Raw genomic sequence first — 55,594 nt, forward strand, 5'->3', positions numbered from 1 at the left:
GGGTGCTCCGCGAATCGGAACAGGGCACGCGGGTCCGAGAGCAGGACCGACGTGTCCAGCACGTAGGTCCGTTCGTCCTGCGCGGCACCCCCGGGTGACGCCGCTCCGGGTCGACGCTGGTGCTGCGCGTCCGGCTCGACCGGTCCGAGGGGCTTGATGGGATCGACAGAGGTCACGACCGCTCCTGCCCCGAGCTCTCGCTCGGCTCACGCGCCGGCCGGCGATCCTCCCACGAGCGGTTCACGAGCCGACTCGACCGGGCGCCTTGCCCGATGTCCTGACGGTACGTCCGACCGGCGACATCCGCAGAAGCGACACGCGGCGCGACATCCGCTGTTCACAATCGAGGGTCAGTACGCGGCCGCGGTGTTGAACGAGACGAAGGCGCCGCGCAGCATCTCGACGGTCTCCTCGTCGAGCGCGGCGTGCACGCTGAGTCGAACGGTACCGAGGCGGGTCGTCGTGGTGAGCCCGTGGTTGTGCAGCGACGCGGTGAGCACCGTGACCTGCTCGGGTTCGGGCTCGAGCACGACGATGCCAGCGCGCTCCCGCTCGTCGCGGGAGCTCGCGACCGGGACCGCGAACTCGTCGGCGAGGTCGATCACGCGGCTGACATTCTCGGCCACCCGCGAGTTGACCGCCTCGACGCCGACCTCGGAGAGCTCCTCGAGCACGGCCGCGAAGCGGGCTCCCGCGATCGGGTCGGGGTTCGACACGCGGAACGCCCGAGCGCCCGGTGCCGGCGACGGCACCTCGTCCCACACCTCGTCGTCGACGGTGCCGGTGTACCCGGAGAACACGGGCGTGAGCCGCTCGGCCGCACGCTCGGAGAGCGCCATGACGCCCGTCCCCCAACCGGCCCGACACCACTTCTGCCCGCCGCTCACGACGACGTCGGCGACCTCCCACGGCGCATCGACGATGCCGAAGCCCTGGATCGCGTCGACGATGAGCAGCCGGTCGCCGATCACCTGCCGGATGCCCTCGAGGTCGCAGAGGTACCCGGTGCGGCTGTCGACGAGGCTCACCGCGACCGCGGCGACGTTCGCCTCGAGCTGCTCGCGGATCAGTCCCGGGGTCACCTTGCCGTGATCGGTCTCGAGCCACGCGGGCTGCACCGAGTGCAGCGCCTCGTTCGCGCGCACGGCGGCGATCGGCACGCTCGGGAACTCGGCGGGCGAGAGCAGCACCGTGCCCGTGAGCCCGAACATCGCGTGCATGAGCCCCGTGGTCGTGTTCGGGATCGCGACGATGCGGTCGGCGGCGATCCCGGTCAGGGCGGATGCCGCGTCGCGGAGCCTGCGGTCCTGGTCGCGGAACGCGTCCATGCTGCCGTGCCGGGCGCGCTCGAGCACCTGCGTGAACGCCAGGGTCTCCTCGGCGGCGACGCGGGCCAGCGGGCCGACGCGTGCGAAGTCGAGGTAGCCGGGCTCCTCGCCGAACCCGGCCAGGTAGTCGTCCATGCTCACGTGCGGTGCCCCCTTCTCCGAGGCATATCCTGACAGAATCCTGATCGGATCGTGAGCGCCGTCAACCGCCGAACCGTCGGTGCCGGCGCGTGTAGTCGCGGACGGCGCGCAGGAAGTCGACCTCGCGGAGGTCGGGTCCGAGCGCCTCGACGAAGTAGAACTCGCTGTGCGCGGCCTGCCACAGCATGAAGTCGCTGAGACGCTGCTCGCCCGACGTGCGGATCACGAGGTCGGGGTCGGGCTGGCCGCCGGTGTAGAGGTGCTCCCCGATGAGCTCGGGCGTGAGCGATTCCGCGAGGTCCTCGAGGCTGCGGCCCTCGGCGTGATGGGATGCCACGATCGAGCGCATCGCATCCGTGATCTCGCGCCGGCCTCCGTAGCCGACGGCGAGGTTCACGTGCAGGCCCTTCTTGCCCTCGGTCCGATGCTCGGCGGCGTCGAGCGCGGCGACGAGCGGCCCCGGGAGGCCGGCGTCCGATCCGACGTGCTGGACGCGCCAGTCACGGTAGTGGCTGAGCTCCTCGGCGAGCTCGGCGATGATCTCGATGAGGTCGGCGAGCTCCTCGGACGTGCGATTGCCGAGGTTGTCGGACGAGAGCAGGTAGAGGGTCACCACCGAGATACCGAGGTCGTCGCACCACTCGAGGAACTCGCGCATCTTCGCGGCGCCGGCACGGTGGCCGTGCGCGGCGGAGTCGTACCCGAGTTGTCTCGCCCATCGACGGTTGCCGTCGATGATCATGGCCACGTGTCGTGGCAGTTCCGCCTCGTCGAGTTCGCGGCGGAGCCGATTCTGGTAGAGCCGATAGAGAAGGCCGCGACCGGGGCGCTGATCGCTCGTCTGCACCCGACCACGCTACTCCCCCGCGCGCGTTCGGACACTCACAGCCAGCCGTGATGGGCCTCCCCCTACGCTGTCAGCATGACCCAGCGCGAACCCGAGGACGTCGCCGAGCACCTGCACCGACCGGCGGCCGAGCTCGATCGCGCCGACGCCGCGGTCGCCGCTGACGAGCGCCTCGGCCCCGACATCCCGAACCTGCCCCTCATCGACGCGTCGCCCGAGAATCCGGCCGACATCAAGCCGACGTGGCGCGGGTGGATCCACGCGGGCACGTTCCCCGTCGCTATCGCGGCGGGCATCGTGCTCATCGCGCTCGCCGACGGCGCGGCCGCGAAGTGGGCGTCCGCGGTGTTCATGCTCACCTCGATGCTGCTCTTCGGCAACTCCGCGCTCTACCACCGGTTCGACTGGAAGCCGCGCACCAAGGTGATCCTGAAGCGGATCGACCACGCGAACATCTTCCTGCTCATCGCAGGCACGTACACGCCGCTGGCCATCCTGGCGCTGCCGCCCGAGAAGGGCTGGCTGCTCCTCGGCCTGGTGTGGGCCGGCGCGCTCATCGGCATCGCGTTCCGCGTGTTCTGGATCGGCGCACCGCGCTGGCTGTACGTGCCGATCTACGTCCTGCTCGGCTGGGCCGCCGTGATGTACCTCGGCGACCTCCTCGCGGCGAGCGTGGCGATGATGGTGCTCGTCATCGTCGGCGGACTGCTCTACACGGGGGGCGCGGTCGTCTACGGCTTGAAGAAGCCCAACCCGTGGCCGGGCCACTTCGGCTTCCACGAGATCTTCCACGTGTGCACGGTGCTCGCGTTCATGTGCCATTGGACGGCGACGCTGCTCATCGCGATCGACCCCGCGTACCACGCGGGCTGACGGGCGGGCCACGTCGGCCGCGGACCGGGCCGGTCGACCGGCCCGGTCCTGCTAGCGCTCGTCGCGGTCGGCCGGCGGGGCATCGGATGCCGGGGCATCCGCCTGCGTCGCATCGCCCTCGTCGACCGACGTGTCGCCGCCGGCCTCGGCTTCGGCCGCGGCGGCCTCCTCGGCCGCGATCCGCTCGCGCGCCTCGGCCCGGTAGTTGACCCGTCGGATGCGTCGGACCATGTCGAGCACGAGCAGCAGCACCGCGACCATGATCAGGATGGTGGCGATGAACCCCACCACGCCGGGCGTGACGTCGTTCGGGTCGAACTCCTCCTCGGCGGCCGCGACGAGCGTGAGCGCCGACGCGAGCGCGGGGCTCATCGACGGTCTCCGCGGATGGTGACGGCGGGCGCGACGAGCATCGGATTCCCTTCAGGGACGGCGGGTTAGGCTGGGAGCCAAGCCTAGACGATCCACCCGGGAAGGAGCCGCGCGGTGCCCCGACGCGAGTCCGCCGACGCGGCGGCCGAGGACGCCGCACTCGACGGCGTCCCCGTCACTGCGGGCGCCCGTTCCTCCGCCGGGTCGAGCGGGTCCACCGGTGCGTCCGACCTCGCCGATCGCTACGGCCGCACGCCGGCGCGACGCCGCCGTGACCGGTCCATCCTCATCGGCGGCGCGATCGCGTTCGCGGCGGTCCTCGTGTCGTGGGTGGTCTGGGCTGGGCTCGACGGCGACACACCCCTCGTGCAGGCCACGGACCTCGGCCATGAACTGCTCGATACGCGTGCGGTCGAGGTGACCTGGCGCCTGTCGGTCCCGTCGGGGAACGCCACCGCGTGCGTCGTCCAGGCGTTCAACGAGGACTTCACGGTGGTCGGGTGGAAGGTGGTCGAGATCCCGGCGTCCGACCGGCCGTTGCGCACCTTCACCGAGACCGTCCGGACGGCGCAGGAGGCCAACACCGGTTTGATCTCCCAGTGCTGGCTTCGGTAGAATAGGTGATTCGCCCCGGCAGACGCTGGGGCGACATGTCTATCCACGGGAGTGTGCACCATGGCGCAGGACGCCACCGTCACTTGGCTCACCCAGGAGGCCTTCGACCGCCTGAACGCCGAACTCGAGCACCTCTCCACCACCGGCCGGGAAGAGATCGCGAAGCGCATCGAGGCCGCGCGTGAGGAGGGCGACCTCAAGGAGAACGGCGGCTACCACGCCGCGAAGGACGAGCAGGGCAAGCAGGAGGCCCGCATCCGCCAGCTCACCGAGCTGCTCCGTCACGCCGAGGTCGGCGAGGCGCCGACCTCGAGCGGCGTCGTCGAGTCGGGCACCGTCATCACCGCGGTCGTCGCGGGCGACGAGGAGCGGTTCCTCATCGGCAGCCGCGAGATCGCGGGCGACTCCGAGCTCGACGTCTTCAGCGAGCAGTCGCCCCTCGGCGCGGCGATCCTCGGCCTGAAGGTCGGCGACTCGACCTCGTACACCGCGCCGAACGGCCGCGAGATCGCCGTCGAGATCACCGGCGTCGACACCTGGTCCGGGCAGTGACGCGCTGACCTGCGGAATCGCGAACGGCCCCTCCGATCGGAGGGGCCGTTCCACGTCTCCGGAGTCGCTCCGCGATCACTCCGCGACGATCTCGGGCTCGTATCCGGCGCGACGCAGGACCGCGACGACCTCCTCGCGGTGCGCCGGACCCCGCGTCTCGACGGAGAGCTGCAGCGCGACCTCGGAGATCTGCATGCCGGCACCATGGCGCGTGTGCAGCACCTCGACGACGTTCGCGTTCGCCGCGGCGAGCAGCTCCGAGATACGCGCGAGCTGGCCCGGGCGATCGGGCAGCCCGATCCGAAGCGTCAGGTAGCGGTCGGATGCCGCGAGGCCGTGTGCGATCACGCGCTGCATGAGCAGCGGGTCGATGTTCCCGCCCGAGAGCACGACCACGAGGGGACCGTCCGAGCGCACCCGCCCGGTCATGAGTGCGGCGACGCCGACGGCCCCGGCCGGCTCGACGACGAGCTTCGCCCGCTCGAGCAGCACGAGCAGCGCACGGGCGATGTCGTCCTCGCTGACCGTGACGATCTCATCGATCGTGTCGCGGATGATCTCGAAGTTCAGCTCACCCGGTCGGTAGACGGCGATGCCGTCCGCGATCGTCGGCACGACCGGCACGGCGGTCGGCTCGCCCGCGGCGAGCGAGGGCACGTACGGCGAGGCGTTCTCCGCCTGGACGCCGACCACGCGCACGGTCCGGCCCAGCGCCGCGGCCTTCTGCTTCGCCGCGCTCGCGATGCCGGAGGCGAGTCCGCCGCCGCCGATCGGCACGACGATGGTCGTCGCGTCGGGGGCCTGCTCGAGGATCTCGAGGCCGAGCGTGCCCTGGCCCGCGACGACGTCCGGGTGGTCGAACGGCGGGATCACGGTCGCGCCGGTCTCCGTCGCGAAGCGGGCTGCGGCCTCGAGCGTCTCCCCGATCGAGTCGCCCCGGAGCACCACGTCGGCGCCGTACGCCCGGGTCGCCTCGAGCTTGGGCAGGGCGACGCCGACGGGCATGAAGATGGTCGCGCGGATGCCGAGCTCGCGTGCCGCATAGGCCACGCCCTGCGCGTGGTTGCCGGCCGACGCCGCGACGACGCCCCGCGCGCGCTCATCGGCGGTGAGCGCCGAGAGCCGGTTGAAGGCGCCGCGGAGCTTGTACGAGCCCGTGCGCTGCAGGTTCTCGCACTTCAGGTGCACCGGAACGCCGGCGATGGCGCCGAGGTACCGCGAGGTCTCCATCGGGGTGCGGCGTGCGATGGCGGCGACCGTGCGCTGCGCGTGCTCGAAGTCCGCGAGGGTCGGCCCGGGGAGCGCGGCTCCCGCGGTTCCCGTCGTCGCCGTGGGCGTGGTGTCGAGGGCGTGGTTCATGTCACCGTCCGTATCCGGGTCGCTGGGGTACCGTGCGCCACAGCGGAGATCGGATCTCGGCGGGCGGGGGCGGTTCGGCCTGCTTCCAGGCGCCGCCCGAGATGTACATGATCATGACGTTGGCCACGGCGGCGACCGGCACCGCGAAGAGCGCGCCCGGGATGCCCGCGAGGAGCGACCCGGTGGCGACCGCGACGACCACGCCGAGCGGGTGCACCTTGACGGCGGTGCCCATGATCAGCGGCTGCAGCACGTGACCCTCGACCTGCTGCACCAGCAGCACGACGCCGAGCATCGCGAGCGCGATGCCCCAGCCGTTGTAGACGAGTGCCACGAACACGGCCAGCGCACCCGTCACGACCGCACCGACGATCGGGATGAACGAGCCGAGGAAGACGAGGACCGCGATCGGGATCGCCAGGGGAACGCCGAGCAGGAGCGCGCCGAGGCCGATGCCGACCGCGTCGATGGCCGCGACGAAGATCTGGACGCGGACGAAGTTCTCGAGGGTCGACCAGCCCGATCGACCGGCCCCGTCGATCGCGGCGCGCGCACGGCGGGGGAAGATCCCGACGATCCAGTCCCAGATGCCGCGGCCGTCGATCAGGATGAAGAGCGTGGCGAAGAGGGCCAGCAGGAGCCCGGCGAGGAAGTGACCGATCGACGAGCTCACCGACAGCGCGCCCGACACGAGCACCCCGCTCTGCTGCTGGGCGGCGTCGACCACCTGCTGCACGACCTGGTCGAACTGCTGCGAGGTCACGTGCAGCGGTCCCTCGAGGAGCCACGCGCGGAAGTCCTCCCACGCCACGACGCTCTGCTCGGCGAGGTCGGCGGAGCCGCGCACGATCTGGGAGATGCCGAGCGTGAGCAGCCCTCCGACGAAGGCCAGCGTCGCGACCATCGCGGCGGCGACCGCGAGTCCCTTCGGCCACCGGTGCCGTTGGAGGAACTCCGAGAACGGCACGAGCAGTGCGGAGATGAGCATGGCGACCAGGACCGGGATGATCACCAGCCGCAACTGGATGATCAGGAAGATGACGACGGCGAGCACTCCGCCGACGAGGAGCAGCCGCCACGACCACGCGGCGGCGACGCGCATGGGGTAGGGCACGGATGCCGCGGCATCGCGCACCGGCTCGGCATCGCTCCGGGCGGCCCGCTCGGGCGCCCGCTCGGACGTGGACGATCGGCGCACGCGCATCCGCCGCGCACGCGAGGTCCCCTTCGCCTCGGTCACCGTCACAGTCTAGGCGCGGGTCCATGCGCGAACGGCCATGTGTCGGGGGTCGCAGTTAGGGTCGAGGCACCATGGTCGACCAGGTCTCTCCCGCACTCGCACGTCGCATCGCCCTCGCTGCCCAGGGCTTCGGCCGCGCCGCTCCCGCGACGCCGGGCACGCGGCAGCTCGCGGGCGTCGTCGACCGGCTCGGCCTCCTGCAGATCGACTCGGTGAACGTGTTCGAGCGCAGCCACTACCTGCCGCCGCTCAGTCGCCTCGGCGCGTACGATCGCGGACTGCTCGATCGCATGGCGTGGGGCCGCAGGGGCCGCCTCGTCGAGTACTGGGCGCACCAGGCCGCGTTCATCCCGCGAGACCTGTGGCCGCTGTTCGAGTTCCGGCGCGCCGAGTACCGGCGCAAGGCCCACTCCGAATCGGGCGGCTGGCTGCACGAGCACCGCGACCTCGCCTCGTGGCTGCGCGCCGAACTCGCGGCGAATGGGCCGATGCAGGCCAGCGCGATCGAGCATGACGCCAACGAGCGGCGCGGGCCGTGGTGGGGCTGGTCCGACGCGAAGCGCACGCTCGAGTGGATGTTCCTCACGGGCGAGGTCGTCTGCGTCGAGCGGCGACGGTTCGAACGCATCTACGCGCTCCCCGAGCAGGGCCTCGAGCCCCACCTGCTGGAGCACGGGCCGGCCGAGCCCGACGCGGTGCGCGTGCTCGTCGAGCGGGCCGCGATGGCGCTGGGCATCGCGACCGCCGCCGACCTCGCCGACTACTGGCGCATGCTCCAGACGCAGGTCCGCCCCGCGATCGCCGACCTCGTCGACGCGGGGGTCCTGGTGCCGGTCGAGGTGCCGGGCTGGGGCAACGGCGACCGGCCGGCGACCGCCTGGGTGCATCGCGACGCCCGCAGGCCCAGGCGCGTCGAGGGCGTCGCGCTGCTCTCCCCGTTCGACCCCGTCGTGTGGTTCCGGCCCCGCACGGAGCGACTGTTCGACTTCCACTACCGCATCGAGATCTACACGCCCGAGCCGCAGCGCAAGTTCGGCTACTACTCCCTCCCCGTGCTCGTCGACGACCGCGTGGTCGGCAGGGTCGACCTCAAGAGCGATCGCAAGGCGCGCGTGCTGCGCGTGCAGTCCGCCTGGGTCGAGGCCGGCGCTCCGGCCGACACCGCCGAACGCCTCGTGCCCGTCCTCCGCAATGCCGCCGCCTGGCAGGGGCTCGACGAGGTCGCGGTGGCGGGTCGCGGCGACCTCTCCCCCGAGCTGCGCTCGGCGCTCGGGAGCCCCGCGCTCGCGAGCTCGACGCCGGAGGCGACCGCGGTCTAGAAGCTCCGGCCCATCTCGTGCAGGCGCTTGACCCGATCGGGGATCGGCGGGTGCGTCGCGAACAGGCGGTCGATGACGCCGGGCTTCAGCGGGTCGGCGATCCAGAGGTGCGCCATCGACGAGTTCTGCCGCCGCATCGGGCGGCCGTACTGCTCGAGCTTGAGCAGCGCACGTGCGAGCGCGTCGGGATGACGGGTGGTCATCGCGCCCGTGGCATCCGCCAGGTACTCGCGCTGCCGCGAGATCGCGAGCTGCACGAGGCTCGCCACGAGCGGTGCGATGAGCATCGCCACCAGGCCGAAGATCATGACGACCGGGTTGCCGTTGCTGTTGCGCCCGAAGAAGGCCATGCGCACGAACATGTCGGAGATGAAGCCCACTGCGACGACGAGGCCGAACACGATCATGGAGAGCCGGATGTCGTAGTTGCGGACATGGCCGAGCTCGTGCGCCATGACGCCCTCGAGCTCGGAGTCGTCCATGATCTCGAGCAGCCCGGTGGTCGCCGCGACGATCGCGTGCTCGGGGTCGCGCCCCGTGGCGAAGGCGTTCGGCGCGGGATCCGAGATGACGAAGACGCGAGGCATCTGCGTGCCGGTCGTGATCGAGAGGTTCTCGACGGTGCGCCAGAGCCGCGGATGCTCCGACACGCTGTGGATCTCGACGGCACCCGACATCGCGAGGGCCTGCCGGTCGGCGGTGAAGTACTGGAAGAGCGCGTACGCCGTCGCGATGACGAGCGTGATCACCACGATGGTCAGGTCCTGGTAGATCACCGCGGCGAGGTAGCCGAGCCCGCCGACGATGGCGAGGAAGAGCAGGATCGTGAAGACGGAGTTGCGCTTGTTCCGGGCGATCGCTCGGTACATCGGCGGCTAGAACTGCACGCGCGGAGGTTCGGCGATCGCCGCCGCCTCCGTCACCTCGAAGAACTCGCGCTCGTGGAAGCCGAGGCCGCGCACGAAGAGCGTGTTCGGGAAGACCTTGATCTTCGTGTTGAGCTCGCGCACGCCGCCGTTGTAGAAGCGGCGGGCGGCCTGGATCTTGTCCTCGGTGTCGACGAGCTCGGACTGCAGCTGCAGGAAGTTCTGGCTCGCCTGGAGCTGCGGGTACGCCTCGGCGACCGCGAAGATCGACTTGAGCGCCTGCTGCATGTGGTTCTCGGCAGCGGATGCCTCGGCCGGGCCACCGGCGGCGAGCGTCTCGGCACGTGCCTTGGTGACGTTCTCGAAGACGGCCTTCTCGTGGGCGGCGTAGCCCTTCACCGCCTCGATGAGGTTCGGGATCAGGTCGGCGCGACGCTTCAGCTGCACCGTGATGTCGCTCCACGCCTCGTCGACGCGGACGTTGAGCGTCACCAGGGAGTTGTAGGTCGCCCACAGGTAGATGCCGATCACCAGGACGAGGACGACGACGATGATGAGCGGGATCAGCCATTCCATGGCGGGGACTCCTGAGGCTTCGGCGACGAATTCACTGGACGCTCAATCCTAACGATCGGGCCTGCGAGGCGCCTCAACTCCCATGAGACTCGAAGCGAGCGGAGGCGTGCCTCCGGGCGTAGGCTCGGCCTCGTGGCAGAGTCCTCCATCCCGCACGCGCGCCACCGCGCACCGACGGCGGCCGTGGCCGTGCCCGGTGCCGCCGGGACCGCCGAGGGCGAGGGCGCGGACTCCGTCATCGTCGTCCGCGACCTGCACGTGCGCCGCGCGAAGACGCAGGTGCTCCACGGGCTCTCGCTCGACGTGCAGCGCGGGCGGATCGTCGGACTCCTCGGACCGAGCGGAAGCGGCAAGACGACGCTCATGCGCTCCATCGTCGGCGTGCAGGTCGTGCAGTCGGGCTCGGTCGAGGTGCTCGGACTCCCCGCCGGTTCGCGCGAGCTCCGCCGCCGCGTCGCGTACGTGACCCAGCAGCCGAGCGTGTACGACGACCTCACCGTTCGGCAGAACCTCGCCTACTTCGCTCGCGTGCTCGGCGTCCCGAAGGAGAAGGTCGACGAGGCGATCGCCAGGACGCACCTCGGCGACGTCGAGCGCCGCCTCGCGGGCTCGCTCTCCGGTGGGCAGCGGAGCCGGGTGTCCCTCGCCGCCGCGCTCCTCGGCGACGCCGAACTGCTCGTGCTCGACGAACCCACGGTCGGGCTCGACCCGGTGCTGCGCGTCGAGCTGTGGGAGCTCTTCCACCAGTTGGCCGGAGAGGGTGCGACGCTCGTCGTCTCGAGCCACGTGATGGACGAGGCCAAGCGCTGCGACCAGCTCCTGCTCATGCGCAACGGCGAGCTGCTCGCCGACGCGTCCGTCGCGAGCGTGCTCGCCGCGACCGGGACCGACGACATGGAGACCGCGTTCCTCACGCTCATCGAGCGCGCGACCACGCCGATGACCGACGAGGAGGCGCCGCGATGACGCCCGCGCGCACGCTCGCGACCGCCGGTCGGGTGCTCGGCCAGATCCGGCACGATCCGCGCACCATCGGGCTGCTGCTCGTCGTGCCGAGCCTGCTCATCGGCCTCGTCGCCTGGATCTTCACCGACACCGACGTGTTCGCCACGATCGGCCCGGCGATGATCGCACTGTTCCCCTTCATCGTGATGTTCCTCGTCACGAGCATCGCGACGCTCCGCGAGCGGCGCTCGGGGACCCTGGAGCGGCTCTTCTCGATGCCGCTCGGCAAGGGCGACTTCATCCTGGGCTACGCGCTGGCGTTCGGACTGCTGGCGATCTTCCAGACGGCGATCGCGGTGTCGTGGGCCGTCTGGGTGTGCGGCCTCGAGATCGAGGGGTCGATCTGGCTCCTGTTCGCCGTGGCGGTCTCCGATGCCCTCCTCGGCACCGCGCTCGGCCTCCTCGCCAGCGCGTTCGCGCGCACCGAGTTCCAGGTGGTGCAGTTCATGCCCGTGCTGGTGTTCCCGCAGATCCTGCTGGGCGGGATCTTCCTGCCGCGCGACCAGCTCCCCGAGGTGCTCCAGGCGATCGGCGACGCGCTCCCGCTGAGCTTCGCGATCGACGCGCTGACGGCCGTCGCGGACGGCTCGGAGGACGCGGCGTGGATCTGGGGGAAGGTGCTGGTGATCGGGGCCTGGATCGTCGGGTCGATCGTGCTCGGGTCGATCACGCTGCGCCGTCGAACGCCCTGACCTCCGACCGGCCGCCGGCCCCGTCGGCGCCGCCCAGCACGCGGTCGAGGTACGGGTTGGCGAATCGCCGCTCCGGATCCAGTTCGGCGCGCACCGCGAGGAAGTCGTCGAATCGGGGATACCGCAGCCGGAGGGACTCGGCGGTCTGGGTGTGCATCTTGCCCCAGTGCGGCCGTCCGCCGAGCGAGCGCATGATGTCCTCGACCCCTGCGAAGTACGCGGCGGGGTCCTCGCGGAAGTAGCGGTGGACGGCGATGTACCCGGTCTCCCGCCGATATGCGGTCGACAGCCAGTTCTCGTCGGGAGCGGCGGCCCGGACCTCGATCGGGAAGCTGATGCGCCATCCGCGGGTCGCGATGAGGGAGCGGATGGCGCGGAACGCCTCGGGAACCGCCTCGAGCGGGATCGCGTACTCCATCTCGCGGAACCGGACCGACCGGTTCGTCGTGAAGACGTTCGGCGAGAGGTCGCTGAAGTCCCGGTTGCCGGTGAATCGCTCGACGAGCCGCGCGAGCGGCGGCGTGGCGGCGGGAGCGACACGGCCGAGCGCGCACATCATCCGGTAGACGCCGTTGGCGAGGACCTCGTCGGAGATCCAGCGCTCGGCGCGACCGAGCGGCGACCGGTGGGCGTCGCCGGGGAGCCGCGTGTCGGTCTTCGTGAGGGCCGTCGTCGTGTGAGGGAACCAGTAGAACTCGAAGTGGTCGTGGGCGCGCACACGCGGCATCCACTCGTCGAGGACGAGTTCGAGCGGCTCGGTCCGCTCGACGGCGTGCAGCACGAACCGCGGCACGAGCTGGAGCGTCAGCTCGGTGAGCACGCCGAGGGCGCCGAGGCCGACCCGCACCGCGGGGAGCAGTTCGGCGCGCTCGGCCTCGCCGATCGTGAGGAGCTCGCCCGTGCCGGTCACGATCCGAGCGCCGACGACCTGCGTCGCGAGACCGCCGAAGCGGATCCCCGTCCCGTGCGTCCCGGTCGAGGTCGCGCCCGAGATGGTCTGCCGGTCGATGTCGCCCATGTTCGCCATCGCGAGCCCGTAGGGCTCGAGCAGGTGCGGCAGTCGATGCAGCGGGGTGCCGGCGCCGAGCGTGACGCGGCCGGAGGCGGCATCCGCTGCGAGGACTCCGGAGAGGTCGGTGAGGTCGAGCTGGATGTCCGGCGCGGCCGCGATCGCGGTGAAGCTGTGGCCGGACCCCACGGGCTTGATGCGCCGGCCCTCCGCGGCGAGCACCGCGCGCTGCACCGCACCCTCGTCGGCCGGGCGCTCGATCCGATTCGGGCGCACCGCCGCGGTGCGCCCCCAGTTGCGCCAGACCGCTCCGCTCGCCGTCACAGGAACGCCTCCCCGTCTCCACGATACGTCGGCACCGTGCCGACGAACTCGTCGCCGTCGACCACGGCGAACTCGTTCAGGTGCTCGGCGAGCTCCCCGGACTTGGTGTGCCGGAACCACACCCGGTCGCCCGGTCGCAGGCGCCCGGCGCCGTCGCCGGTCAGCGGGGTCTGCACCTCCCCCGCACCCTCGCGCGGCAGCATCCGGAGCCCCTCCGGCCAGACGATCCGGGGCAGCCGGTCGGCCGCAGGAGGGCCGGACGCGACCCAGCCGCCGCCGAGGACGGTCGCGTGGCGAGGGCTCGGGGAACGCACGACGTCGAGCGCGAACGCCGCCGCCGGCGCGGGCGTGAAGTGGGCGTAGCCGTCGAAGAGGTGGCCGGCGAGGATGCCGGATCCCGCGCCGAGTTCGGTGACCGACGGGTCCGCGGCGGTCGCCTCGAGCGATCCGGTGCCGCCGCCGTTCACGAACTCGAGTTCGGCATGGCGCCGCACCGAGGCGACCGCGCGGGCGCGGCGCTCGACGAGTTCGGGCAGCGAGCGGGACTGCATCCAGCGGTTCACCGCCCCGTCGACGGGACGGCCGTGCGGCGCGTTCGCGACGCCCGCGATCTGCGCCTCGTACGCCATCAGCCCGACGACGCGGAAGCCGGGGCGCGCGGCGACGTACGCGGCGAGCGCGCCGGCGTCCTCGGGCTCGTGCACCGGCGAGCGGCGCACGCCGAGGTGGCCGAGCACGGGCGCGCGCCAGGAGGCGTCGAGCTCGAGGCACACCCTGAGGGTCTCGCGCTGCGTCGGCGGCAGGACCGCGTCCACGAGGTCGAGCTGGGCGGGCGAGTCGACCATGAGGGTGATGCGGCGCGCGAGGTCGGGGTCGGTCGCGAGCCGGCGGATGCCCGCGACCTCGGCGGTCGGGTAGCCGACGACGAGGTCGTCGAGCCGCGGCATCCGCTCGGCCAGCCGGATCGCCTCGCCGAGCGTGTACGCGAGGACGCCCCGATAGCCGGGCAGCGCGAGGAGCGCCTCGACGACCGCGCGGACCCGGATCGACTTCGTGGCGATGCGGATGGGCGTGCCGGCGGCACGGCGCAGCATCTCCTGCGCGTTCCAGCGCAGGGCGCCCAGGTGCAGGGCGCCGACCGGCGCGTCGAGGTGCCGCGTCGCCTCGGTGAGCGCCGGCCAGTGGGCTGACGGCTCGAGCCACGTCCGCGCGGCGGACGGACGGAGGTCGAGCGCGGCCGTCATCGGACGCTCCGGACGCGGGAGACCGCCGCGGCGCCGGCGAACGCGAAGCCCGCTCCGAGTGCGAAGACCAGCGTGAACGAGCCGGTCGCCGCGACGGCGAGCGCTCCGAGCAGCGGGCCGACCGACTGGGGCACGGCGGTTGCGATGTTCATGATGCCGAGGTCCTTGCCGCGCGATGCGGGGTCGGGCAGCACCTGCGTCGCGAGCGCCTGGTCGACCGAGAGGAAGCAGCCGTACGCGAGTCCGAGGAGCCCCGCGGCGACCATCGCCACGGCGATCGACGGCATGACGGCGAGCAGGAGCGCTGCGACGCCCTGCAGCGCCGACGCGAGCAGCACGAAGATCCGACGCCGGCCGAGCAGGTCGGAGAGCCGGCCGAACGCCAGCGATGCGACGATCACGAACACCATGTAGACGAGCGTCAGGACGAGCAGGTCGTCCTCGGCGTTCGGGTCGCCGAGCCCGAACATCAGGAAGTACAGCAGCAGGCTGGTCCCGAGTGCGTTGCCGATCGAGACGAGGACGCGGCTGAGCAGGGTCCACCCGAAGTCGGGGTGCCTGCGCGGGCTGATCCAGAGGCTCGAGAGGATGCCGCGCGCGGTCACCCTCGCCCGGTCGCCGGGGGCGAGCGGCGCCTCCGGTCGGAGCAGGAACGGTACCGCGAGCACGATGAGCGCCGCGGCGACGACGACGTACCCGCTGACCTGCCCGGTAAACACCATGGTCACGAGCACCAGGCCGAGGATGATGCCGACCGCCTGGGGCGCCGACATCCAGCCCGACACCACGCCGCGCTGGTCGACGGGCACCCGATCGGAGATCGTCGCGGTCAGCGCCGCGGTCATGACGCAGAAGCCGATGGTCGCGCCGACCCACGCCGACCCGATGGCCCACAGCTCGTGCTGCAGGCCGAGGAGGACGAGCGAGGCCGCGAAGAGCAGGGCCCCGCCCGCGATCCACGGACGCCGACGACCGAAGCGCGACGTCGTCCGGTCGGACAGGGCGCCCGTCAGCGGGTAGGCGATCACCACGAACACCGCGGCGATCCCCGAGACCGCGCCGAACGCCACGACGCTCTCGATCCAGTCGTCCGGCCGCAGCTCGGCGTCGATCTGCGCGGGCAGCAGCAGTTGCACGGGGGTGAGCTGGGCCATCCAGATGCCGAGCCACGCGGCGGCGAACGCGGCCATCCAGCCGGCGCGCACCGGACGGGTCGGCTCGGCGAAGGCACCGTCGGCCGGGATCGTGCCCGGCGTGGCCCCGGGAGGGGTGGATGCGGCGTCGTCGGTACGCGTCACTGGGAGTCCGCCATTCTGGAGAGGGCATCGGCGGCCGCGCGCGCGGCCGCACGCGCGGCGTGGTCGTCGCGGTGGACGAGCCAGTTCAGGGTGATGCCGTCGGAGAACGCGACGAGCACACCCGCGACCTCGGAGACCGGTGAGCGCCACGAGACGCCGGCGCGCTCGGCGGCCAGCGTGAGCGCCTCCTCGGCGAAGTCGGCGTAGCGCCGGTACTGCGCGACCGCGAGCGGATGGCGCTCCGGCTCGCGCAGGGCGTGCTGCGTGAGCTCGAGCATGGCCTGCTCGTGCGCCGGATCGGCGCGGAGGTGCTCGAGGTAGCGGAGGAAGCCCGCCTCGATGACGTCGCGCAGGTCGCCGTCCACCTCCGGGAGCGGCAGCACGGCCTGGGTCTCACGCACGACGACCGTCGCCGTCAGCTCGTCGAGGAACGCCTCGCGCGACTCGAACGCGTAGTGGAAGCTCGCGAGCGACATGCCCGCCTCGGCGACGATGGCGCGCGTCGAGGCGCCTGAGATGCCCGCACGGGCGATCACGCGCAGTCCCGCCTCGATGAGGGCCGGGCGGCGCTCGGCGGCGGACATGCGGGACACGGCACTCCTCTCGGCGCGTGCTCGACATCGGCGCCGGGGACACGGAACTGGGACGGCCGTCCCAGTTCGTCCAAGTATGCACACACCGCGCGCGCCGCACCAGCCTCCCGGTACGCTCGCAGCATGCGCCTCGGGGTTCTCGACGTCGGATCCAACACCGTCCACCTGCTCGTGGTCGACGCCCACCCGGGCGCCCGGCCGATCCCGGCCGCGTCGCACAAGGCGGTGCTGCGGCTCATGCGCTACCTGGACGACGACGGGTCGATCAGCGAGGCCGGCGTCGAGGCCATCCTGGAGGCCGTCCGCGAAGCATCCGACGTCGCGAAGGAATCCGGCATCGACGAACTCCTCGCGTTCGCGACCTCGGCCATCCGCGAGGCGACGAACGGCGCGGAGGTGCTCGCGCTCATCGAGGAGGCCGCAGGGATCCACCTCGACGTGCTGAGCGGCGCCGACGAGGCCCGGATCACGTTCCTCGCCGTCCGCCGCTGGTACGGCTGGTCGGCGGGCCGCATCCTGCTCTTCGACATCGGCGGCGGGTCGCTCGAGATCGCCCACGGCGGTGACGAGGTCCCCGACAACGCGCGCTCCGTGCCGCTCGGCGCCGGCCGGTCCACCATCGAGTACCTCTCGACCGACCCGCCGACCGACGAGCAGGTCGACGCGCTCCGCACGCATGCCCGCGCCGTCCTCCGGTCGACCGTCGACGAGATCGGCGGTATCCCCGAGGTCGACCACGTGGTCGGTTCGTCGAAGACCATCCGCTCGCTCGCCCGGCTCGCGGGAAGCACGGAGGAGGGCGTCGGCTCGGAGGAGCGCAGCATCCTGAAGCTCTCGCGCCTCGACGACTGGATCCCGCGCCTGGCGAAGATCCCGGCCGACGCGAGGCCCAACCTTCCCGGCATCACGGCCGACCGCACGTTCCAGATCGTGGCGGGAGCGGTCGTCCTCTCGGAGACGATGCGCGCCTTCAAGGCGAAGACCCTCGAGGTCTCGCCGTGGGCGCTCCGCGAGGGGCTGATCCTCCGACGGATCGACCGGTTGTCCTGAACAGCTCGGCAGCGGCCTCCGACGCGGCCCGGCGGCGAAGGCCGATCGCGTGCTCCCGCTGGGATTCGAACCCAGACTGAGGCGATTTTAAGTCGCCTGCCTCTGCCGATTGGGCTACGGGAGCGCGGTGCCGGCCGAGGGGGCCGGCACCGCGTCACAGCATAGGACGCGCTACTTGGCGGCGACGGCCTTCTCGACCTGCTTGGCCGACTTCGCAGCGGGCTTCTTGGCCTCCGACTTCGCCGGAGCTGCCGGCGCCGCGACCTCGCCCGCGGGCTTCGGACGCGCGGCGAAGCGCTCGAACTCGGCGCGCGGGTTCTGCACCGCACTGAGCGAGACGATGTCGCGCCCGAGCCAGAAGTTGTTCCACCAGCCCCAGAACACGCGGAACTTGCGCTCCCACGTCGGCATCGCGAGACCGTGGTAGCCGCGGTGGGCGAACCACGCGAGCAAGCCCGTGATCGCGAGCTTGCCCGACTGGAACGCGCCGGAACCGATGCCCAGGCCGGCGACCGCGCCGAGGTTCTTGTGGACGTAGTCCTTCGGCTCCTCGCCGCGGAGCACCGCGACGATGTTCTTCGCCATGAGCTTGCCCTGGCGGACCGCGTGCTGCGCGTTGGGCACGCAGTAGCCGCCGACGCCGCCGCCCGTGAGGTCGGGCACGGCGGCGATGTCGCCGGCCGCCCAGGCGTCGGGAACGATGTCGTCCTCGTCGCCCACGCGGAGGTCGGGGCGCGCCTTGATGCGACCCCGTTCCTCGACGGGAAGGTCGCTCGTGCGGACGATCGCCGGGTTCGCCATGACGCCGGCGGTCCACACGATGAGGTCGGTCTCGAAGGTCTCACCCGTCGAGAGCTCGATCCGGCCGTCGACGGCGCTCGTGAGCTGGGTGTCGAGGTGGATCTCGGCGCCGCGCTGGGCGAGGTGCTTGATCACCCAGTGGCTCGTGGGCAGCGACACCTCGGGCATGATCCGGCCCATCGCCTCGATGAGGTGGAAGTGCGTGTCGTCGAACGAGAGCTGCGGGTAGAACTCGAGCAGCGCGCTCGCGAACGAGCGGAGCTCGGCGAACACCTCGATGCCGGCGAAGCCGCCGCCGACGACGACGACCGTCAGCAGGCGGTCGCGCTCGGGGCCCGCGGGGAGGTTCGCGGCCTTGTCGAAGTTCGTGAGCAGGCGGTCGCGGATCGCGACGGCCTCCTCGATGGTCTTGAGGCCGTAGGCCTGGTCCGCCACGCCCGGGATCGGGAACGTGCGCGACACGGCGCCGCCCGTGACCACGACCACGTCGTAGTCGAACTGCCACGGCTCGCCCGCCTCCGGCGTGATGGTGGCGGTCTTCGACGCGTGGTCGATGCCGGTCACCTTCGCCGTGATGACGTTGGTCTTCTTGAGGTGACGACGCAGCGACACGACCGAGTGACGGGCCTCGATCGAACCCGCAGCCACCTCGGGGAGGAACGGCTGGTAGGTCATGTACGGCAGCGGGTCGACGACGGTCACCTCGGCTTCGCCGGGACGCAGCCACTTCTCGAGCTTCCACGCCGTGTAGAACCCCGCATAGCCGCCACCGACGATCAGAATCTTGGGCACGGTGAATGGACTCCTTGGATCTGTGATGCCTGCGTCGCCTACGCGTCGGAGCGCGTGGAACGCCTGATGTGCCGAGTGGCGCCGATGCCCAACAGCGCTGCTAGCGTACCAAACCCGGCGACCAGCGAGAGCGGCACCGTGATATAAGACAACGTCCATGGTGTCGGCAGAAGGGTCTTCGCGCTGTCCGCGCGCGGCGGCGGGGGGTCGGCGATGGGGACGATCTCCTGGTCGTCGGTGCCCTCCGAGCCCTCCGCGTCGGGGAGGTCCGCTCGCCGGTGCACGCGGATCCACTCCTCGAGGCTGCCGAGAGGGTTCTGCTCCACCGCCTCGACCTCGGCCGTGAGCGCCGCGACCGGGTCGATGATCCCGTATCCGTAGAGCGGTCCCGGCACCTCCTCGCCCTTCGGGTCGGCGGTGCGGATGATGCGGTTGATGACGTTCGCGGCGTCCAGCTCGGGGTACGCGGAGCGCACGAGCGCGACGAGACCGGAGACCAGTGGCGCCGCAGCGCTCGTGCCGGACCACACCACGTGGCTGCCGTCGGGGAGCACGCCGACCAGGTCCTCGCTCGGCGCGGCGACGGCGATCGTGATGCCCTGGGAGCTCGCGTCGAAGCTCGCGTTCTGCTCGCGGTCGACGCCGGCCACGGCGAGGACTCCGGGGATCGTCGCGGGCGCGCCGACCTGGGTCGTGCCCGACCCGCGGTTGCCTGCGGCGGCGACGACCACCACGTCGTTCTCGAACGCGTACTGGAACGCGTCGTCCCAGCTCTCCGGCCAGTCCGGCGTGTTCCGCGTGAGCGACATGTTGATGACGTCGGCGCCGTTGTCGACCGCCCAGACGACGGCCTCGGCGATCTGGTCGTCGTTGGTCTTCTCCGCCCCGGTGTCGAGGCCGAAGGCGACGGATGCCGTCAGCAGGTCGGCGTCGGGAGCGACGCCGATCACGCCGTTGCCCTCGCCGGTGCCGCGGCCGGCCAGGAGGGAGGCGACCATCGTGCCGTGCTCCTCCTCTTCGCCGACGGGCGTCTGGCCATCGGGCGAACCGATGCCCGAGACATCCGTGCCGCCGATCACGACGCCCTCGAGTTCGGCGACGTCGCCGTTCACGCCGGTGTCGATGATCGCGACCGTCACGTCGTCGCCGCGCGACATCGTCCAGGCCTGCGTGAATCCGTAGTCGTTCAGCCAATACTGCAGGTCGCGGACGGTGTCGGCCTGCGCGGGGGCGGCGCCCGAGAGTGCGAGGACGCCGGCGACGACTGCGGCGACGCCCGCACGCCAGATCGGTCGGCGGCGCGCAGGCGGAAGCGCCCGGGGGGCATGCCGGGCGCGACGGGCGCGGAGGCGGCTCACGCGGTCGCCCCCTCCTCGACGTCGTCGACGCCGTAGTCGGGACACCGGCAGACGTCGGGCGACCACGTCGACCGCTCGAGCGCCAGGTCGCCGATCGGGTTCACGCCGGGGCCGGCGGCCAGCGCCTGGCCGGCGAGCGCGTGCAGGCACTTCACGCGAGTGGGCATGCCACCGGCGGAGACGCCCGCGATCTCCTCGACGACGCCGAACATGGCGCGGTCGGAGAGGTACTGCTCGTGCGCGGCGCGGTAGGCCGCTCGGACGTCCTCGTCGCGCGCGAGCAGGTCGGTGAACTCGACCATGAGCTGCGCGGCCTCGAGGAACGACATGGCGGCGGTCGCGACCGGATGGGTGAGGTAGTAGAACGTCGGGAACGGCGTGCCGTCGGACAGGCGCGGCCGGGTGGAGACGACCGTCGGCGCGCCGCACACGCAGCGCGCCGCGATGCCCACGACGTCGCGCGCGGGTCGCCCGAGCTGCGCCGAGACGATCCGGAGGTCTCGGTCGGAGACGGGTTCGAACGGCGGGCGGGTCATCGGTTCCCCTCGTCAGCGGGTCGGTCGGTCGCGTCGGGCGCCTGCTGCGAGGCATCCGTCGCACTCTGGGCCAGGCCGGCGGTCATGACCGACCGCAGCATCGTCTGCATCCAGTCGCCCCGCGCCTCGGTCACCTCGGCCGACACCGCACGGTCGGCGGTGATCGCCGCCGCCGGGTCGCGGTCGTCGATCACGAGGTAGCTCACCTCGCCCGGAAGCACGTAGTAGAGCCGCTCGCGCGCCTGCGTGACGATGAAGGTCTCGTCGTTCCAGCGCTCGCGCTCCTCCGTCAGGCGCGCCACGTCCGCCTCCTGCCGGGCGACGTCGGCCTTCAGCTCGGCGATCTGCTGGCGTTGCGCCGCGTACGCCGCGATGCTCGGCGCGAGCACGACCACGGCCAGCACGAGCACGCCCATCATGATGATCGAGAACCCGGAGAAGCGGATGCCGGCGAGCCAGGTCTCGGCGACCTGCCGGATCGACTGCCGCGGCGCGCGCTTGCCGCCCTTCGGAGCCGTCGAGCGCTTGCCGCCCTTCGCAGCGGTCGCGCCCTCCGCACCGGACGTGCGCTTCGCACCCGGCGCGGCCTTCGAGCCTCGGCTCGCCCGGCTCGACGTGCGATCGGGACGCGAGGGACGACGTGCGGCGTTCATCGTCCTCCTCACCTCGCTGGAATGACCGACGGGGGCGGCCACCGGCCACCCCCGTCGTGCGTCTCAGGTACGCGTCACGCCGTGAAGCGCGGGAATGCCGAGCGACCCGCGTACTCCGCGGCCTCGCCGAGCTCTTCTTCGATCCTCAGAAGCTGATTGTACTTGGCCACCCGCTCGGACCGGGCGGGCGCGCCCGTCTTGATCTGACCGCAGTCGGTCGCCACGGCGAGGTCGGCGATCGTCGTGTCCTCGGTCTCACCCGAGCGGTGCGAGAGCACCGCGGTGTAGCCGGCGCGCTGCGCGAGCTTGACCGCGTCGAGCGTCTCGGTGAGCGTGCCGATCTGGTTCACCTTCACGAGGATCGAGTTGCCGGCGTGCTTCGCGATGCCGTCCGCGAGACGCGTCGGATTGGTGACGAACAGGTCGTCGCCGACGAGCTGGAGCTTCGAGCCGAGCTGCTCGGTGAGCGTCGCCCAGCCCTCCCAGTCGTCCTCGGCGAGCGGGTCCTCGATCGAGACCAGCGGGTACGCGTCGGCGAGTTCGCCGTAGTACGCGCTCATCTCGGCGGCCGTGCGGTCCTGTCCCTCGAAGCGGTAGACGCCGTTCTCGAAGAACTCGGTCGACGCGACGTCGAGGCCCAGCGCGATGTCGGTGCCGAGCGTGAAGCCGGCCTTGCCGATCGCCTCGGCGATGAGGTCGAGTGCCGCGCGGTTGCTCGCGAGGTCGGGCGCGAAGCCGCCCTCGTCGCCGAGCCCCGTCGAGAGGCCCTTCGACTTGAGGAGGCTCTTCAGCGCGTGGTACGTCTCGACGCCCCAGCGGAGACCCTCGGAGTACGTCGGCGCGCCGACCGGGAGGACCATGAACTCCTGGATGTCGACGCCCGTGTCGGCGTGCGCGCCGCCGTTGATGATGTTCATCATCGGCACCGGCAGCACGTGCGCGTTCGGTCCGCCGAGGTAGCGGAAGAGCGGAAGGTCGGCCGAGTCGGCGGCGGCCTTGGCGACGGCGAGGCTCACGCCGAGGATGGCGTTCGCGCCGAGCCGGCCCTTGTTGTCGGTGCCGTCGGCCTCGATGAGCGTCGCGTCGACGACGCGCTGGTCGGCGGCGTCGAGGTCCTCGATGGCCGGGCCGAGCTCGTCGAGCACGGCGTCGACGGCCTTCTGCACGCCCTTGCCGAGGTAGCGGTCGGCCTCGCCGTCGCGCAGCTCGTACGCCTCGAACGCGCCGGTCGATGCCCCCGAGGGCACCGCGGCCCGCGAGACGGTCCCGTCGTCGAGGAGCACCTCGACCTCGACCGTGGGGTTGCCGCGCGAATCCAGGATCTCCCGTGCGCCGACAGCTTCGATGAATGCCACAGTGAACTCCTCTGTGATGGGGATGTGCGTGGACGACTCCGTCGTTGCCCGCTGGACAGTCTAGGACCCGGTTCCGAGGCCCGCTCGCGTATGTCGGCACGACGTCGCGGCGCACGTCAGTGCGGGGCGACGACCTGTCCGCGCTCGACCGCGATCGTGCGCTGCGTCCCGGTGCCGCCCGACCCCGCGACGGGTCGGAGCCAGGCCTTCAGGGGGCGCCGGAGGGCGCGATGCAGCAGGCCGTCCACGAGTCGCGCGAGCCCGTCGACCACCCGGCCGCTCCGGAGCAGCGCACGGCCCCGGGCGACCTTGCGCGCGGACGTGCGCCGCTGGTGCGTGCGCCAGACCGACGCGAGGAGCGCGGAATCCGCGGCCGTGTTCTCCGGCGCGAAGTACGCCGTCGCCCACACTCGGCGGGCCGTGCGCACGTCGCGCACGCGGTTGGCGGACGCGTTGCCGCCGTGCCGGCGGTACCGCACGAGCGGTCGGTCGACCACGACGAGCGGCGCACGCCGCGCGAGCCGGATCGTGAAGTCCCAGTCCTGGCCGACCACGAACGTCGGATCGTAGCCGCCCGTCGCCTCGAACGCCGACCGCCGCATGAGCAGGCTGCCCATCGGCACGACCGGCGTCGCGAGGAACACCTGGTCGATACCGCGGTAGTCGCCGGAGGATGCGCCGTCGGCGAGCCCGAGCTCCTCGCGGGCGATCATCTGGCTGCGGAACGCGCCGTCGTGGACCGGCCCGCCGTCCGCGTCGATGAACTCACCCCGTGCGAACGCGCCGGACGCATCGGGATGCGCGTCGAGCGCTGCGACGAGCGAGCCCAGGAGGTCGGGCTCGGAGACGTCGTCGTCGTCCATGAAGATCAGGTACTCGCTGGAGGCGGCGGCGAGCGCGGCACCGGCGTTGCGAGCCGCACCGACGCCGCCGTGCGATCGCCGCATCAGGGTGACGCGCGGATCCGCGAGGAAGCGACGCACGACGTCGGGGCCGTCGTCGGTCGAGGCGTCGTCGACCACGACGACCTCGAAGCGGTCGAACTCCTGCCGGAGCACGCTCTCCAGGGTCTCCGCGATGTACCGGCCACGGTCGTGCAGCGGGATCACGACGGTGACGAGCGGGGCGGCGGCCGCGTTCCGTTGGACGGGCCTCGTGACGTCCGAGGTCATGCGACGAGCATCGCATGAGGCGTGCCGGCGCACGACCGCGAGCTACGCACCGAGGTCGCGGAACTCGAGGGACGCGGCATCCGTCGTCTCGGCCGTGACGGGAACCCACGCGTCGAAGCCGTCGGCGGTCACGCGGTCGAGCAGACCGCGCAGGTTCTTCACGCGCCGCTCGAACCGCACGCGCATGCCGGATGCCACGAGCTCGTGCTTGAGCGCGAGCAGTGCCGCCGGTGCGAGGTCGGCGTCGTGGACGAGCACCACCGAACGCGGGCGCCCCTCGTCGCGCACGGCGAGCAGGTCGACGATGCGCTCGAACCCGATCGAGAACCCGCAGGCGGGCACCTCGTGCCCGAGGAAGCGGCCGATCATGTGGTCGTAGCGGCCGCCGCCGCCGAGGGAGTAGCCGTGGTCGGGGTGCGCGATCTCGAAGATCGTGCCGGTGTAGTAGCCCATGCCGCGCACGAGCGTGGGGTCGAAGTCGATGTCGGTTCCGGGCACGGCGTCGCGCAGGGCCATGAGCTCGCGGTACGCGTCGAGGTCGAGCCAGCCGGGCGGCGGGACGACCCCGTCGGCCAGGCGCCAGTCGGCCGTGGCGAGCTGCCGGAGCTCGTCGGCGACATCCGCCTTCTCGACGCCCAGCGTGGCGAGCTCGGCGGCGACGCCGTCGGGACCGATCTTGTCGAGCTTGTCGATCGTGATGAGTGCGCGCTCGCGGAGTTCGCCGGGCACGCCCCACGAGCCGAGGATGCCGGCCAGGATCCGTCGGTCGTTCAGTCGGATGCGGCACCCCTCGAGGCCGAGCGCGTCGAGCGCGCCCACGGTCGCGGTGAGCAGCTCGAGCTCGGCGAGCGGCCCGGCCTCGCCGATGATGTCGATGTCGCACTGCACGAACTGCCGGTAGCGGCCCTTCTGCGGCCGCTCGGCGCGCCACACGGGCGCGATCTGGATGGCGCGGAACACGGGCGGGAGCGCCGCCCGGTGGGTCGCGTAGAACCGGGCGAGCGGCACCGTGAGGTCGTAGCGCAGCCCGAGGTCGGCGAGCGAGAGGGCGTCGCCGGATGCCGCGGCCGCAGCGAGGTCGTCGGGCGTGATGCCCCGCTTCATGACCGCGAACGCGAGCTTCTCGTTGTCTCCGCCGAGTCCGGCGTGCAGGCGCGACGAGTCCTCCATCACCGGCGTCTCGATCTCGTCGAACCCGTGCGTCGCGTACACCCCGCGGATCACCGCGAGCGCGTGCTCGCGGCGGGCCTTCTCGGCGGGCAGGAAGTCGCGCATGCCGCGCGGGGGCGTGACGGTCGGGGCCATGCGCTCCATTCTTCCAGCAGCGGATGGCGCCTCGCGCCGGTCCCGGCGGCGAACCGGTCCGGAGGTGGTGCTCCACATCCGGGCGATCCCCGATCCCCCGACACCCGTGCGTCGCTAGGCTCCCGTAGCGTCGGTGCAGCGCCGACCCGAGGGAGGTCGGATGGCCGGCATCGAGGTGTCCGGGGTGGCACGCGCATTCGGCGACGTGCACGCCGTGCGGAACGCGACGTTCACCGTCGAACCGGGCCACGTGGCCGGGCTCATCGGCCCGAACGGCGCCGGCAAGACCACGCTCCTGCTCATGCTCGCGACGCTGCTCCGCCCCGATGCGGGCGCCATCCGCGTGGCCGGCTTCGACCCCTTGACCGATCCGGCCGAGGTCCGCGCACGGATGGGCTGGATGCCCGACCTGCTGGGATCGTGGGCGTCGCTCACCGTGCGAGAGGCCCTCGTCGCCAGCGCGCGCCTGTACGGCCGGTCGACGGATGTCGCGACGGCGCGCGCCGGCGAGCTGATCGACCTCGTCGACCTCGACGAGCTCGCGGACCGTCCGACCCGCGTGCTCTCGCGCGGCCAGAAGCAGCGGTTGAGCCTCGCCCGCGCGCTCGTGCATGACCCGGAGGTGCTGCTCCTCGACGAGCCCGCATCGGGACTCGACCCGGTCGCGCGCGCCGGACTGCGGACGCTCGTCCGGCGACTCGCCTCCGAGGGTCGCACGGTGCTCGTCTCGAGCCACGTGCTGGCCGAGCTCGAGGAGATGGCCGACCAGGCCGTCTACCTCTCCGCCGGCGTGACCGCGGCGGCCGACGAGATCGCACGCGCCGCGAGCACCGCCCGCGACTGGCGCCTCCGGTCCCTCGACCCCGATCGACTCCGGGTGGCGCTCGACGCCGCCGGCTGGGCCGAGGTCGCGAGGATCGACAACCTCGGGGCCGTCGTCCCGCTGGAGTCCGAGGAGGCCGCGGCGCAGCTGCTCGCGCACCTCATCGGATCCGGCGTCCCGGTCTCGTCGTTCGCTCCCGCGGTCGGCGACCTGGAGCACGTGTTCCTCGATCTCAGCCGCAACGGGGAGGACGACGCGTGAGCGGGTTCCTGCGGGGCCTCCGGCTCGTCGTGACGATCGACCTGCGCCAGCGCGTGCGCACGGTCGCCTGGTACGTCCTCCTCGGCGTGTTCGTCGTGCTCGTCGCCGGGGTCACCGCGCTGCTCGTCCTGGCCACCGATGCATTCCTCGACGGCGGTGGCGGGGTGTTCTCGTCGATCGTGTTCTTCGTGCTGCTGCTCGGCACGCTCGTCTCCCCCGCGCTCAGCGCGAACGCGATCAACGGCGAGCGCGACGCGGGCACGCTCGCGACCACCCAGGTCACGCTCGTGACGACGACGCAGGTCGTGCTCGGCAAGTGGCTCGCCGCGTGGATCACGGCGCTCGCGTTCCTCGCCGCCGCCGTGCCGTTCCTCGTGTTCGCGGTCGCGCTGGGCGAGGTCCCGGCGACCACGATCCTCGTCTCCACGATCGTGACCGCGCTCGAACTCGGCGTGGTCGCCGCGATCGGCGTCGGCCTGTCCGGCCTCCTGACCCGGCCGCTGTTCTCGGTCGCGGTGACCTACCTGGTCGTCGCGGCACTGTCGATCGGCACGCTCATCGCGTTCGGCCTCGGCGGGGCGTCGGCGCAGTCCGAGGTCCGGACGACCAGCACGTACGTCGACTGGATGGCGGTCGAGCGCGACGGGGTCCCGCCGGGCGAGGAGCCGCCCTGCCTCCCGCCTGAGACGTGGACGTACGACGTGCCGCGATTCGACCACGTGTGGGGCTTCCTCGCGGCCAATCCGTACGTGGTCGTGGCGGACGCCGCACCGGCGAGCTTCGACGACCGGGGCACGCCGACCGACCTGTTCACGTGGATCGCCGTCGGCGTGCGCCAGGCGCAGCACGCGCCCGAGCTCGAGGTCGTGTTCGACGAGTGCGCGAACTGGACGCCGAGCGGCGCGGTCGTCGACGACGAGTCGGAGACGCCGCGCGAGGTGTACGAGCGATCGGTGCCCTCGTGGTTCGTCGGACTCGCCGCCCACCTGCTGCTCGCGGCCGGCGCGCTGGCGTGGGCCGTCCGGCGCACCGCGACGCCCGCGCATCGGCTTCCCCGCGGCAGCCGGATCGCCTGACCTGACCTGACTGGACCCGACCGCGCGGCGCCTGCCCTGCGCTCAGGCCTCCGCGGCGCGGACGTCGTCCTGCATCGAGCGGATGGCATCCCGCAGCGCGCGCTCGGCGTCGAATCCCCGTGCACGGGCCGAGGCGACGAGCGCCATGAGCGTGTCGCCGAGCTCGGCCTCCGTGGCCGGCGCGGACGCGGCGTCCGTCGCCGGGCGCGTGACTCCGACCTTCTCGGCCTTTCCGAGCAGCTTCTGCGCGAGCGCGAGCGCCGGCATGCCCTGCGGCACGCCGTCGAGCACGCTCGTGCGGTGCGGCTTCTCGCTGGCCTTGAGGTCGTCCCAGAACGCCACGACGTCGGCTGCGGTCTCGGCCTCGCGATCGCCGAAGACGTGCGGATGGCGCGCCACCATCTTCGCCGTCATGTGCCGTGCGACGTCGTCGATGTCGTAGTCCTCGCCGGGCGTGTGCGCGGCGAGGTCGGCGTGGAAGAGCACCTGGTAGAGCACGTCGCCGAGCTCCTCGATCATCTCCTCGCGGCTGCCCGACTCGATCGCGTCGATGAGCTCCCAGCACTCCTCGACGAGGTACTGCACGAGCGATTCGTGGGTCTGCTCGGCGTCCCACGGGCATCCGCCCGGTCCGCGCAGGCGTCCGACCATGGCGACGAGTTCGAGCAGCCCGTCGCCGGCGACCGGAGCCGCGGCCGCGGCATCCGTCGTCGCCTGCTCGGCCGCACCGTGCCCGCCGGTCGTTCGCGTCATGACCCACCGCCCCTCGTCGGGCCGTGCGCGACCCGTCGCTGCGAGCCTAACCGCGCCGCCCGATAGACTCGACGGCAGGAGTGCCGGGAAGTCTGGTCGGCCGACGCGTCGCGCGTCGTCGCTGTTTCCGCACGGCTCCGTCGCCGTTTCCGACCCCCGTCAGAGGTGCCATGAACATCCTCCGCTCCGAGCGCGTCTCCGCGTCGCTCCTGCTCGCCGCCGCCGTGCTCGGCCTGATCCTCGCGAACTCGCCGATCGGGCACGACCTCGTCGAGTTCAAGCATGCGCACCTCGCGATCCCGTTCACCGGCCTCGACCTCTCGCTCGGGCACTGGGTGAGCGACGGCCTGCTCGCGGTCTTCTTCTTCATCGTCGCGGTCGAGCTCCGACGCGAACTCGTCATCGGCGAGCTGAACAGCTTCTCGAAGGCCGCGCTGCCCGCCATCGCCGCGCTCGGCGGCGTCGTGGCACCCGCGCTCGTGTTCCTCGCGTTCGCCGGGGCGGGGCCGACCGCCGACGGCTGGCCCATCCCGACGGCGACCGACATCGCCTTCGCGCTCGGCGTGCTCGCGATGTTCGGACGCTTCATCCCGACGCGCGTCCGCGTCTTCCTGCTCGCGCTCGCCGTGCTCGACGACCTGATCGCGATCCTCATCATCGCCTTCTTCTTCACCGCCGATGCCGACCTCGCCTACCTCGGGTTCGCCGCCATCACGGTCACGCTGTTCGGCATGATGAGCCGGCTGCTCTCGCCCCGGTCGCCGTACGTGCTCGCGCGCCGGTCCCAGTGGCCGGTCATGGTGACGCTGTGGACGCTCGCCGTGCTCACCTGGTCGTTCGTCTACCTCTCGGGCGTGCACGCGACCATCGCGGGCGTGATGCTCGGGCTCGTGATGTCGCGTCGACCCGCCGGCCGTGCCGTGCACTCGCTCGAGCCGATGTCGAACGCGGTCATCCTGCCGCTGTTCGCGTTCTCCGCCGCACTCGTGGCCATTCCCGCGGTGCGTCCGAGCGAGCTCGACCCGGCGTTCTGGGGCATCCTGGTGGGCCTGCCGGTCGGCAAGATCGTGGGCATCACGATCATCGGCGGCATCGCGACGCTGTTCGTGCACCGACGGACGGGCATCAAGCCCCTCACCTGGTCGGACGTCGCCATGGTGGGCGCGTTGGGCGGCATCGGCTTCACCGTGTCGCTGCTCATGAACGAGCTCGCGTTCCGCGAGTACCCCGATGTCGCCGACCAGGGCGTCGTCGCCGTGCTCATCGGCTCGGGCATCGCGATCGCGATCTCGGCGGTCTTCGTCGGCCTGAAGTCGCGTGCGTACCGGCGCCGCGGGGCCGCGGAGGGCGTCGGCGGACCGCTCGCGCACTGATCGGCGCCGGGCCGCGGGACGGCCGGCGTGCCGGACGTCGCTCGGGAGGAAGTTCCGCCGCACCGGCGGCGTGTCGAGCGGCGACACGCCGCGCCGGGACCCGATGTTCCTCCCGACCGATGCGCAGGTCGCGGGGTCCCGCATGCGCGCGCACGCTCGCTGTCGCGCCCGCGGCGTCAGTGCGGCGCGGCGCGGCGCCGCGTCGGCGCGGCGCGCGCGGCGTCAGTTCGCGGGGGCGGCGGCGGGCGCGGCCGACTGCTCCGCCGGGAAGATCACGCCGATCAGGTTCGACACCCACTGGATGAGGTCGGCGTCGCCCGGTGCCTCGCCGCCCGGTGTCGGGAACGGCACGAGGATGACGTCGTTCTGCGGGAAGAGCTTCGCGCCGGGGTACATGCGCTCGAGCCGCACGCGGCGCGAGTCGGGGAGCTTCGCGGGGGCGATCCGCAGCTTCGATCCCGTCGCGATGACGTCGGAGAGCCCGGCGAGCTGCGCCGTGCGGCGCAGCCGCGACACGGCGACGAGGTGCTCGACCGGTTCGGGCAGGTCGCCGTAGCGGTCGACGAGCTCCTCGACCACGAGGTCGATCTGGCCGTCCTTCGCGGCCGGGCCGCTCGCGGCCGAGAGCTTCTGGTAGGCCTCGAGGCGCAGCCGCTCGCTGTCGACGTAGTCCTCCGGGATGTGCGCGTCGACGGGCAGCTCCAGCCGCAGTTCCGTCTGCCCCTCGGCGACCTCGCCGCGGAACGCGTTGACGGCCTCGCCGATCATGCGCAGGTAGAGGTCGAAGCCCACGCCCGCGATGTGCCCGGCCTGCTCGGCGCCGAGGAGGTTGCCGGCCCCGCGGATCTCGAGGTCCTTCAGGGCCACCTGCATGCCGCTGCCGAGCTCGTTGTTGGCCGCGATCGTCGAGAGCCGGTCGTGCGCGGTCTCGGAGAGCGGCTTGGCCGGGTCGTACAGGAAGTAGGCGTAGGCCCGCTCGCGGCCGCGGCCGACCCGGCCGCGGAGCTGGTGCAGCTGCGAGAGACCGTACTTGTCGGCCCGGTCGATGATGATCGTGTTCGCATTGGAGATGTCGAGGCCGGTCTCGATGATGGTCGTCGAGACGAGCACGTCGAACTTGCGCTCCCAGAAGTCCCCGACGATCTGCTCGAGCACGTGCTCGTTGAGCTGGCCATGCGCGACCGCGATACGCGCCTCGGGCACGAGCTCGGCGAGCTGCGCCGCGACCCGGTTGATCGAGGACACCCGGTTGTGCACGAAGAACACCTGACCCTCGCGGAGCATCTCGCGACGGATTGCGGCGGCGACCTGCTGGTCGGTGTAGGGACCGACGAACGTCAGGATCGGGTGCCGGTCCTCGGGCGCCGTCGCGAGCGTCGACATCTCGCGGATGCCGGTCACGGCCATCTCGAGGGTGCGCGGGATCGGGGTCGCGCTCATCGCGAGGATGTCGACGTTGGTCTTCAGCTTCTTCAGCTGGTCCTTGTGCTCGACGCCGAAGCGCTGCTCCTCGTCGATGATCATGAGTCCGAGGTCCTTGAACGAGACCTTCTCGGTGAGGATCCGGTGCGTGCCGATGACCATGTCGACCGTGCCGTCCGCGAGACCGGCCACCGTCTCGCGGACCTCCTTGTCGGTCTGGAAGCGGCTGAGCGCGCGAACGTGCACGGGGAAGCCGGCGAACCGCTCGGAGAACGTCTCGACGTGCTGCCGAACCAGCAGCGTCGTCGGCACGAGCATCGCGACCTGCTTGCCGTCCTGTATCGCCTTGAACGCGGCGCGCACCGCGACCTCGGTCTTGCCGAACCCGACGTCGCCCGCGAGCAGCCGATCCATGGGGATGGGCCGCTCCATGTCGGCCTTGACCTCGTCGATCGTCTGCAGCTGGTCGGGCGTCTCGGCGTAGGGGAAGGCCTCCTCCAGCTCGTGCTGCCACGGCGTGTCCTGGCCGAAGGCGTGCCCCTTGGCCGCCATCCGCGCCGAGTACAGCTTCACGAGTTCGACCGCGATGTCGCGCACGGCCTTGCGCGCGCGGCTCTTGGCCTGCGACCAGTCGCTTCCGCCCATCTTCGACAGGCTCGGCGCCTCGCCGCCGACGTAGCGGCTGAGCAGGTCGAGCTGGTCCATCGGGACGTAGAGCCGGTCGCCCGCCTGCCCGCGCTTCGACGGCGCGTACTCGAGCACGACGTACTCGCGCACCGTCGTCGGCGCCGGCTTGATGCCCGCGGTGCGGCTCGGACCCGTCGGACGGGCGCCGGCGACCTCGCGCTGCACGAGTTCGACGAACCGGCCGATGCCGTGCGTGGAGTGGACGACATGGTCGCCCGCCTTGAGCTGCAGCGGGTCGACGACGTTGCGTCGCCGGCTCGCGAGCTTCTTCACCTGCCGGGTGTCGTACCCGGCCGAACGACCGTAGAACTCGGCCTCGGCGATGAGGCCGAGCTTCGCCTCGGGCAGCTCGAACCCGGCGGCGGCCTGGGCCTGCACCAGGAACGCGACACCCGGCTCGAGCTCGTCGGGCACGGTCTCGACGATGCGCCCGGCGAGCCCGTGCTCGGCCAGCACGTCGCGCGCGCGCTCGACGAGCCCGTGTCCGGCGGCGGCGACGACGAGGCTCCACCCGTCGCGCAGCCGTTCGCCGACGTGCGCGACGGCGCCCTCGACGTTGCCCTGGAAGCTCGGCACGCTCGTGGCCGCGACGCGCACGTACGAGGCATCCGCCCCGCCCGCGGTCTCGCCGACGGCCTCGGCCGCGTCGCCCTGGTCGAAGCTCGAGAAGGTCCACCACACGCGGTCGGGATCGGGCGCACCCGGGGCGCTGAGGAGGACGGATTCGCGCAGTGCGCGCAGGGTCAAGAAGTCGCCGGCCGCGAGGTCGATGGGCGCCGCGGCACCCGCGGTCGCGGCATCCCACGCCGCGGCGAGGAACTCGCGGTTGGTCTCGCCGAGGCTCACCGCGCGACCCGCGACGCGCTCGGGCCCGACCACCGCGACCGCCGCGCCCTCGGGGAGGTAGGAGGTCACGGGAACCAGTCGCTCGAGCAGCGCCGGCGCGAGCGATTCCATGCCCTCGACCGGGATGCCCTCGGCGATGCGCTCGAGCATGCCCGAGAGGTTGGGGAACTCGTGGACCATCTCGCGGGCGCGCTGGCGCACCGGCTCCGTGAGGAGCAGCTCGCGGCTCGGCGCCAGGAGGACCCGATCGACCGCGTCGGGCAGCGATCGCTGATCGGCGACCGAGAACGCCCTCAGCTCTTCGACCTCGTCGCCGAAGAAGTCGACGCGGACGGGATGGTCGGCCGTCGGCGGGAAGACGTCGAGGATGCCGCCGCGCACCGCGAACTCGCCGCGGCGCGACACCATGTCGACGCGCGCGTAGGCGAGGTCGACGAGCCGCACGGCGAGGTCGGACAGGTCGTGGCCGCGCCCGCCCGAGGCGAGCTCGATGGGCGCGAGGTCGGCCAGGTTGTCGGCGACGGGCTGGAGCGCGGCGCGCACCGATGCGACGACGACGAGCGGATGCAGCGCGCCCTCGGCGCCCCACGCCGCCATCCGCCGAATCGCGTGCAGGCGGCGCCCGACCGTCTCGGCGCTCGGGCTGAGCCGCTCGTGCGGCAGGGTCTCCCACGCCGGGAACTCGAGGATCTCGGCGTCATCGAGGTAGGGGGCGAGCGAACTGCGGAGCGCCTCGCCCTCGCGGCTCGTCGCGGTGACCACGAACAGGACGGGCGGGTGGCCGTTCACGACGCGTCGGCGCAGCAGGCCGGCGAGCAGGGGTGCGTCGAGCCCGGCCGGGGCGGAGAAGTCGGCGTTCCGATCGGCCTCCGCGAGGGCTCGGTCGATCGTGGAGGCGCGCGAAAGCGCCGTGTTCAAGCCCTGCAGGATCACCGGAGCAGTCTACGCGCGCCCCCTGACATGCCCGCCGGGTCGGGCGAGGTCGGGCGAGGTCCGGTGGATTCGGGCGGCCCGTCGGCGCGAGCCGGTCGGCGGGCGCCGATAGCATGGTCGCCGCCCGCCCCGACCGGAAGGACCACCGCATGATCATCGCCGCCGCCGACGGCTCCGCCCTCGGCAATCCCGGCCCGGCGGGCTGGGCCTGGTACGTCTCCGACGACTGCTGGGCGGCGGGCGGATGGCCCCGCGCGACGAACAACCAGGGCGAGCTGACCGCGGTGCTCGAGCTGTTCCGCGCGACCGCCCACCTCGACGACGAGCTGCTCGTGCAGTGCGACAGCCAGTACGTCATCAACTCGGTCACGAAGTGGATGGCCGGCTGGAAGCGCAAGGGCTGGCGCAAGGCCGACGGCTCCCCCGTGCTGAACCGCGAGCTGCTCGAGCAGCTCGACGCGGCGATCGCCGGCCGCCGCTACCGGTTCGAGTGGGTCCGAGGTCACGTGGGACACCCGATGAACGAGGCCGCCGACGAGCGCGCCCGTGCCGTCGCCGAGGCGTACCGCCGCGGCGGCGAGGTCCCGACCGGCCCCGGTTGGGTGGGCGACTGCGAGCCGGCGACGGATGCCGCGCCGACCGCCGTTGCCGTCGCGACCGCCGAGCCGCCTGCGCCGCCCGTGCCGGCGGCGGCGGCGCTCGCCGACCGCGAGGCGGAGGACGCGTCCCTCTTCGACTTCGACGAGCCCGAGGCGGACTGGCGCACGCTGTCGCTCGAGCTGACCACCGAGGAGCACACGCGGCTGGTCGAGCGCGCCCGCGCCGCCGGCGTCACCCCCGAGGAGTTCCTGCGCGGCCTGATCTAGCGCCGGAAGCGACCGACACGGTCGCGACGGGCATGGTCGAACCCTGGGCCTCGCCCGTGGCGCTGCTCAGCCGTCGTGGTGCTCCGCCTCGCGCTCGCCGGTGAGCACGGCGACCGGCACCGTGCAGGCGTCTCCGCGCCAGGCCTCGATCCCCTCGCGGAGGGCGAAGCCGGCGATGACGAGCGCCGCGATCGAGTCCGCCCATGCCCATCCGAACAGGCCGTTCAGCAGCAGGCCGGCGAGCAGTGCCCCTGACAGGTACGCGCAGATCAACGTCTGCTTCGAGTCGGCGACCGCGCTGGCCGAGCCGAGTTCCCGACCGGTGCGCCGCTCGAACCAGGACAGGAGCGGCATGACCACGAGGCTCGCCGCGGCCAGCGCGATGCCGACCGGCGACGGGTCGGGATCGGCCGCGCCGAGCAGGGCGCGCGCCGCGTCGATCGTCACGAACAGGGCGAGACCGAAGAACGAGACGGCGATCAGCCGGAGCGCGACGCGTTCCCGTCGCTCGGGGTCGGGCGCGGCGAACTGCCAGGCGACCGCGGCGGCGGAGAGCACCTCCACGATGGAATCCAGGCCGAACGCGACGAGGGCGGCGGATGACGCGACGCTGCCGGCCGCGAGCGCGATGACCGCCTCGACGACGTTGTACGTGATCGTGGCGGCGACGATCCACCGGATCCGGCGTCGGAGGATCGCCCGACGCGCCACCGAGATCGACGGGGTGAGGTGCGACTCGCTCATCAGCTCATCCGCTCGTCCACCCGCCCGTCGCCGGGTTCGGTCCGCCCCCGCGCGCCGACGGCGCCCGCTCCGCGTCCGTGCCGTCGTCCGCCGTCGAAGGCACGTCGCCGGTTCCGTCGCGGGGCGCGCCGAGTGCATCGATGACGGGGCACGCGCCCGGTGCGGGCGGCTGCTCGGCGATCCCGGCGAGAGCGGTCCGCACGCGCTGCAGGTCGGCGATCCGGCGGTCGAGGTCGTCGATCCTCGCGGCGACGAGCCCGGGCACCTCGGGCGGTCTCCCGAGGTCCGCGAGCTCGAGGAATCCGCCGATGTCGGCGAGGGTGAAGCCGAGCGCCTTGGCCCGACCGATGAAGCGGAGTCGCGCCGCGGTCGAGGTCGCGTAGCGCCGGTACCCGGCGCTGGAGCGTTCGGGTTCCTCGATGAGCCCACGTCGCTCGTAGAAGCGGAGCGTGCTGACCGGCACGCCGGCGGCGGCCGCGAGTTCGGACGTGTGCATCACCGCAGTGCCCGGAACACGCCGATCCCCTGCAGGACGCCCCACAGCACCTCGAACGCCAGGAACATCACGATCACGGGGCTCGCCCCGCCGACCAGCGCTGTCACCATCCACGCAGAGAAGGCTACGCGTCCCCCGGTGTCGATCGCGATGAGCGATGCGACGGGATGGAGGATGCGCGCGAGGGCCCACATCGTGACCGCGGTCCCCATCATCGCCGTGAACATCAGCTCGAGCGGCCCGAACACGGGCGTCGGGCTGCCGGGAAGGCCGAGTGCCGCGTGCGCGGCACGTTGGAGCTCGAGGACGACCGCCGCGGTCCACGGGGTCGCGAAGCCGACGGTCACGATGAGGTCGTAGATCGCCCCGGCGCGACCGAGGGGCACGGGTTCCTCCCATCGGCGCGAGGCGGGCGGGATCGACGTGGCCGGGTCGGAGACGAGGCTGGATGAGGGCGCGATGCGAACGGTCATGCCGTCATGCTCGACCCTGCACCACGGTGCGGGGTCAAGTCGACGAGCGTGCGTTCCGTGCGGCGTCGCCCGCGGACCCGAGGCCGCCTCAGGCCGGCGAGTGGAACTGCTGCTGCGCCGCCACGAGACCGTGCTCGACGATGGCCTCGACCGCGTCCGCGGCATCCGACAGCAGGTTCGGAAGCGCCGCGCGCTCGGCCCCGGCGAAGTCGCGCAGCACGTAGTCCGCGGCATCCATGCGACCCGGCGGACGACCGATGCCGACGCGCACGCGCGTGAAGTCGGGCGACCCCGCGGCCTTCTGGATGTCGCGCAACCCGTTGTGGCCGCCGTGGCCGCCGCCGCGCTTCAGGCGCACGGTGTCGAACGGGATGTCGAGCTCGTCGTGCACCACGACGAGTCGGTCGGCGCCGAGCGAATAGAACTTCAGCAGCGCCGAGACGGGCCCTCCGGAGGTGTTCATGTAGCTGTTCGGCTTGGCGAGCACGAGCTTGGGCCGGCCGGGGCCGAGGAACCCCTCGGCGACCCGCGAGGGCGTCTTGTGGTTCTTGAACGTCGCGCCGATGCGCGAGGCGAGCTCGTCGGCGACCATCTGGCCGACGTTGTGCCGGTTGCCGGCGTACTGCGCGCCGGGATTGCCGAGGCCGACCACGAGCCAGGTGTTGTCGGACACGGGGTCGTCCTTCCGGCGATGCAGGAGGCGGTCGATGAGGTTCACGGATGCCTCCGGGCTGGTGTCAGGGGAACGGCGGAGGGCCCGCGGCCCCGCGATCCGAGCGTACCCGGATGCGGCGACGCGGACCCTCGCGACGAAGCGGGACCGATTACTCGGCCGACTCGCCCTCGGCGGACTCCTCGGCGGCCTCGGCCTCGACGGCCTCCACGCCCTCGGCGGCCTCGGGCTCCTCGCCGAGGTCGACCTTCTGCGGCACGTGCACGTTCACGACGAGCACATCGGTGTCGGTGATGAGCGATGCGCCCTTGGGCAGCTCGACGTCCTTCGCGAGCAGCTGGGTGCCCTCCTCGAGGCCCTCGACGCTCACGACGACGTTCTCGGGGATGTGGGTCGCCTCGACCTCGAGCAGCAGGGTGTGCGCGTCGAGGTCGGCGATGGTGCCGGAGACCGGCTCGCCCTCGACGTGCACGGGGACCTCGACCTGGACCTTCTCGCCGCGCTTGATGACGATGAGGTCGATGTGCTCGATGATCTGGTGCACCGGGTCCTTCTGCACGTCCTTGACGAGCGCGAGCTGGCTCGTGCCCTCGATCTGGAGGTCGAGCACGGCGTTCGCCTTGCGGATGAGCAGCGCGGTCTGGTGGCCCGGCAGGGTCACGTGCTTCGGCTCGCTGCCGTGACCGTAGATCACGGCGGGGATCTTGTGCGCGGCGCGGATCTTGCGGGCAGCGCCCTTGCCGAACGACTCGCGCAGTTCGGCGACGACCTTGTTGTCTTCGTCCATGGTGGTGGCTCCTTGCGGGCTCGCGGCCCAGAGTGGGTTTCTGTCGTGTCAACTCGAACGCCCGGGGCTGCGCGCGCAGCCAGCGTGAGGAACAGCCGTGAGTCTGGTTCCACCGCGTCGATAACGGATGCCGCGCCGGGACGAACCCGGCTCCGGCGGCATCCCTCGCCGAAGTTCAATGGGTCAGTCTACCGGATGCCGCGATCGGATCCGACCCGCATGTGAGACCATCGTGCGGGTGAGCACACCGGGGGCACTGTGGCGGTCCTCGCACCCCGGGCCGACATCGATCGTCACCGCCCTCGCGTCGGCGCTCGGGTGGTCGGCGGGCCTCGACCCTGCTCGCATCGTCCTGCTCGCACTCGCGGTGCTCGCAGGCCAGCTGTCCGTCGGGATCTCCAACGACGCGATCGATGCGCCGCGAGACCGCGTCGCATCGCGACGGGACAAGCCGATCGCCCGCGGCGAGGTGACCCTCGCGGTCGCCTGGGGCGCGGCCCTGGCCTCGCTCGCGGCGGCCCTGGTGCTGTCGGCACTGCTCGGTCGGGGGATGCTCGCCGCGCACGCACTCGCCCTCGGGTCGGCATGGGCGTACAACGCCGGGCTCAAGTCGACGCCGGCCTCGATCGTGCCGTTCCTCGTCAGCTTCGGGATCTTCCCGAGCCTCGCGACCCTCTCGGCACCGCAGCCGGCCGTCGCCCCGGGGTGGACCTGGGTCGCCGGCGCTGCGCTCGGGGCGGCGGTCCACCTGACGAACGTGCTCCCCGACCTGGACCAGGACGCCGCGACGGGAGTTCGGGGACTCCCCCACCGACTCGGACCGAGGGTGTCGGCGGCCGTCGCCGCCTGCGCGGTGGTCGCCGGTGCGGTGGTCGTGCTGATCGGATCGGCCGGCGAGGTGTCCGAGGCGTCCGCGATCTCGTGGGTGTTCTTCGCGGGCGTCGTCGCGGTCGCGGTGGCGACCCTCGTCGCGGCGCTCGTGCGTCCCCCGTCGCGCGCGCTCTTCCGCCTCGTGATGCTGGCCGCACTGCTCCTGGCCGCGCAGCTCGTCGCGGGCGGCCGGGTGCTCGCGGGGTGACTCAGAACATCGACGGCACGGGCCGGTCGGGATAGAGCTCCCGCATCGCGCTGGCGTACCTCCGCTTCAGCAGCAGGAGGTACAGCAGCCGGATCGGCGCGGGGACGTTCGCGTGGTACCACGCGTCGCGCTCCCCCTCGGGGACACTGGCCAGGAGGAGGCCGAGTTGCAGCGACATCACGTCCCTCGGGAACTCCTTGCGGCGCGCCATGAGCGTGGCGCGCGTGTGCGCCTCCAGCTCGTCCCACTCCTTCTGGGACATCACCGCACCGGCGACCGGGAGGATGTCGTCCTCCTCCCGCCCCAGGTGCACGAGGAGCGTGTCCCGGAGGAACTCGATGTCCCCGGCGAACGCGTCACGGCGCCCGGCGTCGGCGGTCTCGACCCACGGGGCGAGCTGGGGTTCGATGCGCGTGAGCTGCGACGCGACCTCCGCGTGCTGGGCGCGCATGAGCTCCACGTGCGCGGCACAGCCGGGATCGCGCGCGGCCAGGCGATCCCAGAGCACGGTGTCCTCGGTGTGGTGGTGGAGGTGGAGCGCGAAGAAGTCGAGCTTCGCGTAGATCCCGACGACTTCGGCGCGCTCGACATCGCCGGCGCGGACGTCGCGGACCAGCAGCGGGAGTTCCCGGTACAGCCAGCGGAAGATGCGGTGGACGAGGATCATGCCCGACGTGTCGCAGCCCGCGACCTGGCCGTCGGGCAGGGAACCGGACGACGGCAGCTTCTCGGCCATCTTCACCCCGATCTCGCCACGGGAGCTGCGGGTGGATGCCGCATCCGGCGGCGAACACCCGGATTCTACACCCGGGCGCACTCCGCCCGCGGGGCCGGGCGATGCGCGAGGATCGGACGATTGCGGTCGCCGGGAACCGCGAAATACACTCACGTCCGTGGAGGGCGACGCTTCCGCGGGTGAGGTTCCGACCGACGGACGTCGGCGCGGGCCCGCGTCGACGTTGCGTCGCTGGGAGCGTCACGTCGTCGTGCACGCGACGGTGCACCATCCGGTCGAGGCCGTGTTCCCCTACCTGGCCGACCCGATGCGATGGCACGAGTTCGCTCCGGCCGTCGCATACCGACGGCAGATCGACGACGGCCCCATCCGCGTCGGCACGCGCTGGATGTCGACGGACCGGATCGGCCCGTTCCGGGCCCACTTCATCGACACGCTCGACGAGCTGGAGGAGAACCGGCGCGTGGTCTGGCTCTCCTCCGCACCGTGGAACGCGCGTGTGGAGTACGCGTGCCGTCGATCCGGAGCGATGACGCTCGTCGAGGCGGACTACTTCGGCGACCTGGCCGGCGCCCTGCGCTGGCAGGCCGGCTGGCTCCCGAGGTGGGCCACGCACCTGATCCTCGCCCAGGACTTCCGCCGGCTCGATCGCGTGCTCACGCGCAGGGCGCGTGCGGCACGGCGGTGGCGGCAGCACCACGAGGCCCCGACGAGGTGATCGGCCGGGGATCCGAGGCGGGCCCGACGCGTCGGCCCCGGCCCTCGCGCGCGGCGCCGCCGGATCATGCGTCGCGGTCGAACCCCATCGCGTAGGCGTGGGCGAAGACGCGCCCGAGCGGAGGTGCGAGCCCACGCCGCAGGCCGGCGCGTCGCGCGGCGTCGCCGGGAGGCGGCAGGGGGCGACCGAGCGCGGTGTTCATGCCCGCCAGCCGGGCGGCGACGTGCGCCGAGCCGACGCGTCGGCGCTCCCACCGGGCGAGGGCGGACCGCGGCTCGTCTCGCGACGCGACCCACCGCGCGAGCAGGGGCGCGAGGGTGATGACGTCCAGGATGCCGAGGTTCATCCCCTGCCCGCCGATGGGGCTGACCTCGTGCGCCGCATCCCCGACGACGAACACGCGGCCGCGTCGCATCGACGGCGTGACGAACCGGCGCACGCCGAACGCGGCGGCTTCGGTGATCGCCTGTGCCGCGTCGGCCTCGCCCCGCACGGCGAGCGCGTCGCGCAGGCGCGCGGCGCGGGCCGGGGCCGACGCCTCGGCATCCGGCGAGTCCCAGGCGACGAATCGGCGCCGGCCATGGGGCAGGGGGAAGGACTCGAGCACGCCGGTGCGATGCAGGTGCACGACCGCGACCTCGGCGTCGGCACGCTCGCCCACCTCGGCATCGGCCATGAGGTAGCGGTCGGCGTAGTCGTGCACGACCGCCCGCTCGGGCCGGAAGACGAGCCGTCGCCCCGATGCCCCCGAGGCCACCACGACGATGCGGGTGGGCCTCTCGACGACATCGCCGGCGATCGCGACGCGCACGACGACGTGGTCCTGCCGCGGCAGGACGGCGAGCACCGTCGCACCGCGGACCGGCGAGGGGCCGCCCACCGCCAGCGCCGCCTCGGTGCGGTGCTGGGGCTGCGTCGCCACGAACGGGAACCGCACGGCGAGGCGGTCGAACCGCACCACGCCGAGCACCGCCCCGGCCGCGCGGGCCTCGCCCCGGGAGACCCGCACCGCGCCGTCGAGCAGGCGTTCCGCCACCCCGGATGCCTCGAGCGCGGCGAGCACGGGCGGGTGCACGCCGACCGCCCTGCTGCCCTGCCCGATGACCTCGCGCCGTTCGAGCACCTCGACGTCGAGCCCGCGTCGGGCGAGCTCGGCGGCGAGCAGGACGCCCACCGGACCCGCGCCCACGATGATCACGTCACGCACGACCGCCCCCAGCGACCGCGAGCGAGCCGACGCCGGCGCGTCGACGGGCGGCCGCCCGTCGGTGACGGCGGGTGCCGATGCCGGGCGTCCTCCTCGCGGACAGGGTCCACGATATCCACCTCGGGCACCGTGGACCGACGCCCTGCGGCACCCCGCCGATATGCTCGCCGCATGGGTTCCCGCCTGCACGACCTGGCCGTCGAGCACCTCGGCTCGCGGATCGTGTCGGGCGATCTCGAACCGGGTTCGGTCCTGCGCACCGAGGTGCTCGAGGCCGAATTGCGGGTGTCCCGGTCGGTCGTGCGCGAGGCCGTCCGCGTGGCGCAGTCGCTGGGGCTCGTCGAGTCGGTGCGTCGCATCGGGATCCGCGTTCGCCCGATGGCGTCATGGAACCTCTTCGATCCGTCGGTGATCCGGTGGCGACTCGAATCCGAGCGGAAGGGTGCCCAGCTTCGGTCGCTCACCGAGTTGCGCACGGCGGTCGAGCCGGTGGCGGCCGAGCTCGCGGCCCGGTTCGCCCCGCCCGAGCAGGGGGCCGAACTCATGGGCATCGCGGCGGCGATGCGCGCGGCCGGGCGTGCGGGCGAGCCGGACGCCTTCCTCGCGCACGACATCGAGTTCCACCGGGCGGTGCTCCGTGCCTCCGGCAACGAGATGTTCGCCGCGCTCGGCGACGCCGTCGGCGAGGTGCTGCACGGGCGCACGTCGAGCGGCCTCATGCCGGCGCATCCGAGCGAGGAGGCGATGCAGTGGCACGTCGACGTCGCCGATGCGATCCTCGCCGGGCGGGCGGGTGCCGCGCGCGAGGCCATGCTGCGGGTGCTGGGCCGCACGGCCGACGACGTGGAGCGCACCTGGCGCGACATCCCGAGGTCCCTGCCGGCTCCCTGAGACCGTTTCGGCGTCCAGCGTCCGCACCGAACGTGTCACATCGCGCCATCCGTTTTAAATCATACTTATTCGATGACATACTGATTGGCGTCTGATTCTTCGGTGGCACCGCCCTGCTAGCGTGGTGCCGGAACCCCCACTCACGCAGGAGCCATGAGCATGCCCGAGAGCACCACCACCGCCAGCGCGAACATCGGAGTCGTCGGCCTCGCCGTCATGGGCTCGAACCTGGCCCGCAACCTCGCGAGCCGCGAGGGCAACACCGTCGCGGTGTTCAACCGCTCCCCCGAGCGCACGCACACGCTGACGAGCGAGCACCCCGAGGCCGGCTTCGTCGCCTCCGAGAGCTACGACGACTTCGTGGCATCCCTCGCCACGCCCCGCACCGCGATCATCATGGTGCAGGCCGGCCGCGGCACCGACGCGGTGATCTCCGAACTCGTGTCGCGCTTCGAGCCGGGCGACATCATCGTCGACGGCGGCAACGCGAACTTCCACGACACGATCCGCCGCGAGGCCGAGATCAAGCCGACCGGCATCCACTTCGTCGGCGCCGGCATCTCCGGCGGCGAGGAGGGCGCCCTGCACGGCCCGTCGATCATGCCCGGCGGATCGGCCGAGTCGTACGAGACGCTCGGTCCGATCCTCGCCTCGATCGCCGCGGTCGCCGAGGGCGAGCCCTGCGTGACCCACATCGGCACCGACGGCGCCGGCCACTTCGTCAAGATGGTGCACAACGGCATCGAGTACGCCGACATGCAGCTCATCGCCGAGGCCTACGACCTCATCCGCCGCGGCACGGGCAAGAGCCCCGCCGAGATCGCCGACGTCTTCGCCGAGTGGAACACCGGCGACCTCGAGAGCTACCTCATCGAGATCACCGCGGAGGTCCTCCGGCAGACGGATGCCTCGACCGGCGAGCCGCTCGTCGACGTCATCCTCGACGAGGCCGGCGCCAAGGGCACCGGCGCGTGGACCGTCCAGAACGCCCTCGACCTCGGCGTCCCGGTCTCCGGGATCGCCGAGGCCGTGTTCGCCCGCTCGCTGAGCTCGAAGCGCGCCCAGCGCGAGGCCGCAGCCGACCTCCCCGGACCCGACGCGGAGTGGTCGGTCGCCCCGGAGGACGCCGACGGGTTCGTCGAGGACGTCCGCAAGGCGCTCTACGCGTCGAAGATCATCGCCTACTCGCAGGGCTTCGACGAGATCATCGCCGGCGCCGAGCAGTACGGCTGGAACGTGCACAAGGGCGAGGTCGCGAAGATCTGGCGCGCGGGCTGCATCATCCGCGCCCGCTTCCTCAACCGCATCGCCGACGCGTACGCCGAGGACCCGAGCCTCGTCGCACTCGCCGTCGCACCGTACTTCCGCGACGCGATCGCGAGCGGCCAGTCGTCGTGGCGCCGCGTCGTCGCGACCGCCGCGCAGGCCGGCATCCCGACGCCCGCGTTCTCCTCGTCGCTCGCCTACTACGACGGCCTGCGCGCCGACCGCCTCCCCGCTGCGCTGGTCCAGGGCCAGCGCGACTTCTTCGGCGCGCACACCTACAAGCGCGTCGACGTGCCGGGCGTGTTCCACACGCTCTGGTCGGGCGACCGCAGCGAGATCGAGACGACCCCCTCCTCGCACTGACCGATACTGGACGAACGGATCCCACGCGAGGCAAGGAGGCGCGCAGTGCGCGAACCATCGTGGCGCCGCGACGGCGAGCACCCGGACTACCGGTTCACGCTCGCCAACGAGCGCACCTTCCTCGCGTGGATCCGCACCGCGCTCGCGCTGCTCGCGGGCGCGGTGCTCCTCGACCAGTTCGCCACCGCCCTCGAGCCGCGCGTGGCGGTGCTGGTCCTCGCGGTCGTGCTCGCGATCGCGGCCGCGATCCTCAGCGTCGGCGCGTACACGCGCTGGCGTGCCAACGAGATCGCGATGCGACGGAACGGACCGCTGCCGTTCAGCTGGGTGCTGCCGCTGATCTCCGCGATCGGCCTGCTCGCGGCCGCGGTGCTCGCGGCCCTGTTCGTGGTGACGTCATGACGGACGCCGTCGCGCGCGATCCGGGCCTGCAGCCCGAGCGGACCGCGCTCGCCTGGACGCGCACCTCGTTCGCCGTCGCCCTGAACGCACTCCTCGTCCTCCGCGAGGGGCTGATCAGCGACAAGACCTGGCTCGTCGCGGCATCCGTGGTCCTCCTGGCGGGCGCGGTCGCGATCCTCGTCGTCGGCTGGCATCGCCGACGGACGCTCGCCGCCGCGGCGAAGCCGCTGCCGCTGCCCCTGCCCATGGCCTGGACCGTGCTCGGCGCCACCCTGCTCGCGTGCGGCGCGGCGACCTGGTCCATGCTCGCGAGCTCGCCATGGTGAACGTCGGGCCCACGGGCGGGTGGGAGGAATCCGGCGGCCTCGACGACGGACCGGTCGTCGGAGCCCGCCGGAGGCGCGTCATCCGCATCGCGGTGGTCCTCGCGCTCGGCGCGATGGTGCTGCCGGTCGTGCTGTCGGCGTTCGGCGTCGCCCGCTCGGCTGCCGCGAACGCCTGCGCGGTGTACGTCGCCGACCTCAGCCGACTCGACGACTCGCGCGTCGAGTTCGACCTCTTCGCGCGCGGCGGACCCGGATGGCTGTGCATCGCGGTCGCGCCTTCCGGGTCGAGCACGGTGCTCGGCAACCTCGGCCCGATGCCCGCCTTCCCGAAGCCCGCGACGCCTGGCCGCGACGCCTAGTCGATCGCCGTCCGGCCCGGCTCGCCCGATCCGCCCTGCAGCTGCTCGCGAACCTGGCGTCGGATCACCTTCCCGATGAGCGAGCGCGGCAGGTCGTCGACCGCGACGACCCGGCGCGGCACCTTGTAGGGCGTCAACCGGTCGCGCACCGCGGTGCGGATGCCCTCGGCATCGAGGTCGGCACCCGGCCGCAGCACCACCGCGGCCACGACCTCCTCGCCCGAGCGTTCGTCGGGCAGGCCCACGACGGCGCAGTCCGCGACGTCGGGGTGCTGGCGGATCGCCTCCTCCACCTCGCTCGGCGCGACGTTGAACCCGCCCGTGATGATGAGCTCCTTGATGCGGTCGACGATGCGGACGAACCCGTCATCGTCGATGGTGACGATGTCGCCGGTGCGGAACCACGGGGCGCCGCCGGCCGGGTCGTCGACGAAGACCGCGGCGGTCTCCTCCGGCTTGTGCCAGTACCCGGAGAACACCTGTGGTCCCCGCACGACGAGCTCACCGCGCTCACCGTGCCGCACGTCCTGCATGGGCGCGTCCGGGTCGACCACCCGGCACTCGGTGTCGGGCAGCGGCAGCCCCACCGTCCCCGCCTTGCGGGTCGGCGCGACCGGGTTCGCCATGAGCACGGGCGAGCACTCGGAGAGCCCGTAGCCCTCGACGAGGTAGCCGCCGGTCTTCTCCTCCCACGGCTCGACGACCGATGCCGACAGCGGCATGGCCCCCGAGATCGCGATGCTGATCCCCTCGAGCGAGACGCCCTGCTCCGCGGCGGCCGCGGTGAGGCGCTCGTAGATCGGCGGAACGGCCGGCAGGAACGTGGGCGGATGCTTCTTCACGACCTTGAGCACGAGGTCGGGGTCGAACCGCGGGAACAGCACGAGCCGCGATCCCATGCTCATCGCGAACGTGAGGCACAGCGTGAGGCCGTAGGCGTGGAACATCGGCAGCACCGCGTACACGACCGACGTGCCGCGCTCGATGTCGGGCACCCAGGCGCGCGCCTGCGCGGCGTTCGCGAGCAGGTTCGCGTGCGTGAGCGTGGCGCCCTTCGGGCTGCCCGTGGTGCCGCTCGTGTACTGGATGAGCGCGACATCGCCCACGCGCGGCGCGTGGATGTGGGGTGCGATCCGATCGGACGCCACCAGCTCGCGCCACGGCACGGCGCCCTGCACGCTCGTGGTGAGCGCGGCGCGCGCCTCGCGGGCCCTCGCGATCGGCAGCCGCAGCGCGGCACGGGTCGTGAACGGCATCGCGCGCGTGAGGTCGACCGACACGATGTGGCGCATCGCGAGGTCGTCGGGGAAGTCCTGGATCGTCGCGACGACCTTGTCCCACGCGATCACGACGCGTGCGCCGTGGTCCTCGAACTGGTGTCGCAGCTCCCGCGGCGTGTACAGCGGGTTGTGCTCGACGACGATCGCCCCGAGCCGCAGCACGGCGTAGAACGCCACGATGTGCTGCGGGCAGTTCGGCAGCACGATCGCGACCGGGTCGCCCGCCTGCACGCCGAGGCGTCGCAGCCCCTCGGCCGCCCGGTCCACCTGCTCGCCGAGTTCGGCATAGGTCGTGACGCGGCCGAAGAACTCCAGCGCGGGACGACCGGGGTACTGCTCGACCGTGTGGTGGATCAGGTCGACGAGCGAACCCTCGGGCGCGGGCAGCGAGTGCGGGACGCCCGGGGCGTAGCTCGCGAGCCAGGGCTTCGCCGCGGCATCCGCCATCAGGCCGCCCCGTCGAACATGCTCGTCACCGACCCGTCCTCGAAGACCTCGTGGATGGCGCGCGCCAGCAGCGGTGCGATGGGCAGGACCGTGAGGCGGTCCCACCGCTTCTCCTCGGGCAGGGGCAGCGTGTCGGTGACGACGACGCGGTCGATGAAGTCGGACTGCAGGATCTCGGTCGCCGGGTTCGAGAACACGGCGTGCGTGGCAGCCACGACCACGCCGGTCGCGCCGTTGGCCTTGAGCGCCTCGGCGGCCTTCACGATCGTGCGGCCGGTGTCGATGAGGTCGTCGACGAGCAGGCAGACGCGCCCGTCGACCTCGCCGACGATCTCGTGCACGGACACCTGGTTCGGCACCAGCGGGTCGCGGCGCTTGTGGATGATCGCGAGCGGCACGCCGAGCTTGTCGGACCAGATGTCGGCGACGCGGACCCGCCCCATGTCGGGCGAGACGACCGTCAGGGTCTCGGGGTCGAGCGAGTTCTTGAACTCCTCGAGGAGCACCGGCATCGCGAAGAGGTGGTCGACGGGACCGTCGAAGAAGCCCTGGATCTGGGCGGCGTGCAGGTCGACCGACATGATGCGGTCGGCACCGGCCGCCTTGTAGAGGTCGGCCACCAGGCGCGCCGAGATCGGTTCGCGGCCGCGGCCCTTCTTGTCCTGGCGGGCGTAGGGGTAGAACGGCGAGACGACCGTGATGCGCTTGGCGGACGCGCGCTTCAGCGCGTCGACCATGATGAGCTGCTCCATGAGCCACTCGTTGATCGGCGCCGCGTGCGACTGGATGACGAACGCGTCGGAGCCGCGCACGCTCTCGTCGTAACGCGCGTAGAGCTCGCCGTTGGCGAACGTGCGGGCGTCGGTCGGGACCAGCTCGCTGCCGAGCTCGGCGGCGATGTGCTTCGCGAGCGCCGGATGCGCGCGCCCCGACACGAGGACGAGCCGTTTCGATCCGGTGGTCTCGATTCCCGACATGGTCACTGTCCTTCCCACCGGCCAGGCCGGGTCCTATTCAGGGTTGCGCTCATCGTTCTCGTCGGTCTCGCCCGCGCCGTGCGCGGCCTCGGCCGCCTGTGCGGCCGCGGTCCCCGCACGGTGCTGCCGGACCCATCCGTCGATGTTGCGTTGCGGGGCGACGTTCACGCCGAGCGCACCGGCCGGCACGTCCTTGCGGACGACCGTGCCTGCCCCCGTGTACGCCCCGTCCCCAATCGTAACGGGCGCGACGAAGACGCCGTGCGAGCCGGTGCGCACGTGGGATCCGATGGTCGTGCGGTGCTTCTCGACGCCGTCGTAGTTCGCCGTGATCGACCCGGCGCCGACGTTCGAGCCCTCGCCGATCTCGGTGTCGCCGATGTAGGAGAGGTGCGGCACCTTGCTCCCCGCGCCGATGTGCGCGTTCTTCGTCTCCACGAACGTGCCGATCTTGCCGTCGGCGTCGAGCACGGTGCCGGGACGCAGGTAGGCGAACGGCCCGACCGAGGCGCCGGCGCCGATCACGGCGAGCGTGACATCCGCCCGCTTCACCTCGGCCCCCGCGCCGACCTCGCAGTCCACGAGGGTCGTGTCGGGCCCGACCACCGCGCCCGTCGCGATCGCGGTCGCGCCCTTGAGCTGGGTGCCCGGGCGGATGGTGACGTCGGGCTCGATGCGCACGGCGAGGTCGATCCAGGTCGTCGCCGGGTCCTCGATGGTCACGCCGTTCAGCTGCCAGCCGCGCACGATGAGCGCGTTCAGCCGCGCCGCGGTCTCGGAGAGCTGCGCCCGGTCGTTGACGCCCGCGACGAGCCACGCCTCCGAGACCGGTCGCGCCTTCACCTCGGAGCCCGCCGCGCGGAGCAGCGCGATGATGTCGGTGAGGTACTTCTCGCCCTGCGCGTTCTCGGTCGTGAGGTTCGCGAGCTGGTCGCGCAGCGCGCCCGCGCCGAACGCGTACACGCCGGCGTTGACCTCGTCGATCGCGAGCTCGTCGTCGGTGGCGTCCTTCTGCTCGACGATGCGGTCGAACGCGCCCTCGGGGCCGCGGACGATGCGCCCGTACCCGGACGGGTCGTCGTACCGCGCGGACAGGACGGATGCCGCGAGCCCGTCGGCGCGGTGCCGTTCGAGCATCTCGGCGAGGGTCGAGGCGTTGAGGAGCGGCACGTCGCCGTTCAGCACGAGCACGTCGCCGTCGAAGTCGTCGGGCAGGGCGGCGATCGCCTGTTCGACGGCGCGGCCCGTGCCGGCGATCTCGTCCTGGTCGACGATGACCGCCTCGGGCAGTTCCGCCTGGATCGCGCCGGCGACGAGGTCGCGCTCGTGGCGCACGACCGCGACCACGTGCCTCGCATCGAGGGCGCGGGCCGTGGCGAGCACGTGCGCGATGATCGGCGCACCCGCGAGCGGATGCAGGATCTTCGGCGTGGCCGACTTCATGCGGGTGCCCTGGCCCGCGGCGAGCACGATGATCGCGAGGTTCTCGTCCATGCTCCGCCACCAGGATTCGAACCTGGTCCTCACAGCTCCAAAGGCTGTCGTGCTGCCGTTACACCATGGCGGACCGCGCACGGAGCCGCCCCCGGGCGGCCCTCGGGCGCGGTGTCAAGTCTGCCATGCGACGTGCGCCCGGCGATGCGCGGCCGGCGCGCCGCCGACCGCTCGGCGGAGTCGCGGGTGCCGGCTCAGGCGGCGTCCGGTCGTCGGTGCGGAGGACGCTCAGGTCGTCAGCGCCTCGGCGATCCGGCCCGCCCATGCGCGGATCTCGTCCCAGTCCCTGAGGTCCTGGTAGTCCTCCGGGGTGTTCTGGAGCATCGCGCGTTCGACGAAGTTCCCGGGGTCCTGCGGCACGCGGCCGCCGAACACCACGTGCTCGCGGACGCCGAGCGCCTCGGCCTGCTCGATGACCTTGCGCGGCTCGAGCCACTTGTCGTCGTCGGGCGGCGCATCGGGCTTCGGCTCTCCGATCGGGCCGGAGCTGAAGACCCAGAACGGCATCGTCGCGAGCCGCTCGCGTTCATGCGAGAGGAAGTGCCGAGCCTCGCGGCGCCAGCGGCCGGCGTAGGTCGCACTGCCGAGCACGACGGCGTCGAAGCCGTCGGCGGTCGCGCCCCCGGCCTCCGCCGCCTCGGCGGCGTGGCCCCGTGCGCGGAGTTCGCCGGCGATCGCCTCGGCGATCTCGGCGGTGGACTGGTGCTTGGTCGCGTAGGCGACGAGGACGCGTGCCATGTCTTCCACCATGCGACCGCGGGCGCGCGCGCCCGGGACCTTGGGCCCGCGGGCGTCGACGAGCCGGCGAGTCCGCGGTGGGATACTGGCGGCATGACGACCGGGGACCAGGACGAGGTGGACCGGATCGTCGACGACTGGGAGCGCGAGCGCCCCGACCTCGACTTCGCGCCGCTGCAGGTGTTCTCACGGGTCGGGCGGCTCGCGAAGCTCCTCGATCGTGCCAGGAAGCAGGCGTTCGAGCGTTCCGAGCTCGAATCGTGGGAGTTCGACGTGCTCTCGGCGCTCCGCCGCGCGGGCGCGCCGTTCCGCCTGCCGCCGAAGGCGCTGCTCGCGCAGACGCTGGTCTCGAGCGGCACCATGACGAACCGCATCGACCGGCTCGTCGCCCGCGGGCTCGTGACCCGGCAGACCGACCCGCACGACGGCCGCGGGATCCTCGTCGAGATGACCCCCGCGGGCGTGACCCGGGTCGACGCGGCGATCACGCGCCTCGTCGACGCCGAGGCCGAGCTGCTCGCGGGCCTGCCGCCCGCCGAGCAGCGGCGCCTGGCCGCGCTCCTCCGGAAGCTGTCGCTCGGCTTCGTGTCCTAGCCGATTCAGCGGCGCAGCACCCGGCGGGCGAGCCAGTTGCCGACGTACTGCACGACCTGGACGAACACGACGATGAGCAGCACCGCCGCCCAGGTCACGACCGGCTCGAACTGGCGGAATCCGTAGAGCTGCGCGAAGTAGCCGAGGCCGCCGCCGCCGATGAGGCCGGCCATGGCCGACATGTCGATCACCGCGATGACGATGAACGTGTAGCCGAGGATCAGCGGACCGAGCGCCTCGGGCACGACGACCGTGCGGAGGATCCGCCACGGACCCGCGCCCATCGACCGCGCCGCCTCGATCACGCCCGGCCGCACCGTGAGCAGGTTCTGCTCGACGATGCGCCCGATCGCGAACGCGGCAGCGAGCGAGAGCGCGAAGATCGCGGCATCCGTGCCGATGCCCACGCCGATGACCGCGCGCGTGAGCGGCTGCACGGCGGCGATGAAGATGATGAAGGGGATCGGCCGGAAGAAGTTGATGACGACGTTGAGCACGTTGTTCACCACCGCGTTCGGCAGCAGGCCGCCACGGCGCGTGGCGTAGAGGCCCAGGCCGAGCAGGAACCCGCCAGCGCCGCCGAACAGCATCGTGAGCGCGACCATGTAGAGGGTCTCGCCCGCCGCGGCCCAGAACTCGGGGCCCAGTTCGAGGAGCCGGTCCATCAGCGCACCTCCGTGACATCGGTGTGCCGGGCGACCGCGGCGAGCGCGCGGTCGATCGCGGCCTCGTCGCCCCGCACGGCCAGCGTGAGGTGGCCGAAGGCGCGTCCGCGGATGTCGTTGATGCCGCCGTACACGAGCTCGAACTCGAGCCCGGCCTCGGCGAGGTCGAGGAAGACGCGCGCCTGCGACGCGTCGCCGTCGCGGAAGGAGCACGTGACGATGCGACCCTCGTGCCGCTCGCGGAGCACTGCGAGCTCGGCGGGCGAGGGCACGCCCTTGATCACCGTGCCGACGAACCGCTGCGACGACGGGTGCCGCGGGCTCGAGAACACGTCGAAGACGTCGCCGTGCTCGATGACCCGTCCCCGGTCCATCACGGCCACCTTCGTCGCGATCGAGTGGATCACGTCCATCTCGTGCGTGATCACGATGATCGTCACGCCCTGCTCCTCGTTCACGCGCTTGAGGAGCGCGAGCACCTCCTGCGTCGTCTCGGGGTCGAGCGCGCTCGTCGCCTCGTCGGCGAGCAGGATGCGGGGGCGCGTCGCGAGCGCGCGGGCGATGCCGACGCGCTGCTTCTGACCGCCCGAGAGCTCGTCCGGGCGAGCACCCGCCTTGTCGGTCAGGCCGACGAATGCGAGCAGTTCGTCGACGCGCGCGCGGATGTCGGCCGTCCTCCATCCGGCGACCTTCAGCGGATACGCGACGTTGCCGCGCACGGTCTTCGCGTCGAAGAGCTCGAACTGCTGGAAGACCATGCCGATGCCGAGGCGGATGCCGCGGAGCTCGCGCTCCCGGAGCCCGGTGATCTCGCGGCCGTCGATCCGGATCGAGCCGCTCGTCGCGGGCTCGAGTGCGTTGACGAGGCGGACGAGCGTCGACTTGCCGGCACCCGAGTAGCCGATGATGCCGTAGACGTCGCCGGCGTCGATCTCGAGCGAGACGTCGTCGACCGCGGTGACGAGCTCGGCCGTGCGGCCCGAAGCGGGATAGGACTTGCTGACGTGCTCGAGGGTCACGAGCGCCATGCGATACCTCCTCCACGCACGCGCGTGCGGGTGGCGGCGCCCGATCGGGGCGCGCCACCCGTGCGCGTGCCGGGTCGTGTCGTGGTCGGGATCAGCCCTGGGTGCGGGTGTCGTCCTCGACCGTGGCGAGCGAGGACTCGAGCTCGTCGACCGGGGTCGTGAGCGCGACCGCGGTGTCGCCGGAGGCCTCGAGCAGGCCCGCCTGCACCTCGGGGTCGGTCTGGAAGATCTCGACGAGCTTCAGGTACGTCTCGTCGTCGGCGTCCTCGGCGCGAGCGGCGAAGATGTTGACGTAGGGCAGCGCGGTGGGGTCGCTGGGGTCGTCCTGGGCGATCGCGTCGGCGAAGGTGAGGCCCGCGTCCTGCACGAAGTCGTTGTTGATGATCGCCGCGGCGACGTCGGGGAGGCTCGTGGGCGTGAGCGATGCCTCGAGCGGCGTGACCTCCACCTTGGAGTTCGCCTCGTCGATGTCGTCGACGGTCGAGAAGATCGACCCGCCGCCGTCGAGCTCGATGAGGCCGGCCGACTGGAGCACGAGGAGTGCGCGGGCCAGGTTCGAGGGGTCGTCGGGCACGGCGACGGTCTCGCCGGCCGGGATGGCGTCGACCGAATCGTACTTCAGCGAGTACAGGCCGAGCGGGTAGATCGCGGTCGCGCCGATCGGCGCGAGGTCGGCCTCGGCGGACACGTTGTAGTCGGCGAGGTACACGATGTGCTGGAACTGGTTGAGGTCGAGCTCGCCCTCAGTGAGCGCCGGGTTGGGCTGGGTGTAGTCGGCGAAGTCGACGAGCTCGATATCGATCCCGGCGTCGGCGGCGGCCTCCTCGAATGCGGGCCACTGCGGGTCGGACTTGCCGACCACGCCGATGCGGACGACGTCGTCGCCCTCGGCGGCGCCGGCCGACGAGCAGGCCGCGAGGCCGACGACGAGCGGGGCTGCGGCGAGCGCGGCGATGAGCTTGGTGGTGGTGCTGGGCATGGCGGGGTTCCTCTTCCGATCGGCGCGCGCGTTCGGATGCTGGTGGCGGTGGTGCCTGGACATGACGAACCCCACCGCTGGTGGCGGTGGGGCCTCGTTGCCGCGTTCGCGGGCGCACCTCAACGGTAGGCGAAGGATCTGCGCCCGATTGACCACATGGTCATCAGCGGTCACAGATCCTGCGACGCTACCCCTCGAGCTGTTCGGATACTTCGAGCCAGCGCGTCTCGAGCTCGGCCATGGAATCCTCGAGGGACCGCAGGTCGTCGCCGAGCGCACCGAGGCCGACGTAGTCGGACTGGTCGTGGCGGGCGAGCTTCTCGTGCTGCTCGGCGATCTGCGCCTGCAGCTTCTCGAGCCGCCGGTCGATCGCCGACAGCTCCTTCTCGGCCGATCGGCGGTCGGCACCCGTGAGGGCCGGGGCGGATGCCGCGGTGCCCGCGCCATCGCCGGCACCTGCGCCCGGCCCGCTCGCCTGGCCCGTCTGGCGCGATGCCGCCGAGGATGCCGCGGCCGCGGCATCCGTCGCCTGCTGCCGGCGCAGCTCGAGGTACTGGTCGACGCCGCGCGGCAGGTCGCGCAGGTGCCCGTCGAGGATCGCGACCTGCCGGTCGGTGACGCGCTCGACGAGGTACCGGTCGTGGCTGACGACGAGCAGGGTGCCGGGCCAGGCGTCGAGGAGGTCCTCGATCGCGGCGAGCATGTCGGTGTCGAGGTCGTTCGTCGGCTCGTCGAGGATCAGCACGTTCGGCTCCTGCAGGAGGATCAACAGGAGCTGCAGTCGGCGCTTCTGGCCACCCGAGAGGTCCTTGACGGGGGTCGCGAGCTGCTGGCTCGTGAACCCCAGCCGCTCCAGGAGCTGGCCGGGCGTGAGCTCCACCGCCTTCGAACCGGCGCCGACCACGTAGCTCGTCCGCTGCGCCGCCACCACCGCGCTCACGCGCTCCTCGGTCCACTCGGCGAGCTCGGCGAGCTCCTGGCTCAGCACCGCGATCTTGACGGTCTTGCCGCGCTTCACGCGCCCGGTCGTCGGCTGCACCTCGCCCGTGACGAGCTTCAGCAGCGTCGACTTGCCCGCCCCGTTCACGCCGAGGACGCCCGTGCGCTCCCCCGGTGCGATGCGCCACTCGAGCTCGTGCAGCACGGTCCGCGTCGCTGGCGCGCCCGGCACGGCATCCCGCACGGGGTACTCCACGGAGACGTCGAGGAGGTCGACGACGTCCTTGCCGAGCCGCGACACCGCGAGGCGGTTGAGCTCGACGGGATTGCGCACGGGCGGCTCGTTCTCGATGAGCTCGTTCGCCGCGTCGATCCGGAACTTCGGCTTCGACGTGCGGGCCGGCGCGCCGCGGCGCAGCCACGCGAGTTCCTTGCGCATCAGGTTCTGCCGCTTGGCCTCGGATGCCGCGGCCATCCGGTCGCGCTCGACGCGCTGCAGCACGTAGGCGGCGTAGCCGCCCTCGAAGGGCTCGATGATCCGGTCGTGCACCTCCCAGGTCGCGGTGCACACCTCGTCGAGGAACCACCGGTCGTGCGTGACGACGACGAGCGCGCCGTCGTTCGCCGACCACCGGCCCTTCACGTGGCGGGCGAGCCAGGCGATGCCCTCGACGTCGAGGTGGTTGGTGGGCTCGTCGAGGAACAGCACGTCCCAGTCGCCGATGAGCAGCGCGGCGAGCGCGACGCGACGCCGCTGACCACCGGACAGGTCGCCGACCCGCCCGTGCCACGGCACGTCGCCGAGCAGGCCCGCGATCACGTCGCGCACCTTCGCGTCGCCCGCCCAGACGTGTTCCTCGATGCCGCCGACGACGGCCTCGGCGACCGTCGCGTCGGGGTCGACGGTGTCGGCCTGGTCGAGCATGCCGATCCGGATGCCGCGACGCACCGTGACCCGGCCGCCGTCGGGTTCGAGCCGGCCCGCGAGCAGCTTCAGGAGCGTCGACTTGCCGTCCCCGTTGCGTCCCACCACGCCGATGCGGTCGCCCTCGTCGATGCCGAGGGTGACCTCGTCGAAGACGGTGCGCGTGGGGAACTCGAGGTGCAGGCGCTCGGCGCCGAGGAGGTGTGCCATGTCGCGCTCAACCCTACTTCGCCGTGCCGGGGCGGCCCGCGCTCGGCCACGGGGCCGATGAACCGACGAGGCGTCACCCTGGCGTCGAGAAGATGCCATCTGCACCGGTCACCGCGCCCAACGGTGCAGCTGCCATCCCTTCGTTCAGCCGCGATCCGTACCGCGCGCGTCGAGCCGCCGACGCACGCGGTCGGCGAACGCAGCCGAGTCGCGCAGCTCACCGTCCGCGCTGACGTCGTCCGCGGTCGCCTGGACGATCACCCAGCCCGCATCGGCCAGCCGCTCGATCCGGCGGATGTCACGACGCCACTGCGCAGGCGACCGATGCAGGTCGCTCTGGTACTCGATCCCGACCCGACGATCGGGATACGCGAGGTCGATCATCGCGACGAGTTCGCCACGTCCGTCCAGAACCCGGTGATTGGGGACCGGCTCGGGCAGGCCCGCCCTCACGAGGTCGAGCCGCAGCAGCGTCTCCCTGCGC

General features: G+C 72.1%; 56 protein-coding genes and 2 tRNA genes (2 of these 58 only partly in view). 19 read left to right on the plus strand and 39 right to left on the minus strand.

What is annotated here, in order from left to right:
• The 3 genes from GJR97_RS17335 to GJR97_RS17345 all read right to left on the minus strand — a co-directional run.
• A protein-coding gene (locus GJR97_RS17335; RefSeq protein ID WP_324613652.1) for a PhoH family protein crosses the window boundary here: on the minus strand, positions 1-176 show its beginning. The gene continues 1,213 nt to the left of window position 1, outside the view; only the first 176 of its 1,389 coding nucleotides appear in the window; its start codon is at positions 174-176; the stop codon falls past the left edge of the window.
• A 174-nt stretch (positions 177-350) separates the two neighbouring features.
• Positions 351-1,463 (minus strand): aminotransferase class V-fold PLP-dependent enzyme, encoded by a 1,113-nt coding sequence (locus tag GJR97_RS17340; RefSeq protein WP_154348104.1) that lies wholly within the window; start codon positions 1,461-1,463, stop codon positions 351-353.
• A 67-nt stretch (positions 1,464-1,530) separates the two neighbouring features.
• Entirely contained in the window at positions 1,531-2,316 is a 786-nt protein-coding gene (locus GJR97_RS17345; RefSeq protein ID WP_324613653.1) for an isoprenyl transferase, read from the minus strand.
• A 75-nt stretch (positions 2,317-2,391) separates the two neighbouring features.
• Here GJR97_RS17345 and trhA point away from each other — a divergent pair, with 75 nt between their 5' ends.
• Positions 2,392-3,189, plus strand: coding sequence for a PAQR family membrane homeostasis protein TrhA (gene trhA, locus GJR97_RS17350; protein WP_154347987.1), 798 nt, complete (start codon positions 2,392-2,394; stop codon positions 3,187-3,189).
• A 51-nt stretch (positions 3,190-3,240) separates the two neighbouring features.
• Here trhA and GJR97_RS17355 read toward each other — a convergent pair whose 3' ends face one another.
• Entirely contained in the window at positions 3,241-3,561 is a 321-nt protein-coding gene (locus GJR97_RS17355; RefSeq protein WP_154347988.1) for a hypothetical protein, read from the minus strand.
• A 114-nt stretch (positions 3,562-3,675) separates the two neighbouring features.
• On the opposite strand from GJR97_RS17355, the gene GJR97_RS18880 reads away from it, so the two are divergent.
• Positions 3,676-4,176, plus strand: coding sequence for a DUF4307 domain-containing protein (locus GJR97_RS18880; protein ID WP_154347989.1), 501 nt, complete (start codon positions 3,676-3,678; stop codon positions 4,174-4,176).
• A gap of 60 nt (positions 4,177-4,236) precedes the next feature.
• Positions 4,237-4,728 (plus strand): transcription elongation factor GreA, encoded by a 492-nt coding sequence (gene greA, locus GJR97_RS17365; protein WP_154347990.1) that lies wholly within the window; start codon positions 4,237-4,239, stop codon positions 4,726-4,728.
• A 75-nt stretch (positions 4,729-4,803) separates the two neighbouring features.
• On the opposite strand, the gene ilvA is transcribed toward greA, so the two are convergent.
• Complete coding sequence (gene ilvA / locus GJR97_RS17370; protein WP_154347991.1) at positions 4,804-6,087, minus strand: threonine ammonia-lyase; 1,284 nt, start codon at positions 6,085-6,087, stop codon at positions 4,804-4,806.
• A 1-nt stretch (position 6,088) separates the two neighbouring features.
• Complete coding sequence (locus GJR97_RS17375) at positions 6,089-7,291, minus strand: AI-2E family transporter (protein ID WP_154348105.1); 1,203 nt, start codon at positions 7,289-7,291, stop codon at positions 6,089-6,091.
• Positions 7,292-7,398: 107 nt separating this feature from the next.
• On the opposite strand from GJR97_RS17375, the gene GJR97_RS17380 reads away from it, so the two are divergent.
• A complete protein-coding gene (locus tag GJR97_RS17380; RefSeq protein WP_154347992.1) occupies positions 7,399-8,646 on the plus strand; it encodes a winged helix-turn-helix domain-containing protein in 1,248 nt (415 codons plus the stop codon).
• Here the strand turns inward: GJR97_RS17380 and GJR97_RS17385 are convergent.
• On the minus strand, positions 8,643-9,515 hold the full coding sequence (locus GJR97_RS17385) for a M48 family metalloprotease (RefSeq protein ID WP_129233868.1): 873 nt from the start codon (positions 9,513-9,515) through the stop codon (positions 8,643-8,645). The genes GJR97_RS17380 and GJR97_RS17385 overlap by 4 nt on opposite strands.
• Before the next feature lie 6 nt (positions 9,516-9,521).
• Complete coding sequence (locus tag GJR97_RS17390) at positions 9,522-10,088, minus strand: LemA family protein (protein WP_154347993.1); 567 nt, start codon at positions 10,086-10,088, stop codon at positions 9,522-9,524.
• Between the two features lie 237 nt (positions 10,089-10,325).
• Between GJR97_RS17390 and GJR97_RS17395 the strand changes: the two genes are divergently transcribed.
• Positions 10,326-11,054, plus strand: a complete 729-nt coding sequence (locus tag GJR97_RS17395) for an ABC transporter ATP-binding protein (protein ID WP_324613677.1) — start codon at positions 10,326-10,328, stop codon at positions 11,052-11,054.
• The gene (locus tag GJR97_RS17400; protein WP_154347994.1) at positions 11,051-11,785 is read left to right on the plus strand and encodes an ABC transporter permease; all 735 of its coding nucleotides are present in this window, start codon (positions 11,051-11,053) and stop codon (positions 11,783-11,785) included. The genes GJR97_RS17395 and GJR97_RS17400 overlap by 4 nt, the downstream gene beginning before the upstream one ends.
• On the opposite strand, the gene GJR97_RS17405 is transcribed toward GJR97_RS17400, so the two are convergent.
• From GJR97_RS17405 to GJR97_RS17420, 4 genes are read right to left on the minus strand one after another with little or no spacing between them, the layout of a single operon-like run.
• Positions 11,760-13,118, minus strand: a complete 1,359-nt coding sequence (locus GJR97_RS17405; protein WP_324613655.1) for a D-arabinono-1,4-lactone oxidase — start codon at positions 13,116-13,118, stop codon at positions 11,760-11,762. The genes GJR97_RS17400 and GJR97_RS17405 overlap by 26 nt on opposite strands.
• Positions 13,115-14,362: an alanine racemase gene (locus tag GJR97_RS17410; RefSeq protein ID WP_154347995.1), complete on the minus strand. Its 1,248-nt coding sequence runs from the start codon at positions 14,360-14,362 to the stop codon at positions 13,115-13,117. Before GJR97_RS17410 ends, GJR97_RS17405 begins: the two co-directional genes overlap by 4 nt.
• Complete coding sequence (locus GJR97_RS17415; protein ID WP_324613656.1) at positions 14,359-15,660, minus strand: MFS transporter; 1,302 nt, start codon at positions 15,658-15,660, stop codon at positions 14,359-14,361. Before GJR97_RS17415 ends, GJR97_RS17410 begins: the two co-directional genes overlap by 4 nt.
• Positions 15,657-16,244 (minus strand): TetR/AcrR family transcriptional regulator, encoded by a 588-nt coding sequence (locus GJR97_RS17420; RefSeq protein ID WP_229276395.1) that lies wholly within the window; start codon positions 16,242-16,244, stop codon positions 15,657-15,659. The genes GJR97_RS17415 and GJR97_RS17420 overlap by 4 nt, the downstream gene beginning before the upstream one ends.
• 132 nt (positions 16,245-16,376) lie before the next feature.
• Here GJR97_RS17420 and GJR97_RS17425 point away from each other — a divergent pair, with 132 nt between their 5' ends.
• A complete protein-coding gene (locus tag GJR97_RS17425; RefSeq protein ID WP_154347997.1) occupies positions 16,377-17,303 on the plus strand; it encodes a Ppx/GppA phosphatase family protein in 927 nt (308 codons plus the stop codon).
• Between the two features lie 50 nt (positions 17,304-17,353).
• Here GJR97_RS17425 and GJR97_RS17430 read toward each other — a convergent pair.
• The 8 genes from GJR97_RS17430 to hisS all read right to left on the minus strand — a co-directional run bounded on the left by GJR97_RS17430 (position 17,354) and on the right by hisS (position 25,275).
• A tRNA-Leu gene (locus GJR97_RS17430) sits at positions 17,354-17,427 on the minus strand.
• A gap of 47 nt (positions 17,428-17,474) precedes the next feature.
• A complete protein-coding gene (locus tag GJR97_RS17435) occupies positions 17,475-18,896 on the minus strand; it encodes an NAD(P)/FAD-dependent oxidoreductase (protein ID WP_195760764.1) in 1,422 nt (473 codons plus the stop codon).
• 38 nt (positions 18,897-18,934) lie between these two features.
• Entirely contained in the window at positions 18,935-20,254 is a 1,320-nt protein-coding gene (locus GJR97_RS17440; RefSeq protein ID WP_324613657.1) for a S8 family serine peptidase, read from the minus strand.
• A complete protein-coding gene (locus GJR97_RS17445) occupies positions 20,251-20,790 on the minus strand; it encodes a DUF501 domain-containing protein (protein ID WP_154347999.1) in 540 nt (179 codons plus the stop codon). The genes GJR97_RS17440 and GJR97_RS17445 overlap by 4 nt, the downstream gene beginning before the upstream one ends.
• On the minus strand, positions 20,787-21,443 hold the full coding sequence (locus tag GJR97_RS17450; protein WP_154348000.1) for an FtsB family cell division protein: 657 nt from the start codon (positions 21,441-21,443) through the stop codon (positions 20,787-20,789). The genes GJR97_RS17445 and GJR97_RS17450 overlap by 4 nt, the downstream gene beginning before the upstream one ends.
• Before the next feature lie 74 nt (positions 21,444-21,517).
• Entirely contained in the window at positions 21,518-22,798 is a 1,281-nt protein-coding gene (eno, locus tag GJR97_RS17455; RefSeq protein WP_324613658.1) for a phosphopyruvate hydratase, read from the minus strand.
• Between the two features lie 116 nt (positions 22,799-22,914).
• On the minus strand, positions 22,915-23,970 hold the full coding sequence (locus tag GJR97_RS17460; RefSeq protein WP_154348001.1) for a glycosyltransferase family 2 protein: 1,056 nt from the start codon (positions 23,968-23,970) through the stop codon (positions 22,915-22,917).
• 42 nt (positions 23,971-24,012) lie between these two features.
• Complete coding sequence (gene hisS / locus GJR97_RS17465; RefSeq protein WP_154348002.1) at positions 24,013-25,275, minus strand: histidine--tRNA ligase; 1,263 nt, start codon at positions 25,273-25,275, stop codon at positions 24,013-24,015.
• Between the two features lie 160 nt (positions 25,276-25,435).
• Between hisS and GJR97_RS17470 the strand changes: the two genes are divergently transcribed.
• Positions 25,436-26,359, plus strand: a complete 924-nt coding sequence (locus GJR97_RS17470; RefSeq protein ID WP_154348003.1) for an ABC transporter ATP-binding protein — start codon at positions 25,436-25,438, stop codon at positions 26,357-26,359.
• Positions 26,356-27,435 carry an ABC transporter permease gene (locus tag GJR97_RS17475; RefSeq protein WP_324613659.1) on the plus strand — a complete coding sequence of 360 codons (1,080 nt, stop codon included), beginning with the start codon at positions 26,356-26,358 and terminating at the stop codon, positions 27,433-27,435. Before GJR97_RS17470 ends, GJR97_RS17475 begins: the two co-directional genes overlap by 4 nt.
• Before the next feature lie 42 nt (positions 27,436-27,477).
• Here GJR97_RS17475 and GJR97_RS17480 read toward each other — a convergent pair whose 3' ends face one another.
• Positions 27,478-28,086, minus strand: a complete 609-nt coding sequence (locus GJR97_RS17480; RefSeq protein WP_229276397.1) for a MazG family protein — start codon at positions 28,084-28,086, stop codon at positions 27,478-27,480.
• A 272-nt stretch (positions 28,087-28,358) separates the two neighbouring features.
• On the opposite strand from GJR97_RS17480, the gene nhaA reads away from it, so the two are divergent.
• Entirely contained in the window at positions 28,359-29,561 is a 1,203-nt protein-coding gene (gene nhaA, locus GJR97_RS17485; RefSeq protein WP_154348005.1) for a Na+/H+ antiporter NhaA, read from the plus strand.
• Between the two features lie 222 nt (positions 29,562-29,783).
• On the opposite strand, the gene mfd is transcribed toward nhaA, so the two are convergent.
• A complete protein-coding gene (gene mfd, locus GJR97_RS17490; RefSeq protein ID WP_324613660.1) occupies positions 29,784-33,449 on the minus strand; it encodes a transcription-repair coupling factor in 3,666 nt (1,221 codons plus the stop codon).
• A gap of 149 nt (positions 33,450-33,598) precedes the next feature.
• On the opposite strand from mfd, the gene GJR97_RS17495 reads away from it, so the two are divergent.
• The gene (locus GJR97_RS17495; protein ID WP_154348006.1) at positions 33,599-34,315 is read left to right on the plus strand and encodes an RNase H family protein; all 717 of its coding nucleotides are present in this window, start codon (positions 33,599-33,601) and stop codon (positions 34,313-34,315) included.
• Positions 34,316-34,381: 66 nt separating this feature from the next.
• Here GJR97_RS17495 and GJR97_RS17500 read toward each other — a convergent pair whose 3' ends face one another.
• From GJR97_RS17500 to GJR97_RS17520, 5 genes are all read right to left on the minus strand, one after another.
• A complete protein-coding gene (locus tag GJR97_RS17500) occupies positions 34,382-35,059 on the minus strand; it encodes a cation transporter (RefSeq protein ID WP_154348007.1) in 678 nt (225 codons plus the stop codon).
• Between the two features lie 4 nt (positions 35,060-35,063).
• Complete coding sequence (locus tag GJR97_RS17505) at positions 35,064-35,555, minus strand: MerR family transcriptional regulator (RefSeq protein ID WP_154348008.1); 492 nt, start codon at positions 35,553-35,555, stop codon at positions 35,064-35,066.
• Positions 35,555-36,028 (minus strand): hypothetical protein, encoded by a 474-nt coding sequence (locus GJR97_RS17510; protein WP_195760758.1) that lies wholly within the window; start codon positions 36,026-36,028, stop codon positions 35,555-35,557. Before GJR97_RS17510 ends, GJR97_RS17505 begins: the two co-directional genes overlap by 1 nt.
• Positions 36,029-36,116: 88 nt before the next feature.
• Positions 36,117-36,746 (minus strand): aminoacyl-tRNA hydrolase, encoded by a 630-nt coding sequence (gene pth, locus GJR97_RS17515; RefSeq protein ID WP_407643611.1) that lies wholly within the window; start codon positions 36,744-36,746, stop codon positions 36,117-36,119.
• A 106-nt stretch (positions 36,747-36,852) separates the two neighbouring features.
• Positions 36,853-37,488, minus strand: a complete 636-nt coding sequence (locus GJR97_RS17520; protein ID WP_154348009.1) for a 50S ribosomal protein L25/general stress protein Ctc — start codon at positions 37,486-37,488, stop codon at positions 36,853-36,855.
• Positions 37,489-37,726: 238 nt separating this feature from the next.
• Between GJR97_RS17520 and GJR97_RS17525 the strand changes: the two genes are divergently transcribed.
• A complete protein-coding gene (locus GJR97_RS17525) occupies positions 37,727-38,566 on the plus strand; it encodes a UbiA family prenyltransferase (protein ID WP_324613661.1) in 840 nt (279 codons plus the stop codon).
• Position 38,567: 1 nt separating this feature from the next.
• Here the strand turns inward: GJR97_RS17525 and GJR97_RS17530 are convergent, their stop codons facing one another.
• On the minus strand, positions 38,568-39,302 hold the full coding sequence (locus GJR97_RS17530; protein ID WP_154348011.1) for a hemerythrin domain-containing protein: 735 nt from the start codon (positions 39,300-39,302) through the stop codon (positions 38,568-38,570).
• 157 nt (positions 39,303-39,459) lie between these two features.
• On the opposite strand from GJR97_RS17530, the gene GJR97_RS17535 reads away from it, so the two are divergent.
• Positions 39,460-40,020 carry an SRPBCC family protein gene (locus tag GJR97_RS17535; protein ID WP_195760759.1) on the plus strand — a complete coding sequence of 187 codons (561 nt, stop codon included), beginning with the start codon at positions 39,460-39,462 and terminating at the stop codon, positions 40,018-40,020.
• Positions 40,021-40,084: 64 nt separating this feature from the next.
• Here the strand turns inward: GJR97_RS17535 and GJR97_RS17540 are convergent, their stop codons facing one another.
• The gene (locus GJR97_RS17540) at positions 40,085-41,227 is read right to left on the minus strand and encodes an FAD-dependent oxidoreductase (RefSeq protein WP_324613662.1); all 1,143 of its coding nucleotides are present in this window, start codon (positions 41,225-41,227) and stop codon (positions 40,085-40,087) included.
• 171 nt (positions 41,228-41,398) lie between these two features.
• On the opposite strand from GJR97_RS17540, the gene GJR97_RS17545 reads away from it, so the two are divergent.
• The 5 genes from GJR97_RS17545 to GJR97_RS17565 all read left to right on the plus strand — a co-directional run bounded on the left by GJR97_RS17545 (position 41,399) and on the right by GJR97_RS17565 (position 44,834).
• Positions 41,399-42,118 carry a FadR/GntR family transcriptional regulator gene (locus GJR97_RS17545; protein ID WP_154348013.1) on the plus strand — a complete coding sequence of 240 codons (720 nt, stop codon included), beginning with the start codon at positions 41,399-41,401 and terminating at the stop codon, positions 42,116-42,118.
• A 159-nt stretch (positions 42,119-42,277) separates the two neighbouring features.
• On the plus strand, positions 42,278-43,747 hold the full coding sequence (gndA, locus tag GJR97_RS17550) for an NADP-dependent phosphogluconate dehydrogenase (RefSeq protein ID WP_154348014.1): 1,470 nt from the start codon (positions 42,278-42,280) through the stop codon (positions 43,745-43,747).
• A 45-nt stretch (positions 43,748-43,792) separates the two neighbouring features.
• Positions 43,793-44,149, plus strand: coding sequence for a DUF202 domain-containing protein (locus GJR97_RS18625; protein WP_324613663.1), 357 nt, complete (start codon positions 43,793-43,795; stop codon positions 44,147-44,149).
• Positions 44,146-44,475 (plus strand): DUF202 domain-containing protein, encoded by a 330-nt coding sequence (locus GJR97_RS17560; RefSeq protein ID WP_154348016.1) that lies wholly within the window; start codon positions 44,146-44,148, stop codon positions 44,473-44,475. The genes GJR97_RS18625 and GJR97_RS17560 overlap by 4 nt, the downstream gene beginning before the upstream one ends.
• The gene (locus GJR97_RS17565) at positions 44,430-44,834 is read left to right on the plus strand and encodes a hypothetical protein (protein ID WP_154348017.1); all 405 of its coding nucleotides are present in this window, start codon (positions 44,430-44,432) and stop codon (positions 44,832-44,834) included. Before GJR97_RS17560 ends, GJR97_RS17565 begins: the two co-directional genes overlap by 46 nt.
• Here the strand turns inward: GJR97_RS17565 and GJR97_RS17570 are convergent.
• The 5 genes from GJR97_RS17570 to GJR97_RS17590 form a co-directional block, all read right to left on the minus strand.
• Positions 44,831-46,561, minus strand: coding sequence for a long-chain-fatty-acid--CoA ligase (locus GJR97_RS17570; RefSeq protein WP_154348018.1), 1,731 nt, complete (start codon positions 46,559-46,561; stop codon positions 44,831-44,833). The two genes, GJR97_RS17565 and GJR97_RS17570, sit on opposite strands and share 4 nt — an antisense overlap.
• The gene (locus GJR97_RS17575; RefSeq protein WP_154348019.1) at positions 46,561-47,538 is read right to left on the minus strand and encodes a ribose-phosphate diphosphokinase; all 978 of its coding nucleotides are present in this window, start codon (positions 47,536-47,538) and stop codon (positions 46,561-46,563) included. Before GJR97_RS17575 ends, GJR97_RS17570 begins: the two co-directional genes overlap by 1 nt.
• A gap of 33 nt (positions 47,539-47,571) precedes the next feature.
• A complete protein-coding gene (glmU, locus tag GJR97_RS17580; RefSeq protein ID WP_154348020.1) occupies positions 47,572-49,032 on the minus strand; it encodes a bifunctional UDP-N-acetylglucosamine diphosphorylase/glucosamine-1-phosphate N-acetyltransferase GlmU in 1,461 nt (486 codons plus the stop codon).
• A 1-nt stretch (position 49,033) separates the two neighbouring features.
• Positions 49,034-49,105: transfer RNA gene (locus tag GJR97_RS17585), tRNA-Gln, on the minus strand.
• A gap of 155 nt (positions 49,106-49,260) precedes the next feature.
• On the minus strand, positions 49,261-49,770 hold the full coding sequence (locus GJR97_RS17590) for a flavodoxin domain-containing protein (RefSeq protein ID WP_195760760.1): 510 nt from the start codon (positions 49,768-49,770) through the stop codon (positions 49,261-49,263).
• A gap of 93 nt (positions 49,771-49,863) precedes the next feature.
• On the opposite strand from GJR97_RS17590, the gene GJR97_RS17595 reads away from it, so the two are divergent.
• On the plus strand, positions 49,864-50,364 hold the full coding sequence (locus GJR97_RS17595; protein WP_154348022.1) for a MarR family winged helix-turn-helix transcriptional regulator: 501 nt from the start codon (positions 49,864-49,866) through the stop codon (positions 50,362-50,364).
• 5 nt (positions 50,365-50,369) lie between these two features.
• Here GJR97_RS17595 and GJR97_RS17600 read toward each other — a convergent pair whose 3' ends face one another.
• The 5 genes from GJR97_RS17600 to GJR97_RS17620 form a co-directional block, all read right to left on the minus strand.
• Positions 50,370-51,029 carry a methionine ABC transporter permease gene (locus GJR97_RS17600; RefSeq protein WP_154348023.1) on the minus strand — a complete coding sequence of 220 codons (660 nt, stop codon included), beginning with the start codon at positions 51,027-51,029 and terminating at the stop codon, positions 50,370-50,372.
• Positions 51,029-52,057, minus strand: coding sequence for a methionine ABC transporter ATP-binding protein (locus GJR97_RS17605; RefSeq protein ID WP_154348024.1), 1,029 nt, complete (start codon positions 52,055-52,057; stop codon positions 51,029-51,031). The genes GJR97_RS17600 and GJR97_RS17605 overlap by 1 nt, the downstream gene beginning before the upstream one ends.
• A gap of 91 nt (positions 52,058-52,148) precedes the next feature.
• A complete protein-coding gene (locus GJR97_RS17610) occupies positions 52,149-53,036 on the minus strand; it encodes a MetQ/NlpA family ABC transporter substrate-binding protein (RefSeq protein WP_154348025.1) in 888 nt (295 codons plus the stop codon).
• A gap of 187 nt (positions 53,037-53,223) precedes the next feature.
• Positions 53,224-55,110 carry an ABC-F family ATP-binding cassette domain-containing protein gene (locus tag GJR97_RS17615; protein WP_154348026.1) on the minus strand — a complete coding sequence of 629 codons (1,887 nt, stop codon included), beginning with the start codon at positions 55,108-55,110 and terminating at the stop codon, positions 53,224-53,226.
• Between the two features lie 144 nt (positions 55,111-55,254).
• Positions 55,255-55,594: the 3' portion of a hypothetical protein gene (locus tag GJR97_RS17620; RefSeq protein ID WP_154348027.1), read on the minus strand. Its footprint extends 200 nt past the window's final position; only the last 340 of its 540 coding nucleotides appear in the window; its start codon lies beyond the right edge, outside the window — the gene reads right to left on this strand; it ends in the stop codon at positions 55,255-55,257.

It is taken from the genome of Agromyces kandeliae (assembly GCF_009674665.1).
Classification (GTDB): domain Bacteria; phylum Actinomycetota; class Actinomycetes; order Actinomycetales; family Microbacteriaceae; genus Agromyces; species Agromyces kandeliae.

Excerpts from the sequence above, each read along its gene's own strand:
- GJR97_RS17340 (WP_154348104.1), bottom strand. The coding sequence starts at position 1,463 with ATGGACGACTACCTGGCCGGGTTCGGCGAGGAGCCCGGCTACCTCGAC.
- trhA (WP_154347987.1), top strand. The coding sequence starts at position 2,392 with ATGACCCAGCGCGAACCCGAGGACGTCGCCGAGCACCTGCACCGACCG.
- GJR97_RS17355 (WP_154347988.1), bottom strand. The coding sequence starts at position 3,561 with ATGAGCCCCGCGCTCGCGTCGGCGCTCACGCTCGTCGCGGCCGCCGAG.
- greA (WP_154347990.1), top strand. The coding sequence starts at position 4,237 with ATGGCGCAGGACGCCACCGTCACTTGGCTCACCCAGGAGGCCTTCGAC.
- ilvA (WP_154347991.1), bottom strand. The coding sequence starts at position 6,087 with ATGAACCACGCCCTCGACACCACGCCCACGGCGACGACGGGAACCGCG.
- GJR97_RS17375 (WP_154348105.1), bottom strand. The coding sequence starts at position 7,291 with ATGCGCGTGCGCCGATCGTCCACGTCCGAGCGGGCGCCCGAGCGGGCC.
- GJR97_RS17380 (WP_154347992.1), top strand. The coding sequence starts at position 7,399 with ATGGTCGACCAGGTCTCTCCCGCACTCGCACGTCGCATCGCCCTCGCT.
- GJR97_RS17385 (WP_129233868.1), bottom strand. The coding sequence starts at position 9,515 with ATGTACCGAGCGATCGCCCGGAACAAGCGCAACTCCGTCTTCACGATC.
- GJR97_RS17390 (WP_154347993.1), bottom strand. The coding sequence starts at position 10,088 with ATGGAATGGCTGATCCCGCTCATCATCGTCGTCGTCCTCGTCCTGGTG.
- GJR97_RS17400 (WP_154347994.1), top strand. The coding sequence starts at position 11,051 with ATGACGCCCGCGCGCACGCTCGCGACCGCCGGTCGGGTGCTCGGCCAG.
- GJR97_RS17410 (WP_154347995.1), bottom strand. The coding sequence starts at position 14,362 with ATGACGGCCGCGCTCGACCTCCGTCCGTCCGCCGCGCGGACGTGGCTC.
- GJR97_RS17420 (WP_229276395.1), bottom strand. The coding sequence starts at position 16,244 with ATGTCCGCCGCCGAGCGCCGCCCGGCCCTCATCGAGGCGGGACTGCGC.
- GJR97_RS17425 (WP_154347997.1), top strand. The coding sequence starts at position 16,377 with ATGCGCCTCGGGGTTCTCGACGTCGGATCCAACACCGTCCACCTGCTC.
- GJR97_RS17445 (WP_154347999.1), bottom strand. The coding sequence starts at position 20,790 with ATGACCCGCCCGCCGTTCGAACCCGTCTCCGACCGAGACCTCCGGATC.
- GJR97_RS17450 (WP_154348000.1), bottom strand. The coding sequence starts at position 21,443 with ATGAACGCCGCACGTCGTCCCTCGCGTCCCGATCGCACGTCGAGCCGG.
- GJR97_RS17460 (WP_154348001.1), bottom strand. The coding sequence starts at position 23,970 with ATGACCTCGGACGTCACGAGGCCCGTCCAACGGAACGCGGCCGCCGCC.
- hisS (WP_154348002.1), bottom strand. The coding sequence starts at position 25,275 with ATGGCCCCGACCGTCACGCCCCCGCGCGGCATGCGCGACTTCCTGCCC.
- GJR97_RS17470 (WP_154348003.1), top strand. The coding sequence starts at position 25,436 with ATGGCCGGCATCGAGGTGTCCGGGGTGGCACGCGCATTCGGCGACGTG.
- GJR97_RS17480 (WP_229276397.1), bottom strand. The coding sequence starts at position 28,086 with ATGGTCGGACGCCTGCGCGGACCGGGCGGATGCCCGTGGGACGCCGAG.
- nhaA (WP_154348005.1), top strand. The coding sequence starts at position 28,359 with ATGAACATCCTCCGCTCCGAGCGCGTCTCCGCGTCGCTCCTGCTCGCC.
- GJR97_RS17495 (WP_154348006.1), top strand. The coding sequence starts at position 33,599 with ATGATCATCGCCGCCGCCGACGGCTCCGCCCTCGGCAATCCCGGCCCG.
- GJR97_RS17500 (WP_154348007.1), bottom strand. The coding sequence starts at position 35,059 with ATGAGCGAGTCGCACCTCACCCCGTCGATCTCGGTGGCGCGTCGGGCG.
- GJR97_RS17505 (WP_154348008.1), bottom strand. The coding sequence starts at position 35,555 with ATGCACACGTCCGAACTCGCGGCCGCCGCCGGCGTGCCGGTCAGCACG.
- GJR97_RS17510 (WP_195760758.1), bottom strand. The coding sequence starts at position 36,028 with ATGACCGTTCGCATCGCGCCCTCATCCAGCCTCGTCTCCGACCCGGCC.
- GJR97_RS17520 (WP_154348009.1), bottom strand. The coding sequence starts at position 37,488 with ATGGACGAAGACAACAAGGTCGTCGCCGAACTGCGCGAGTCGTTCGGC.
- GJR97_RS17530 (WP_154348011.1), bottom strand. The coding sequence starts at position 39,302 with ATGGCCGAGAAGCTGCCGTCGTCCGGTTCCCTGCCCGACGGCCAGGTC.
- GJR97_RS17545 (WP_154348013.1), top strand. The coding sequence starts at position 41,399 with ATGGGTTCCCGCCTGCACGACCTGGCCGTCGAGCACCTCGGCTCGCGG.
- gndA (WP_154348014.1), top strand. The coding sequence starts at position 42,278 with ATGCCCGAGAGCACCACCACCGCCAGCGCGAACATCGGAGTCGTCGGC.
- GJR97_RS17560 (WP_154348016.1), top strand. The coding sequence starts at position 44,146 with ATGACGGACGCCGTCGCGCGCGATCCGGGCCTGCAGCCCGAGCGGACC.
- GJR97_RS17570 (WP_154348018.1), bottom strand. The coding sequence starts at position 46,561 with ATGGCGGATGCCGCGGCGAAGCCCTGGCTCGCGAGCTACGCCCCGGGC.
- GJR97_RS17575 (WP_154348019.1), bottom strand. The coding sequence starts at position 47,538 with ATGTCGGGAATCGAGACCACCGGATCGAAACGGCTCGTCCTCGTGTCG.
- glmU (WP_154348020.1), bottom strand. The coding sequence starts at position 49,032 with ATGGACGAGAACCTCGCGATCATCGTGCTCGCCGCGGGCCAGGGCACC.
- GJR97_RS17590 (WP_195760760.1), bottom strand. The coding sequence starts at position 49,770 with ATGGCACGCGTCCTCGTCGCCTACGCGACCAAGCACCAGTCCACCGCC.
- GJR97_RS17595 (WP_154348022.1), top strand. The coding sequence starts at position 49,864 with ATGACGACCGGGGACCAGGACGAGGTGGACCGGATCGTCGACGACTGG.
- GJR97_RS17600 (WP_154348023.1), bottom strand. The coding sequence starts at position 51,029 with ATGGACCGGCTCCTCGAACTGGGCCCCGAGTTCTGGGCCGCGGCGGGC.
- GJR97_RS17605 (WP_154348024.1), bottom strand. The coding sequence starts at position 52,057 with ATGGCGCTCGTGACCCTCGAGCACGTCAGCAAGTCCTATCCCGCTTCG.
- GJR97_RS17610 (WP_154348025.1), bottom strand. The coding sequence starts at position 53,036 with ATGCCCAGCACCACCACCAAGCTCATCGCCGCGCTCGCCGCAGCCCCG.
- GJR97_RS17615 (WP_154348026.1), bottom strand. The coding sequence starts at position 55,110 with ATGGCACACCTCCTCGGCGCCGAGCGCCTGCACCTCGAGTTCCCCACG.